Origin of the sequence: Devosia enhydra (assembly GCF_900119845.1) — a bacterium.
Lineage (GTDB): Bacteria > Pseudomonadota > Alphaproteobacteria > Rhizobiales > Devosiaceae > FPKU01.
Genome location: NZ_FPKU01000001.1, coordinates 405,528 through 460,605 on the forward strand (window position 1 = coordinate 405,528; position 55,078 = coordinate 460,605).

Consider the following 55,078-nt stretch of genomic DNA (forward strand, 5'->3'; position numbering starts at 1 on the left):
CCTTGCCCCAGGCTCTGCGCCCACCGCCCTCGTGCTTCGAGACGCCCCTTCGGGGCTCCTCAGCATGAGGTCGGTTATGTCTAAAGTCCCGGAGAACCTCATGCTGAGCAGCGGCAAACGCCGCGTCCTAAAGCACGAGGTTCAGGCCTCTCTTCACCTCTCCCTTCGGGGGAGAGGTCGGCGCGCGAGCGCCGGGTGAGGGTGCCTCGCCGCTTGCGCTGCGCCCACCGCCCCCTACCGCTTCTTCTCCGCCGCGATCGAGCGCTTGAGCGCATCCATGATCGAGATCACATTGCCGGCAGGCGCCTCATCGGCCACCTCGGCCTTCTTGCGCGCAGGCTTCTTGCCCTTTTTCTTCATTTCGATGATCTCGACCAGCCGGTCCTGCACCGGGTCATCGACCATCTTTTCGTCCCAGTCCTTGGTCCGCTCGTCGATCAGCGTCGTCACGAGCTTGAGGAGTTTGGCGTCTGGCCTGGCCTTGCCCAGCCCGCCGAAATAGTCCTTCTCGGCCCGCACCTCCTCGCCCCCGCGCAGCGTCCACACCACGATGCCCTTGCCGCGCGGCTCGAGCATCACGGCATGTTCGCGCCGATAGAGCACGAGCCGCGCGATCCCCACCGTGCCGGTCGCCGCCATCGCCTCGCGGATCACGCCAAACGCCTCCTCGCCGATCTTGTCGTCGGGGGCGAGATAATGCGGCTTGTCGTACCAGAGCCAGCCGATCTCGGCGCGTGGCACGAAGGTTTCGATATCGATGGTGCGGGTGCTTTCGAGCGCCAGGGCGTCGAGCTCCTCATCCTCGAGGATGACGAAATCGTCCTCCCCGCGCGGATAGCCCTTCACCTCGTCCTCTTCCTTCACGGCCTTGCCGGAGACCGCGTCGACATACTGGCTCATCACCCGGTTGCCGGTCTGGCGGTTGAGCGTGTGGAAGCGCACGCGCTCGCTTTCGGTGGTGGCCGGCGTCATCGTCACCGGACAGGTGACGAGCGAGAGCTTGAGATATCCCTTCCAGAAGGTGCGGCGCGGCATCGGTCATCCCCCGGTTGCGGGGAGAGAAACGATGCCGTCGCCCGCCCGGTTCCGATCAGCCGCCATTGGCGGGCGCGGCGGGGGCATTGGCCGGAGCGGCCGGCAGGGCGTTGGCCGGGGCCGGCTGGTCGGGCGCCACCCTCATGGCATCGGGATTGGTGCCGACGCCGGGGCGGTCGGGATAGTTGTCATTCCCGGCCCGCATCGAGAGCATGAGCCCGATCACGAGGGCGATGACGATGCCCGTGGCAAGGGCGATGACGAGCGAGCGGTTCATATCGGGCCTCCAGTGCTTTGCTTCCCAACGCAGCGCGGCCCGCTTGGCTCCCGTTTCCGCCTACGGCATCAGCACGGCGCGTATCGCGAGCCCCACCACCGTCACGCAGGCCACCCCGCCCAGCCAAAGCGCGATGAACCACATCACCTGCTGCACGGGCTTCGGGGCTGCCATCAGTGATAGCCCTCTTCGGGGTCGATCTTGCCGCGGAACACCCAATAGGCATAGCCGGTGTAGGCCAGGATCATCGGCACCAGCACCACCGCGCCCACGAGCAGGAACATCAGCGAGCTTTCGGGCGCCGCCGCCTCCGCGATCGTCAGCGCCCCCGGCACGATATAGGGATAAAAACTGATCCCGATGCCGATGAAACTGAGGACGAAGAGTCCCAGCGCCGCCAGAAACGGCTGGAGATGCTTATCCGTCGTCAGCCCGTGCCACAGCGCAAAGGCGCAGCCGGCGAGCAACGTCGGCACGAAGGCCGAGAAAAACGCCGTCGGCCAGCCGAACCAGCGTCCGAAATAATTGTCGTTGAGGAACGGGCTCCAGAGGCTCACCACCCCGATCAGCCCAAGCGTCGCTGCGCCGGTGACCATGGCGAGCCTGCGGGCGCGCGCCTGTAAGTCCCCGCTGGTCTTGAGGTTGAGCCAGGTGGCACCCAGAAGTGCGTAGCCGATGGTCACCGCCACCCCGGTCACGAGGGTGAAGGGGGTCAGCCAGTCCCACCACCCGCCCGCATAGGCCCGGTCGGTGATCTCGATGCCCTGCACCAGGGCCCCGAGCGCAATGCCCTGCATGAAGCCGGCGATGGTCGAGCCCAGCCAGAACCCCACATCCCAGTAGATCGAGCCGCGCGCCGTGCGCCAGCGGAACTCGAAGGCCACCCCGCGGAACACCAGCCCCAAGAGCATCAGGATAATCGGCATGTAAAGCGCCGGCAGCACGGTGGCATAGACCACCGGAAACACCGCCAGCAGCCCGCCGCCGCCCAGCACCAGCCAGGTTTCGTTGCCGTCCCACACCGGCGCTATGGAATTGGTCATCACGTCGCGGTCGTGCCGCTTGGGAAAGAGCGGGAACAGGATGCCCACGCCCAGGTCGAACCCGTCGAGCACCACATAGGCGAGCACCGCAAAGGCGATGATCGCGGCCCAGATCGTCGGCAGGTCAATTGGCACCGGCACCTCCCGCGCGGATCGGTTCCTCCTGCGCCGGGCCCGGCGCAATGCCGGCGGCCCGGTGCGGCCCCTTGTCGAGTTCGTGGTCCTCATCGAGGATCGGCGGCCGGCGGAAGAGCCGGAAGAGGTAGAAGACGCCCGCCCCGAAGACGAGGAAATAGACCACCACGAACGCCACGAGCGATGCGCCCACAGCCGGCGCCGCCACCGGCGACAGGCTTTCCGAGGTCCGCATCAGCCCATAAACCGTGAAGGGCTGCCGGCCGACCTCGGTGGTGAACCAGCCGGCCAGCACCGCCACGAAGCCCGATGGCCCCATGGCGATCGCCGCCCGATGCAGCCAGGGGTTGGTGAAAAGCGTCTTGCGCCACCGCGCCCACAGCGACCACAGCCCCACGCCCAGCATCAGGAAGCCGATGCCCACCATGATGCGGAAGGCAAAGAACGGGATCATCACCGGCGGCCGCTCGTCGGCGGGGAAGGCGTCTAGCCCCTGGAGCGGCGCGTTAAGATCGTGCTTCAAAATCAGCGAGGAGAGCTTGGGGATCTCGATGGCAAGATCCACCCGCTGCTCGGCCTCGTTGGGAATGCCGAAGAGAATCAGCGGCGCGCCATCGGGGTGGCTTTCGAAATGCCCTTCCATCGCCGCGATCTTGGCCGGCTGGTGCTCGAGCGTGTTGAGCCCGTGCATGTCGCCGGCCACGATCTGCAGCGGCGTCACGATGGCAGCCATCCACATCGCCATCGAGAACATGATGCGCGCCTGCCGGTTCTCCCGATCCTTGAGCAAGTGCCACGCACCCACCGCGCCCACCACGAAGGCCGTGGTGAGGAAGGCGGCGAGCACCGTGTGGGTCAGCCGGTAGGGGAAGGAGGGGTTGAAGACGATCGCCCACCAGTCCTCGGGGATGAACACGCCATTGGCATCGATGCTGAACCCCTGCGGGGTGTGCATCCAGCTGTTGACCGAGAGGATCCAGGTCGCCGAAATCAGCGTGCCGATGGCCACCACCACCACCGCCACCATGTGCAGTGCATCGCCGACGCGCCTGCGCCCGAAGAGCGCGATGCCGAGGAAGCCGGCTTCGAGGAAGAAGGCCGTCAGCACCTCATAGCCCATCAGCGGCCCGATCACCGGGCCGGCGCGCTCGGAAAACACCGACCAGTTGGTGCCGAACTGGTAGCTCATGACGATGCCCGAGACGACACCCATGCCGAACGTCACGGCAAAGATCGTCTTCCAGTATTCGAAGAGCTTGAGATAGGCGGGGTCGCGCTTCCACAGCCACAGCCCGTTCAGCACGGCGAGGTAGCTGGCCGTGCCGATCGAAAAGGCGGGGAAGATGAAGTGGAACGAGACGGTAAAGGCAAACTGGATGCGTGCCAGCATTTCAGCCGTCATGCCGAAATCCATGGTCACCTCCGATGTTTGTGCGCCGCGGAAGGCCCAACGTCTTCCGCTCGACTGAGCGCAACCTAGGCGCAATCTTGCCCACAAGCCAGACCGCCAAGCGCCGCAGGTGACGCTTTGCCTCAGCCCGAAGCCAGTGTGGGCCGTCGCGCCACGAGGTCGATCAGCGCCGAACGCCCGGCATGGCCGCTGCCCTCGAAGATCTCGCTGTCATGGGCCGAAAGCGCGAGGATCTCGAAATCCCCGAACGCCGCCATCAGCAGTTCGCGCGTATAAAGATGCTCGATCTGCGGCGGCCCACCGGTGCGATACGCGAGCTGCTCGGGCCGATAGCCCTCGATCAGCACGAGCCCGCCCGGCTTCACTGTGCGCTTGATGCCGGCAAAGATCGCGCCGCGCAGGGCAGGGGGCGCGAACTGGAAGAAAATGCCCGCCACGACATCGAACCGCTCGGGCGGCCAGCCGTAATCGGCGATATCGGTGAGCTCCGTCGTGATGCTCACCCCGCGGCGGCGCGCCAGGTCCTCGGCCTTGCCCAGCCCGATGCTCGAGGAATCGATCGCCGTCACCGCAAGGCCCTGTTCGGCCAGCCACACCCCGTTGCGGCCTTCGCCATCGGCGATCGCCAGAGCCGTTCCCGAGGCGGGCAGCCTGTGTTTCTGGCTCGCCAGAAACGCATTGGGCGCCTCGCCGAAATAATAACCGCCCCGGCTGAACTTTTCGTCCCAGAACGCCGTCATGCCGCATCCTTGCTGCAATAGATGCCATAGAGCGTTTCGAGCACTCGGCGCACCGCGTCCGACGCTACGCTGTAATAGACCTGCTGCCCATCCCGCCGCGTCTTGACGAACTTCCAGGCCCGGAGCTTGGAGAGGTGCTGCGACAGCGGCGACTGCCCCAGCCCCACCCGCTCCCCCAGCTCAGTAACATTCATTTCGCGCTCGATGAGATTGCACAGGATCAGCAGCCGCTTGGGATTGGCCATGGCCGTCAGCAGCCGCGACGCCTCCTCGGCATTGCCTTCCATCTCGGCGACATCCATATGCATCATATTCGCGCATTCTCATATACGACATATGACCCAGATCTAGACCCTCGCCCGCCGCGCCGCAAGGCCACTTGCATGCAGCGCACGAAAAAGGGCCCACCGAAGCGGGCCCTTTCTACCAGCGACGAACTGGTTCGTGAAACCGGCTACTGCGTCCGCGACGTGGCGGTGCCATTGGGCGAGGCGGTGCTGCCGCCGAGGCCCGCCGCAACGCCGCCAGAGGCGACATAGGAGCCGGTGGTGCTGTTGGAGCGTTCGCCGGCCGCAGCCACGCTCTCGCCGGGCCGGGTCGGCTGGGCGACGCGCAGATTGTTCTGCACGTGCTTCACCCCCGAAATGCCCTCGGCGATATCCTCGGCATGGCGCTTGTCGGCGCGATCGCCAATGGTGCCCGAAAGGGTCACCTCGCCATCCTTCACCTCCACCGAGATGTTGGAGGCATCGATGTGCCGGTCATAGGTCAGCCGGTCGTTGATATCCTCGCGGATGCGGTCATCCGACCGGGCATAGCCCTTGGGGCCCTTGCCCGAATGACCCTTGTCCATCTCGCGACGGCGCGCCGCGTCGTCATCGCCGAACCACGAGGCAACCTCGTCGCCGGCCTTGTCGAGCCAGTTGCGGTCGTCGTCGCCATAGCCGCGATAGTCACGATTGCCATTGGACGCGCCATACCCGCCCGACTGGTAGCGATAGCCTTCGCCCGAGCGCGACGGCATCGAGCCCTGGAACGAGCGGCCCTGCCGCTGATTGCCGGCAAAGCTCGATCCATATTGCGAGCCGCCCTGGCCATAGCCACGCTGGTCGCGATCATAACCGCCCTGGCTCTGGCGCGAACCATCGCTGCGCCAGCCCGAATCGCCACGATAATCGGCATCGCCATAGGCGTCCCGATTGTCCCCGCCGCGCCAGTCGCGATTGGCGGAATAGCCGTCCTGCGATGCGGCGAACCGTCCGCCGCCCTGTCCGTAATCCTCGTCGAAGCGGCCCCGGCTGCTCATGCCGCGATCATTATGCGCGCCGCGGCCCTGGTCGCGGCCGATGCCGCCCTGCTCTCCGCGCCAGCTGTCGCTGCGGCCTGCCTGCCGATTGCGATCCCAGTAGCGGCGCTCGTCATCCGTCCAGCGGTCCTCACCCATCATGCATCTCCTTTTGATCAGGATTGTCATCTTCGGCCCGGGCCTTGCGCTCGGGCTTCGGGGTGGAAACGTCAGGGGGAGTCACCTGTTCCGCATCAAATCTGTCGCCTCGTGATCAACTTTTGGCGTTCCGCCGCACTCTCGTTGCATTGCCACGACGCGGACCCGAAGAAACGCAAACGCCGCCGGATGTGCCGGCGGCGCCAAAACGGGCGAAACCCCGTCAAATCTTTATGGCCGCAACCCGGCCGGCGCGGTGGCAAGCGTTAGGCGGTCCAGCCGCCATCGATCACATGCACCTGTCCGGTGGTATAGGTCGCTCCGGCCAGATAGAGCGCCAGTTCGGCCACCTCTTCGGGCGAACCGATGCGCCCGATCGGCTGGCGCGCGATGAACGCCTTGCGCGCCGCGTCATAGTCTCCGGTCGCCTTCAGCCGCTCCTGCAGCGAGGGCGAATCCACAGTACCCGGCGCGATGGCATTGCAGCGGATGCCGCGCGCCACGAAGTCCGCCGCCACCGATTTCGTCAGCCCGATCACCGCCGCCTTGGACGCCGAGTAGACGAAGCGGTTGGGCACGCCCTTCACGCTCGAGGCCACCGTCGACATGTTGATGATGGCGCCGTCGCCGCGCTCCAGCATGCCGGGCAGCACGGCCTTGATGGTGCGCACCTGCGCCTTGAGGTTGAGGTCGAGCGCGAATTCGAGCTCATCGTCGGTGCTTTCGAGGATCGTGCCGTTATGCACCACGCCCGCGCAGTTGAAGAGCACGTCGATCCGCCCGATCTCGGCCACCGCCGCGTTCACCGCGTTGGTATCGAGCACGTTCAGCACCCGCGTCGTCACCCCGTCCATGCCCTCGAGCTCGGCGAGCTTTTCGGCATTGATGTCGGTCGCGATCACCCGCGCTCCGGCGCGCGCGAAGGCCTCCACCGATGCCCGACCGATGCCTTGTGCCGCTGCGGTGATGAGGGCCACCTTGCCCGAGAGACTGCCCATTTCGGCTCCGCTCTATTAGGGTTGTGCCAGAACGCGTATTCGGCCGTTTCCTACACAGAAGCGCCGCGGCTCGGCAAGTATCAACTCATATGCTAGTATACGACTAAAGAGGGGAAGCCATCTTGCGCATCGTCGATACCCATCTGCACCTCGTCTATCCCGACCGCTTCTCCTACCCCTGGATGCGCGGCGTACCCGAAATCGACAAGCCCTGGTCGGTCGAAGCCTATTGGGCCGAGGCGAGGGGGCTCGGCATCGTTTCGGCGCTCCATATGGAAGTCGATGTCGCGCCCGACGAGATGGAAGCCGAGACCGCCTTCGTCCTCGGCCTTCCCGGCATTGCCGGTGCCATCGCCAGCGCCCGCCCCGAATCGCCCGATTTCCCGCTAATGCTCGAGCGCTACGCGGCCCTGGGCGGGGTGAGGGGCATTCGCCGGCTGTTGCAGGGCGAGCCCGACGATCTCTCCCGCTCTCCGCTCTTTCGCGAAAATCTCGCGCGCCTGCCCGGTCACGGCATGAGCTTCGATATCTGCGTCAAGGGCCACCAGCTGCCCGTGGCGCGCGATCTCGTCCGCGCCCTGCCGCAGGTCAGCTTCATCCTCGATCATTGCGGCAATCCGCGCGTGGGGGAGGGGGAGATCGAACCCTGGCGCTCGGCCATCGCCGAAATCGCGCGCGAGCCCAACCTCACCTGCAAGATCTCGGGCATTCTCGCCAACACCCATGAGCGCTGGACCGTCGCCGACCTGCGCCCCTATGTCGAACACTGCATCGAGAGTTTCGGCTGGAATCGCGTCGTCTGGGGCTCCGACCACCCCGTCGTCTGCCTCTCCGCCAACCTCACCCGCTGGGTCCAAGCCTGCCTCGAGATCACCGCGGGCGAAAGCGACGCCAACCGCGAGGCCCTCTTCTCCCGCAACGCCACCCGCTTTTATAACCTCGCGCCCACTGGCTGAAACCGGCGCCGGCTTCCCCCTCCCTTAACCTCTCCCCCCAAGGGAGAGGTGGTGAAAAAACCTCTGAAACGGCGCCAGATCGACGCCCGGACCCTTAACCTCTCCCTTTGGGGGCTTCGAGGCGACGGCGCAGCCGGACAATCCGTCCAGTGGACGGATTGAAGCCGAGAAGGCCATGAGAGCTGCGCTCGAATGGCGTGAGGTCGGCCGAAGGCCGGGTGAGGGGGCCTTGCCGCTCGCGCGATCTCAAGCCTTTCACGCCTTTCCCCACCCAAGGCGTCATTCCCGTGACCCCCCCCGGCGTCATTCCCGCATTCACCCCCAACGTCATTGCGGCGAAAGCCAGAATCCAGTTTTCAGACACACGACCCGCAGAATGAGCGCCCTACAAACGGGAATCCTCCAGTCGCCGGACTGACACCGGCACAATGACCGGGCCAACCCACCACCCCCTCGATTCCCCCCTCCCACCCCCATGCTCATCGTAACCATCCCTCGACGCGCCAAGGCGCCATCGCGCCCAAATCATGGCGACATCGCGGAAAATCCCAGCGGGGCCGGGTGTTAACGGCTGCTTAACCCCCCTTAACAGCCGGTTTCAGGCTGTGTGCTGAATCTGCAACAACCATGTCGGAACCAAGACGCCGGCGCCTGCAAACCCGCTTTGCCCGGTTGCGAAGGGCGCTGGGGTGCGTATGGTTGGTCTTGCGAATCCATGCATGGGATCGTTTGTCGGTCGCGACGCGACGACAACACATACCGGTTAAAAGGTATGGTCGCGTTACGGCAAACCGCCGGCCCAGCCGGCACAGAGAATGACTGACTTTGGAGGTCAATTATGAAGATTCGGAGCCTTCTTCTGGGTTCTGTGGCTGCCGCGGGTCTCTCGACCGGCGCCTTCGCAGCTGATCTGGGCGTTCTCACCTCGCTCGACGTCTGCGATGCCCTCGGCATCTCCGGCCTGACCCTCTCGTCCGACAGCAACTGCCTGTCGATCACCGGCGGCGTCTCCTACGAATTCACCTGGGGCGACTACGGCGGGGATACCACCGTTTATTTCGGCAATATCGGCCGCGGCAACACCAACGTCATCACCGGTGGCTCGCGCTATCTTGGCGATGATGGCCCGGACTTCGACGAGGATGCTGACCTCGGTCTCGATTGGGACAACCGCGTCGAAGCTTGGCTGAAGCTGACCGCTGCTGCCGCTTCGGATTTCGGCACTGCCAAGGCCATCATCGGCTTCCGTCAGTACCAGCACACCCGTGTTCGTAACGAAGTCACCGTTTTCGATCCCAACGATTCCTATGAAGGCTGGCGCGCTGGCCCCCAGGATTTTGAGGGTTCGCTCGGCTGGGGCGACAACCTCCCGCTCGAGCTGGACGAGGCTTATGTCTCGATCGGTGACTCGACCGTCATCATGGCCGGTCTTCGTCGTCACGGCATCAACGGCTCGATCGCCAATGTTGATGACGATGCGGCGTTCACCCTCGTGCAGCCTTTCCACTCCTCGACCGTCACCGGTTCGGGCGTGTTGATCGAAGGCGGCAAGGATGACCTCCGCTTCGGTGGCGCTGCCATCCAGGTCGTGTCCGATCTCGGCAATGGCTTCTCGGTCGGTGCTGCTCTCGAAAACATCGACAACAGCCAGTACGCAGTCGCGCCCTCGATGACCGCTTCGAACAACGCTGCCAATGCTGGCACGCTGCTCGGCGTGATCAACTACAAGGGTGACGGCGTGACCGCTCACGTCACCGGCGGTGCCTTCGGCGTCCTCGATGCCGACGTGAACAACTACTTCGTCCATGCCGGCGCGACTGGCACGTTCGACAACTTCCGCGTTCGTGGCGCCTTCGGCTACGAGAGCGACCTTGCTTCCACTGGCGCAGACGACGCTGTCTGGAACGCCCTCGTGTCCGCCGAAGCTACCTTCGACATCTTCAAGCTCGCTGCCGCGTTTGATTATGCCGATGGCGATGCCGTCGATGAGCAGTATGGCGTTGCCCTGTCGGCGGCCTTCACGGTCACGGATACCGTCGGTATCAACCTGCTTGGCCGTTGGGCTCATAACGAGAACGTCGTTGCCGCCGAGGCTGACACGTACCACGTTGCTGCCCAGCTCGTCGCCTCGGTCACCGAGTCGATCAAGCTGACCGGTGAAGTCGGTGGCTACTTCAACGATGGCGGCTTCGCCGTCACCGGCCAGGCCGACACCGACTCGATCTACTACGGCTCGCTCGAAGCCGCTTGGGCTCCGGGTGGTGGTTACACCGCCTCGATCAAGGGCGAAGTCAACTCGGTCGAAGCCTACCGTGCGACCTTCAAGGCTGCCAAGTCCTTCCAGTAAGGTTCGGCATCCGGCAGGCTTGCCTGCCAGGGTTTGGGAAGGGGTCCGGCTCGCGCCGGGCCCTTTTCTTTTGACATCTAGCGAATCACGTTTCGCCACCACATGAACGCATCGAAATTCACGCGTGTGGCACGTGAACTGTGCCGATTTTGCCAGAATTTGGCGTGAAGACATGTGCCTTCTGGCCCTTGGCGGCGCGAGTTGCTATGGCTGGCCGGACCTGCACGAAACGGAAAATTTTATGAATCGCGCGCTGCTTGGCCTTGTTCTCCCCGGTCTCCTGGTCGTTTCGGGCGGCACCGCGCTGGCCATCACCTCAACCGGCGCCGACATCGCCTCCGGCATCGCTGCAAGCGCCGCCGATCTCGTTGAAAAGCCTGAGTTTTCATGGGCCCGCATTGATGCCGACCTGCGCGATGTCGTCGTCACCGGCACCGCAACCGACAAGGCCGCCATAGACGCCCTCGTCGCCCAGGTTTCCGGGCTTCCCGGCGTCCGGACCGTCGAAAACGCGACGGTTCTCGCTGAATTTGCAAGCCCTTTTCCCTTTTCTGCCCGCCGCGACGGCGATGCTGTAACATTGGAGGGCGGCATTCCCGATGAAGCGGTTCGCGCGCTCATCGCCGAACGTCTCCCCGACGCTGACGATCAGCTGGAACTTCTCTCCGGCGCGCCGGACCGCACGAGCTTCCTCTCGCTCGTCGACTACACCATCACCATCCTCTCCCATCTCGACAGGGGCGTGGTGAACGCCGAAGATCTCTCCCTGGAGATCGAGGGTCGCGCAGCCTCGCAGGAGGATTTTGCCGCGCTTGCCGAGTTGCGCCGTCAGGGGCCGCCCGACGGTCTCACCATCCTGCGCGCCAATATCGAGCCGCCACTCGCCGATCCCTTTGAAATCATTGCGAAAAAAGACGGAACGACAATCGCCGTCACAGGCGTCGCGCCCGACAATCGCGCCATCGCCAGCATTGCTGCCGTTGAAGGCGTCACGGTCGGCCCGGCGCTCCAACTCGCGTCTGGAGCCCCTGAGGGCTTCATGCCCAAGGCGTTGGTGGCGCTCGAAAATCTCGCCATGCTCGAATATGGCGAGGCCCGCATTTCCGGCGCTCTCGTCTCCCTGCGCGGCGCGCCGCCCGATCCCGGCATCGCCGCTCTCGTCACCGAGGCCATGGCCACGATCGATGCCGACCTCACCCTCGAGCCTCCCCGCGTCGCCGATTATCGCCTCACCGCCACCAAGGACTTGGCCGGGCTGAGCTTTATCGGTTCTGTCCCCGATGAGGCGACCCGCTCAAGGCTGGCGCAGACCGATGCGGCCGATGTCGCCTCCGTCAGTCTCGCCCGCGGCGCGCCCACGAGCTTCGCCGCGTCGCTCGACTTCGCCCTTGCCGTCCTCTCGCGGCTGTCGGAGGGAGAAGTTACTGTTGATAGCCAAGGGCTTACCGTCTTCGGCCGCGCTTCGGGCCCGGCTGACTACGATGCGCTCCAAGCCATGCTTGGCGGCAGCACCCAGTCTGTCACCATGGTTTCCGCCGACATAAAGCCCGCAATCGTCGCCCCCTACACCTGGTCGGTCGACAAGACCGCCGATGGCACCGTAACGCTCAGTGGCTACACCGCGTCACCGTCCGAGCGCGCCGCGATTGCCTCGCAATTTCAAGGCGTTGACAGCGACACGAGCCGCATCGCCGATGGTGCTCCCGCTCAGTTCGCCGCCTCTGTCGCCCATGCCGCCGAGATGCTGCCCAACCTCGCCAGCGGCCGGATTGCCTTTGATGGCACCCGCTGGCAGGTCAGCGGCACGGTCGCCAACCCCACCGCCGAGGTCACGCTCCGTCGCTACCTCGCCGTCAATGATCTCATCGCCCAAGGCTGGCAGTACAACGCAGCGCTGACCGCCGCCGAGCCCACCGCCGCGCCGTCCTCGACCGAGCCATTCCGGTGGCAGGCCGAAAAAGAAGCGAGCGGGGCCCTCAGGTTGGATGGTTTTTCCCCCAGCACCTCGTTCCAGTCGCTCGTCGCGTTGCGAGCCGACGGCGCGAGCGATGAGACCGTGATCCATCCGGGCGCGCCCACCGGCTTTGCCGCCGATGCCTTGGCCGGGCTCGACGCGCTGGCCGACATCTCCGAGGGTGTGTTGCGCTTTGAGAATGGCGTCTGGTCCCTCACCGGTGTAGCCGCCACAAGCGCTGCCCGAGATGCCGCGCGTGAGACCCTGTCGGCGCGCTTGAGCGACACCAGCTGGCAATTTTCCGTGGAGGCTCAGGATCTTCCACCGGTTGCCAACCCCTACACCTTCCTGGCTGTCCGTGCCGCCGACGGCATCACGACCCTGTCCGGCCACCTCCTTAGCGACGATCTGCGCCGCATGGTCATGATCAAGGCCGGCGAAGCGGCCGTCGATCGAACGGTTATCGCCACCGGCGAACCATCAGGCTTCGTGGCCGACGTGCTCGCTGGGCTCGACGCGCTCGCAGCGCTCGAAACCGGCACGCTGAGCTTTGATGGCACCCGTTGGTCACTTTCGGGCAATGCTGCGGCCCAAACCGATACAGCGCGGATTGAGGCGGCTTTGTCCCGCAGTGCCCAGGGCGCCGCCGGCTGGACGCAGGCGATCACCATACCGGAGGCGCCGCAAGCCTCTGTTCCTGAAAGCCAAATTGCCGTTCCCGAAGCGGCCTCGCCGCCTGAGCCCGCTGCCACAGAAGCGGAGGCTGCCGCTACCGATCCGGTCGATCCACCCGAGGCTGAGACCGTCGCAGCCGAGGATCGCGCCGAGCCCGAGGCTCCCGTCACCACCGCTCCGGTCGAGGCACCCAGCCCGCAGCTTGCTTTGGCGCCCACCACCGGCGTCGACGCGCAGGAGACGCCCTCGGTCGATGGCGCGGCGCTGCTGGCCCAGTGCCAGGCCGAGGTCGATGCTCTGGCGTCGCGCAACGCCATCCTCTTCCGCTCAGGCTCGGATGCGCTGACCGACGAATCGCTTCCCGTCATCGACGAGCTTGCCGGCTATATCGCCCATTGTCCGGGCGCCATCGTCCATGTCGAAGGCCATACTGATGCCGACGGCGCCGACGATCTCAATCTGGCTCTGTCGGTCGCGCGGGCCGAAGCGGTTGTCTTCGCGCTGATGGATCGCGGCGTCGCGCTCGATCGTCTCTACGCTCTGGGTTATGGCGAGAGCTTGCCCATTGCCGACAACGACACGGCTGCCGGCAAGCAGCGCAATCGACGCATTGAATTCAAGATTCTTGAGGACAACCGCTAGCATGGTCCCGTCGCTGCAATCGCTGGCCTATCTTGCCGGGGTGTATTGGCCTTACCTCGCAGGCGCAGCCGCCATCGGTGTTCTGGCCGGCTGGTGGGCGGGTGCTCCAAGCGGCCGGCGCGGGTGAAGGCCAGTGGGCCAGCATAGGCAGTGATGTCCAACCTTGCTCACATTGTTGAAACGGCGGCTCTGCTCGCCCTGGCCTATGGGGTGGGTGCCGTGGTCGGACTGCTGATGCGCCGGCTTTTCGCATGGGCCGCGATGCCCCAGTCCAATGCGGCCCCCGCCGCCGAGGCAGAGCGGCCGGACGAAGGGCAGGGGCATTCGTCGGCGCCTCAAGCCGCAGACCCTACCGCGACGCTGGCCGCGCCCGCTGAAATTGGCGCTGATGAGGCATCGAGTCGGCCATCCGAACTGCCCGGTTCCGCCGTGCCGCGACTGCCCGCGCGCAGCGTCGGCTCGCTGTTCGGAAGCATCGAGGCCGATCTTGCCAGCGAGCGGATCATCGCAGATGACGACGCCCGGTTGGACGTGGTGAAAGCGCCCGGCGAGGGCGCAGTGGATCCCGCCAAGCCCTCCCCGGTCGATCAGCTTCTGGCCGAACTGGGCCGCGAGGGGCAGATTGCGCCGGCATTTCAGGCGCTTGAGCCTGAGCTCGATGCTGTTCTGGAAAGTGCGGCAGTCGAAGCCCGTCCTGTTCTGGCGGCTCATTCCGACGATGCCGGCTCTCTGGAGCAAGAGCCGGTCCAAGACGGCACAGTTGACCCGACTGTTCGGTCTGAAACCGCGTCCGAGCATGAGGACGCCGAACTTGCAGCCATGCTGGCCGTCGAGGGTGCGGCCCCGCGGCGCCGGCGGCAGGGCTGATCCGCGTCAGGCCGTCGCTATCCGGGAATAGAACTCAAGGATGTTGGCAACGTCTGGCGCGTGCGACAGCAGGGCCGGCGTCGCTTGCTGCTCGACGACGAAACCCTCGGCATCGGGACGCCGCCGCAGCATTTCGTCGAACACATCACGATGCAGAAGATCCGTCAGCTGGGTCCGCATCAGCATCAGCGGGGCGTGGTCGAGGCCATGGAACAGCGGCCATTGCGCTTCAAAGACGTCGTCGAACTCGAATTGATCGAGGAATTTCAACAGGGCCGGGTCAAACAGGGCCCGGACCTTCCTGCGCTTGTCCAGATAATGGGTGCGCCCGGCCAGCCTGTCCAGAACCGGGTCCGGTTGGCCCGGATAGTCGGCGCCGAGCATGCGGCGGAACATCGAGCGAAGGCCGGCTTCGCTCCGCAGCCCTTCGAGATCGCGCAGGTTGCTGCGCAGGCGCACAAGCCCGCGCGGGGCTGCGACAGGGCCTGCATCGATCAGGATCGCACCGGCGACCAGGGTTGGGCGCGCTCCGGCCAGTGCCATGACCACCTGGCCACCATGTCCCTGGCCCAGAAATAGGGCGCGTTCTATCGCCAGTGCCGTCAGCGCCGTCGCAAGGTCGCGCGCATCGGCCGGCGAAGTATACTCGCTGAAATGTCGGCGGTCGCTCGATCGCCCGCGCCCCGGCAGGTCGATGAGGATTATCGGCGATGACGGTCCGGCACTCCGCCGAAAAATGCCGAGAAACTCGGTGAAGTCCGACATATTCCGGTGAAAGCCCGAGATGCAGACAAGGGGTATCTGACCCCCGTCGAGCCTGCCGGAGACGTGCACAGACATCGTCTGGCGTGGGTCGAGCATCGCAATGCGTTGCACCGGCAAGGGCGCGAATGCAGGCAGGTCAGGAGGAACCGCGCGGGCTTTGAGCATGGCCAGAGCCATAGCAGACCCTGCGCGTCTGGCAATCGGGCTCTCAGCCCGGCAGGCGTCGCAGGGCAGCGGTAAGCGGGGGAACTTCGTCGCCTAACCTCGCGCGATAGACGAGATAATTGCCCAGAACCCGCTGCACATAGCGCCGGGTTTCAAGGAAGGGGATCAGCTCGATCCACACGACGGGATCGACATTATCCTTTCGCGGGTCGCCATAAGCGGCGATCCACTTGTTCACGTTGCCGGCCCCGGCATTGTAGGCAGCGGCGGCCAGAAGCAGCGAGCCATCGAAACGGCGCAACTGATCGGCAAGGTAAGTGGAGCCCAACAGCGCGTTATAGGCGCCATCCGACGTCAGTCGCTGAGCGGAATAGCTCTCGCCCACCTTCTTGGCCGTCTCGCGCGCCGTGCCGGGCATGAGCTGCATCAGCCCCCGGGCGCCGGCGACCGAAATGGCGTCGAGCTGGAAGCGGCTTTCCTGCCGCGTCACGGCATAGACGGCGGCGTGATCGATCTCGGCGAGGCGGGCAGTGGGCAGGCCATCTCGCGGGAAGCTGAAGAGATCGAGCGGCATGCCGCGGCCTTCGGCGGTCTCGGCGATCTGGATCGCAAGATTATGAGCGCCGAGCGACTGCGCCATGCGCGCTGCGGCGGCCAGTTGCCCCGCATCCTCGAGGGACATGGCAATGCCGCGCAGCAGGATCGTGGCCGCCGATATCTGGCCGGCGCCGGCAAGTAGGCGCACGGCACGCGCACGGTCCGTCGCTTCGAAAAATGCGCTGGCACTGGCGACATCGGGCATCGGCCGCAGCTCGACGGGTCGCTTGCCCAACTCGTCGCGGGCCAATTGTCCATAAAAGACAGTGGTATAGCCGGCAGCTTTATCGAGTGCCGCAGTGGCGGCGTCATTGTTGCCGGCCGCCTTTTCGGCCCGCGCAAGCCAGTAATGCGACTGCGTCACCGTGTCGGGCAGGGTGGCGTGCCGCGCCATCTCGGCGAAGTGCCGGGCGGCGCGGGGGGCATCCTTGAGGAAGCTCAGGGCGATCCAGCCGGCGTGGAACTGGGCATCCACGAGCCGCCCATCGGGACCCTCGGTATAGCCGGCGGCGGCCTTATAGGCGCGCTCCGGATCTCCGAGGGCAAGGAGCTGGCGGGTCAGAAGCCGCCGCTCATACCACCATTCGGCCGACTCCGGGACCTCGGCTCCGGCGCGATCGAGAAAGGCGATGGCATCGTCCCAGAGCTCGAACTGGCGCGCTCGCTGGGCGCGGGAGAAGAGGAAGACGGGATGTTTGGTGAGGGATGGATCGACCGAATCGAGCAGCTTCTTGGCATCCTTGCCATTGCGCGAGACGGCGTTACGGGCAGTCGCGAGTGTCCGCTGGGCGGGGGAGAGCTCGCTCATGATGCGTTCGACGGCGCTCGCCCGGTCATGCATCATCAGATAGACGGCGCGGTCCCAGTGCATCTCCGCAGTCAGCAGCGAGCCCAGGCGCGCGCGCACGAGTTTTTCCTCGTCGGCATCGAGGAAGTTGCCGGTCCAGATCGTGCGGGCGATGCGGCCGGCGCGGTCTTTCTGGCCATCGGCGATATAGGCTTCGGCAAGGGCAATCTGGGCTGCCAGCGTGGTCGGCATGGCGCCGCCCAGTACCGTGATTACGGTTTTTGTGTCTGGTTTTTCGCGCAGCAGCGCCTGCTCAAGCCGTGTCTGAAACACCGTTGCGACGGGGAAGCCGTCAGGATCGGCAAGGAAGCCCGAGACCGCCGAGCGGCCAAAATCGGCGCCGCCATAATAGATCGCGGCCCACTGGATCGCGAGGCGTTCCGCCTTGGATGGGAGACCAGAGGCGAGACGGTAGGCTGCGGCATAGTCCTTGGCTGCAAGCGCATCGGCGGCACGGGCAAAGCCTGTGGAAGTCGGCCGCTCGCCGTCGGCGCCGGGCATGAGAGCTACCGAGCCGGTGATCATCGCGTCGATGGTCGCAAAACCACTCCCAGCCGCGCCCGAAGCGCTGATGGCTTCGGCCTGCAGGAGAGCCGCGTTGACACTATCTCCGCTCGGCAGATGCGGCCAGGCAGCCATAGCCCCGCCAACGACGGCGATGCCGGCGAGAGCCAGCACGACAGGCTTGCTGCGGACGGAGCGGCTCGTGGGCGGTGCCAGGGTCAGGATCCTCCGATGCCTTCATGGCCGATAGGCTCAGCGATGGCAGAACAGGGTGAACAAACGGTTTCCGGCCGCCCGGGTTGCCATGAGCTTGAAGCGGCTCATGTTGAAAACTATGGTTCCGATTTGTGGCCCGACGATGATAGGGATAGGGCCACAGTTTGACCAACCCGATGCGGCAGAGGGCCGCCGGGCGAAAAGGGATGCAGTCGGAAATGCTGAGAGGATCGATAACGGCGCTCATCACCCCATTTGCGAACGGGGCAGTGGATGAGAAAGCCTTCTCGGCATTTGTCGACTGGCAGATCCGCGAAGGGTCGCACGGTCTCGTGCCCGTGGGCACCACAGGCGAAAGCCCGACCGTGACCCATGACGAGCATCGCCGGCTGATCGAGATCTGCGTGGAGGTCACCGCAAGGCGCGTTCCGGTGGTCGCGGGCGCCGGCTCGAATTCTACGCAGGAGGCCGTCGAACTGGCGCGCTTTGCCGAGCGCGTCGGGGCCGATGCGGTGCTGTCGGTCGTGCCCTATTACAACAAGCCCAACCAGGAGGGCCTGTTTCAGCACTTTGCCGCCGTTGCGCGCGCCACGGCGCTGCCCATCGTGCTCTACAGCGTTCCGGGCCGCACTGTCGTCGACCTGTCGATCGATACGATCGCCCGACTGCGCGATGCGTTCCCCAATGTCATCGCCGTCAAGGATGCCACGGCGAGCATGGAGCGGGCGTCGCTGCAGCGTCAGCGGCTGGGCGATGACTTCATCATGCTCTCTGGCGAAGACATGACCGCGCTCGGCTTCAACGCCCATGGCGGCAAGGGCTGCATCTCGGTCACGTCCAACATCGCGCCAGCGCTCTGCGCGCAGTTCCAGAATGCCTGCCAGCAGGGCAATTATATCGCCGCGCTCGAACTGCAGGATCGCCTGACGCCCTTGCACAAGACGCTGTTTCTCGAGCCCAATCCGCAGGGCGTGAAGTATGCCGCCTCGCGTCTGGGGCTTTGCGCGAACGAATTCCGGCTGCCACTGGTGCCGGCGAGCAAGGAAACGGAAGCCGCGATCGACCGTGCACTTGCGCATGCCGGTTTGCTCCCCAACTAAGAGCCATGGCCCAGAAGAGCAACAAGCCCGATCTCGTAACCACCGGCATAGTCGCGGAAAATCGGCGTGCGCGGTTCGACTACGAAATCATCGATACCCTCGAAGCCGGCATCATGCTGACCGGCACCGAGGTCAAGTCGCTGCGCAGCGGCAGGGCGCAGATCGCCGAATCCTACGCCTCTCCCGAACGCGGGGAGTTGTGGCTGATCAACGCGCATATTCCTGAATATCTGCAGGCCAACCGCTTCAACCATGAAGAGCGCCGGCCGCGCAAACTGCTGGTCTCGCGCAAGCAGCTGGCCAAGCTCGACCAGGAAGTCTCGCGTGCCGGCAACACCATCGTGCCGCTCAAGCTCTATTTCAATGATCGTGGCATCGCCAAGCTGCTGATCGGCCTGGGCAAGGGCAAGAAAAGCTTCGACAAGCGCGAGACCGAGAAGGCGCGGGACTGGAACCGCGAGAAGGCCCGGCTCCTCAAGCACGGCTGAGCCTCAGCGCACCGCCGCAAGGGCCCGGCCGACTACATCCTCGAACATCTCGGTGGTCAGAACCCCGGTATTGGTGTTGTAGCGCGAGCAGTGATAGCTGGCGTGAAAGCTCGCGCCGTCCGACAGAGCATAGCTGGCCCCATGCTTGAACGGAAAGGCGCTCCGCTTCTCGCCGAGCGTGGCAAGAAGGGACTCGTGGGCGATGCGGCCCAGAACGAGATAGCCTCTGGGCTGTACGGCCTCTATGGCCGCGCCCAGATAGCGCCGGCAGGTCTTGATCTCCTCGCCGGTCGGCTTGTTCTGCGGGGGGACGCAGCGGACCGCGTTGACGATGGCGACGCCGTTGAGCGTCATGCCGTCATCGGGATCGGCGCGATAGGTGCCTGTCGCGGCCCCGAATTTCAGCAGCGTGGCATAGAGCAGGTCCCCGGCATAGTCGCCGGTGAAAGGCCGGCCCGTGCGGTTGGCGCCCTTGAGCCCCGGTGCCAGCCCCACGATCAGCAGCCGCGCCGCCGAATCGCCCCAGACCGGTACGGGTGCGTTGAAAAACTCGGGGTAGGTGCGGCGGTTGTCGTGGCGAAAGTCCACGAGGCGCGGGCAGAGGGGGCAGTCCAGCGGGGGATCGATCACGGAATGAATGACGTTGTCATGAAATCAGTTGGTCTCGGTCGACGCGGCTGGGGCGTACCGGTCGGGTGAGGGCGTCCGCCCCACGGTCTTGGCCAGTTCTGCCACGTCGAGGAAGAAGTCCGCCTGGCGGCGCAGTTCGTCGGAGATCATCGGGGTAGGGGTTGAAAGCGTCGAAACCACGGTGACGCGCTTCCCGCGACGCTGCAGTGCAGCAACGAGCGCGGTGAAGTCTCCGTCGCCCGAGAAGAGAACCATGTGGTCGTAGTGAGCGCTCATCTCGAGGGCATCGACGCACAGTTCGATGTCCATATTGCCCTTGATCTTGCGGCGACCAGAGGCGTCAGTGAATTCCTTGGCGGGCTTTGTCCTCACCGTATAGCCATTATAGTCGAGCCAGTCGATGAGCGGCCGGATCGACGAATATTCCTGATCTTCCAGAAGTGCCGTGTAGTAATGCGCACGTAGCACATAGGACTTGCTCTGGAATTCAGCCAGAAGCCGCCGATAGTCGATGTCAATGCCGATCGCCTTGGAGGTGGCATAGAGATTGGCGCCATCGATGAAGAGGACGACTTTTTCCCGGGGATCGATCGACATGGCTCTACTCCTTGCCGGTCAGCCGGCGTGACGCTTGATACCTACCTGCCTGGCGCAACTGTCGCTGCACCAGCGTGTGCAGCATCCGCCGACGCTGGGGATGATGTCGATTAGCATGGGCAGTGCCGGGCTCAAAGTCCAACGACGGAATGGAATGCCTTGGTCTTCTGGCTGTCGCCTGCCGCGCATTGCCGACGGCATGCAGGAGCCGCAGCGCTTGCAACGGCTGGGTTGCTCGTGTATGAGCGCGGTCTTGACCCCCAATAACGCCGGAGACGTCCGTGGCCCGCGTCACAGTCGAAGACTGCATTGAGAAGATCGACAACCGGTTCGAACTCGTCCTGATGGCGGCTCATCGTGCCCGTATGATTTCGGCCGGCTCTTCGATCACCGTCTCGCGCGACAATGACAAGAACCCCGTCGTGGCCCTGCGCGAGATCGGCGATGGCGCCATTTCGCCCGAGGATCTGCGCGAGGACCTGATCCACTCGCTGCAGAAATATGTCGAGGTGGACGAGCCCGAGCAGCATGCGGCTCCGCTTCTCGATACCGGCAATGGCGACGAAGGCGATACCTTCGACACCATGAGCGAGGACGAACTGCTGCGCGGCATCGAAAGCCTCGCACCGCCGGAGCGTCGCGACGATTGATCCTTGGGCCGATTGGCCTATATCATCAGGCGTCGGGCATTCGCCCGGCGCCTTTTTTAATTGGTGCGACAGCATCTTTTTCACGCGCACCGGAAGGTCCCCAGCAGGCTTGTCGGAGCAGCGCGAGCAGATCGTGCGGCAAATGCCATGATGCGGCAGTATGAGCTTGTTGAGCGGGTTCTGGCCTATAATCCCAACGCGGATGAGGCGCTGCTGAACCGCGCCTATGTCTATGCGATGCAAAAGCATGGCAGCCAGAAGCGCGCCTCGGGCGATCCCTATTTCGCCCACCCGCTCGAAGTTGCCGCCATCCTCACCGGTCTCAAGCTCGACGATGCCACGATCGCAGTCGGGCTCCTGCACGACACCATCGAGGATACCGACGCCACACGGGCCGAGATCGACCAGTTGTTCGGCCCGGAGATCGGCGCGATCGTCGATGGCCTGACCAAAATCGATCGGCTCAACCTGATGAGCCGCGAGGAAGCGCAGGCCGAAAACCTGCGCAAGCTGTTGCTCGCGATCTCCGCCGATGTCCGCGTTCTGCTCGTCAAGCTGGCGGATCGGCTGCACAACATGCGCACGCTCGATTTCATGCCGGCCGACAAGCGCAAGCGCATCGCCAACGAGACGATGGAGATCTACGCGCCGCTCGCCGGTCGCATGGGCATGCAGGATATGCGCTCCGAGCTCGAAGATCTGTCCTTCCGCGTGCTGCAGCCCGAGCACTATCGCGCCATCACCGACAGGCTCGCGACGATGCGCGAGGAGTTCTCCGAAACCATCGACACCATCAGCCGCGAGCTGCGCGAAAAACTCGCATCGCAGGGGATCGAGGCGGCGGTGAGCGCGCGGGTCAAGTCGCCATGGTCGATCTTTGCCAAGATCGAGCGCAAGGCGATAGCGCTGGAGCAGCTTTCGGACATGATCGGCTTTCGGGTGATCGTGAAGACCATAGGCCAGTGCTATGGCGCGCTCGGCGTTGTCCACACCAATTGGAAGGTCGTGCCGGGCCGGTTCAAGGACTACATCTCGGTTCCCAAGCACAATGACTATCGCTCGCTGCACACCACCATCGTGGGGGTCGGTCGACAGCGGGCCGAATTGCAGATCCGCACCGAGGAGATGCATCGGATCGCCGAATATGGCATCGCCGCGCATGCCCTCTACAAGGAAGGCGCGACGCGCGACCTGCACCGGCTCGAGAGCGAGAGTCGCGCCTTTGTCTGGCTGCGCAACACCATCGAGCAGCTGACCACCGGGTCGACGTCGGAAGACTTCCTCGAAAACACCAAGCTCGAGCTCTTCCAGGATCAGGTCTTCTGCTTTTCGCCGCGCGGGCGGCTGATCGCGCTGCCGCGTGGGGCTACGCCAATCGATTTCGCCTATGCGCTTCATACCGATATCGGCGATACCTGCGTCGGCGCAAAGATCAACGGCGCCGCCATGCCGCTCGTGACGCAATTGCGCTCAGGCGACGAGGTCGAGATCATCCGCGACCATAATCACCGGCCACCGTCGAACTGGGAAAACATCGCAGCGACCGGCAAAGCCAAGGCCGCCATACGGCGGGCGGTGCGGCAGGCGGCGCAGCAACGCGCTGCTGCGCTTGGCGAGCACGTCCTGTCCGCAGTTCTCGAACGGGATGGGGTTTCGATCGACGAGGGTGAGGCCAAGCTACTGGCCGAGCGGCTGGGCCTTCCAAGCCGCCGCGACCTGATGATCGCGGTGGGCGAGGGGCGCATCGCCTCAGAGGCGGTTGCCGACGAACTGGCCCAGATCAAGGGCATCAGGAAGCGCAAGCACAAGAAGCTCGACCTGCCGGCCCCCGACAAGTCGGAAGGCTGGTTCGCGCTGCGTGCGGTCGACCTCTTCCGCTTCCGGGTGCCAGGCGGGCAGAGCGCCGGTCCGCGCGCGCGCGAGGCGCTGGGCCGGCTCGATTTCAGCCTGCCCGTGTCGATCTCCCCGGAGGGCGTCGTGCCGGGGGATCGGCTCGTGGGCATCCTGACACCGGAGGGGCCGCTGACGATCTATCCCATCCATTCGGATGCCCTGGTGGAACTCCACGATTCCGATGTCGCCTGGCTCGATGTGCGCTGGGATCTCGGGGATCGCGAAGATCGCGACCACAAGGCCATCATCTCGATGCTCGCGGTCAACCGGCCGGGGTCCCTGGCGCAGATTTCGGGAGCTATCGCGACCTGCGACGCCAACATCCACAACATGGTGATGCGGATGGCGTCGCCCGATTTCCACAAATTCGTGTTCGAGATCGAAGTGCGCGACTTGGCCCAGCTCAACGACGTGCTAGCAAACCTCAAATTGACCCAGGGGCTGTCGAGCGTCCAGCGTGGCACCGTGCCGGAGGCGCGGCTGCTGGCCAAGATCGACTGGACCCAACCGAGCAGGGAGTTCGAAACGACATGACGCGCGACGAGGTACTGGATGTCTTCCGGCAGTGCGGTGCGCTCCTCGAGGGGCATTTCATCCTCTCGTCCGGGTTGAGGTCGCCGGTCTTCCTGCAGAAGGCCAAGGTGTTCATGCATCCGCCCTTGGCGGAAACGCTCTGCCGCGCCCTCGCGGACAAGATCCGGCAGTCGGGCTATGCGAATGTCTCCAAGGTCGTCTCGCCCGCCGTGGGCGGGATCATCCCCGGCTACGAGACGGCGCGGCATCTGGGGCTGCCGGCCATCTACACCGAGAGGGTGGATGGCACGTTCCAGGTCCGCCGCGGCTTCGAGCTGTCGCCGGGCGAGAAGGTGATCGTCGTCGAGGACATTGTTTCGACAGGCCTTTCGATCCGCGAATGCATCGAATGCATCCGCCGAACGGGTGCCGAGGTGGTGGCTGCAGCGTGCCTCGTCGATCGCTCGGACGGCGAAGCGGAAATCGGTGTGCCGCTCGTTGCGCTCACGGGTTTCAAGGTGCCGGCCTATCCGGCAGATGCCCTGCCGCCGGAACTTGCAGCACTGCCGGCGGTCAAGCCGGGCAGCCGGGGGCTCGCGTGATCGTCGGGCTGGGTAATGATCTGTGCGAGATCGTGCGCGTGGAACGCACGCTCGAGCGCTATGGGGAGCGCTTCACGCAGCGCTGCTTTACCGAGACAGAGCGCCGCAAATCCGATGGCCGCAAGCAGAGGGCGGCCTCCTACGCCAAGCGTTTCGCGGCCAAGGAAGCCTGCGCCAAGGCGCTGGGCACGGGCATGAGCCGCGGCGTGTTCTGGCGCGATCTCGGGGTGGTCAACCTGCCCTCGGGCAAACCCACGATGAAGCTGACAAATGGCGCGGCGCGGGCGCTTGCGGCTCTTGTGCCCCAGGGGCATGAGGCGCATATCCATCTCACCATCACCGACGATGCCGGCATGGCGCAGGCTTTCGTCATCATCGAAGCGCTTCCGGTTGACCGGCCGGCGTCGCTCCCTTAACCACAGCGGCGCAGCCCGCATATGCGCGCAACCCAGGCACAGGAATGAACGAGCCCATGTCGAAAGCCGACAAGAAGGCCGACAAGAACGAGTTGCGCGACACCATCGTGGTGATTATCGAGGCGCTGCTGATCGCGCTGGTCTTCCGCACGTTCCTCTATCAGCCATTCTCCATCCCGACCGCCTCGATGCAGCAGACGCTGATGATCGGGGATTATTTCGTGGCCTCGAAATTCACCTGGGGTTACGGCAAATACGCTTTCCCCATCCCGCTGCCGTTCAATGGCCGCATCATGGCCAACGACCCCAATCGCGGCGACGTTGCGGTATTCCGCAACGAAATCAGCAATGAGGACTACATCAAGCGTGTCGTCGGCCTGCCGGGCGATCGCATCCAGGTGCGGGGCGGCATCCTGCATATCAACGGCATGCCGGTGGAACGTGAGCAGGTCGGGACCGCGCAGGACACCGACAGCTTCAGCCAGACCATTCCGGTCACCGTCTATCGCGAAACACTGCCCAATGGCGTGAGCTACCTTATCCAGGAAATTTCCGACAATGGGCCGCTGGACAACACGGCTGAATATCTCGTTCCGGCCGGCCACTTCTTCATGATGGGCGACAATCGCGACCGCTCGCAGGATAGCCGCGTGCTCTCGGCGGTGGGTTACGTCTCGGGCGACAATCTCATCGGCAAGGCCGAAGCGCGCTTCTTCTCGATCCAGGACAACATCGCGCCCTGGAAGATCTGGGAGTGGCCCGCCAATGTCCGCTGGGACCGCATGTTCCGGTCGGTTTATCAATGAGCCGAAAGGGCGGCGCACGGAACGATATCGAAGCTCGCATCGGCTACAAATTCGCTGATCGCGAGCTTCTCGAACGTGCGCTGACCCATTCGAGCGCCATCTCTCCATCCAAGCGGGTGCAACGCTCCTACCAGCGGCTCGAATTCCTGGGCGACCGGGTTCTGGGGCTCGTGGTGGCCGAGATGCTCTACCGCCGCTTTCCCAAGGCCAATGAGGGCGAACTCAGCCGCTCGCTCAACGCCCTGGTGCGCAAGGAGACCTGCGCCGCGATCGCCCGCGAGGTCGATCTGGGTTCGGCCATCATCATGGGCGAAGCCGAGGCGCGCACGGGGGGAGCCGAAAAGGACGCCATTCTGGGCGATGTGGCGGAGGCCGTCATCGGAGCCATCTATTGCGATGGCGGGCTGGGCCAGGCCTTCGATCTCATAGAGCGGCTGTTTGGTCCCCATATCGAACTGGCGGGAACCGACCGCGCCGACGCCAAGACTACGTTGCAGGAATGGGCGCAGGCACGAGGCCTCGAACCGCCGGTCTATTCCGAAGTCGACCGGACCGGGCCCGACCACGCCCCCGAATTCACGATTGCCGTTTCGGTTGGCACCTTTGCGCCGATGAGCGCCATCGGCGCCTCCAAGAAACTGGCCGAGCACAAGGCTGCCGAACGCTTTCTCATCCGCGAGAAGGTCTGGCAGGGATCGCTATGACGGAAACGCCTGAAACCATCACCTCCGACCAGCCGATGCGCTGCGGCTTCATCGCGCTCGTCGGTGCGCCCAATGCCGGCAAGTCGACGCTGCTCAATTCGCTGGTCGGCACCAAGGTCTCGATCGTCACCCACAAGGCGCAGACGACGCGCGCGCAGATCCGCGGCGTCGTGACGACCAGCGCGGCGCAGATGGTGTTCATCGATACGCCGGGCATCTTCGCGCCCAAGCGACGGCTCGACCGCGCCATGGTGGATGCCGCCTGGACCGGGGCAGGGGATGCGGACCTCGTCGCGCTCATCGTCGATGCCGAACGCGGGGTGACCGAGGAAATCGAGGCGCTGCTCGAGGGGCTCGAGGCCATCCGGCAGCCGCGCATCCTCGTTCTCAACAAGATCGACCTGGTCAAGGCGGAGTCGCTTCTGAAGCTCTCCGAGACGATCAACAGCAAGCTGCGCTTCGAACGCACCTTCATGATTTCCGCGGCGCGCGGGCATGGGGTGCAGGATTTCCTCGACTGGGCCGCCGGCGCCATACCGCCCGGACCGTGGCACTTTCCTGAAGATCAGCTGACGGACCTGACACTGGCGCTGACGGCGGCCGAGGTGACGCGCGAAAAGCTGTTCCTGCGCGTGCATGACGAGATTCCCTACAATGTCACGGTCGAAACCGAGCGCTTCACCGTGCAGAAGGATGGCTCCTACCGCATAGACCAGGTGATCTATGTGACCCGCGATGGCCACAAGAAGATCGTGCTGGGTGCGGGCGGGCAGACGGTGAAGGCCATAGGGGCCGAATCCCGGCGCGAGCTGATGGAGATCTTCGAAACGCCCGTTCACCTCTTCATTTTCGTGAAGGTGCGTGAAAAATGGGGCGACGATCCCGAGCGGTATCGGGAGATGGGCCTGGAATTTCCCCATGGCAAGAAGTGAGCGGCTGGCTCTGCTGAGCCCTGCGGATCGGCGTGATGGAATGGACTGCTGACGGCCTGATCATCGGCGTGCGCCGCCATGGCGAGAGCAGCGTCATTCTCGAGGCCATGGTCGCCGGTCGTGGCCGGCATCTGGGCCTGGTGCGCGGCGGCCGCTCGCGCAAGCTCGCGGCAGCGCTCCAGCCGGGCAATACGGTGCAACTCGTCTGGCGCGCGCGCATCGAGGATCATCTGGGCACCTACAGCGTCGAACTGCTCGATGCCCGTGCCGCGACCCTCATCGTCGATCGCCTGCGGCTCTACACCGCGCAACTGCTCTGCGAACACCTGCGGCTTCTGCCCGAGCGTGATCCGCATGATCGCCTGCTGGCCCGATCGGTCGATATTCTCGAGGACGAGCGCAGCGCGGCAACCCTCGGGCCGGCACTGGCTCGCTATGAGCTGAACCTGCTCGACGAACTCGGCTTCGGGCTCGATCTCGAAACCTGCGCAGCGACCGGCACGACCAACGATCTGACCCATGTTTCGCCGCGCAGTGGCCGGGCCGTCTGCCGAGAGGCGGCCGCGCCTTATCTCGACAGGCTCTTCCCGCTGCCGCCATTCCTTGTTTCGGACGCAAAAGTCGAGCCGGGCGATATAGCGGCGGCCTTCGCGCTGACCGGCTATTTCCTTGATCGGCATGTGTGGAGCGCCCGTCCGGTTGATCCGCCCCCGACGCGCGACCTGCTCATCGGCATGTTATGCGCCGATGCCGCGCCTCCCGGCCTGCCGTCACCCGCTATAGTGCCGCAATGATTCGCAAGACCGCCCCAGTTCCCGGTGCCGCCCATGTCTGACGCCGATACCAAGCCGCCCGAAGGCGATGACACCCGGATCGTCGACCTCAAGCAGGCGCTCGAGGAGCGGTATCTCTCCTACGCGCTCTCGACCATCACGCAGCGCGCGCTGCCCGATGCGCGCGACGGGCTCAAGCCCGTGCACCGCCGTATCCTGCACGCCATGCGGCTTTTGCGGCTCGATCCCGACCAGGGCTACAAGAAGTCCGCTCGCATCGTCGGCGACGTTATCGGCAAGTTCCATCCCCATGGTGACCAGTCGATCTATGACGCGCTCGTGCGCCTCGCTCAGGATTTCGCGCTGCGCTATCCGCTCGTCGACGGGCAGGGCAATTTCGGCAACATCGACGGCGATTCGCCTGCCGCAATGCGCTACACCGAAAGCCGGATGACCGATGTCGCCGTGCGTCTCATGGAGGGCATGGCCGAGAACGCCATCGATTTCAAGGAAACCTATGACGGGGAAGACGAGGAGCCGGTGGTGCTCCCCGCCAATTTCCCCAATCTGCTGGCCAACGGGTCAACCGGCATCGCCGTGGGCATGGCCACCTCGATCCCGCCACATAACGTGGCCGAACTCTGCGACGCGGCCCTGCACATCATCAAGGTCGACCCGGCTGCGACCTCGCGCGATCTGGTACAGTTCGTGAAGGGCCCCGATTTTCCGACCGGTGGCGTCCTGGTGGATGACCCTGCCACCATAGCCAATGCCTATGAGACGGGCCGCGGCTCGTTCCGCCTGCGGGCGGTCTGGGAGCGCGAGGAGAAGGGCAGGGGCGTCTATCAGATCGTCGTGACGCAGATGCCCTATGGCGTGCAGAAAAGCCGGCTGGTCGAGAAAATCGCTGAGTTGCTGCTCGCCAAGAAGCTGCCGCTGCTCAAGGACGTGCGCGACGAAAGCGCCGACGATGTGCGCCTCGTGCTCGAGCCGCGGGCCGGCACGGTCGATGCGGTGATCCTGATGGAGCAGCTGTTCCGCCTCACCGATCTCGAAATCCGCTTCCCCCTCAACATGAACGTGCTCGATCGCGGCATGGTGCCCCGCGTCATGGGGTTGGCGGATGTGCTGCGCGCCTGGCTCGCGCATCGCAAGGAGGTGCTGCTGCGGCGCACCCAGCACCGGCTCGACCAGATCGCCCGGCGGCTCGAGGTGCTCGAAGGTTACATCGTCGCCTATCTCAACCTCGACGAGGTGATCCGCATCATCCGCGAGGAGGATGAGCCCAAGGCCGAGCTGATGCGCACCTTCTCGCTCACCGATGCCCAGGCCGAGGCGATCCTCAACATGCGGCTGCGATCGCTGCGCAAGCTCGAGGAGATGGAGCTTCGCCAGGAGCACAAGCAGCTTTCGGAGGAAAAGACGCATCTCGAGGGGCTGCTGGCATCCGACAAGCGGCAGTGGGGCGAGATCGCGCGCCAGGTCACGGCCCTTCGCGAAGCCTATCCCGAGACCGACAAGTCAGGCGCTCCGCATCCCATCGGAGCACGGCGCACCGCCTTCGCCAACGCGCCCGAAGCCACTCACGCGGAGGTCACGACCGCTCTCATCGAGCGCGAGCCCATCACCGTCGTCCTCTCCGAAAAGGGCTGGATCCGTGCGGTGAAGGGGCATGTGGCCGAAGTCGACGACAAGAGCTTCAAGGCTGGCGACCGCCTCAAGCTGATGGTCAAGGCCGAGACGACCGACAAGCTTCTCGTGCTGTCGACGGGTGGCAAGGTCTTCACGCTCTCGGGCGATCGCCTGCCAGGAGGGCGGAGCCAGGGCGAACCGCTGCGTCTCATGGTCGACATGGAGGAGGGGCAGGACGTCGTCAGCCTCTTCGCGTTCCGGCCGGGCCAGAAGCGCATCATCGTCTCGAGCGGTGGAAATGGCTTCGTCGTCGCTGATGAGGACCTTGTCGCCAATACCCGCAAGGGCAAGCAGGTGCTCAACGTCGCCGCGCCCGACGAGGCCAAGCTGATCGTGCCTGTGGAGGGCGACATGGTTGCCGCCATCGGGCAGAACCGCAAGATGGTGGTGTTTCCGCTCCATCAAGTGCCCGCCATGACACGCGGCAAGGGCGTGCGCCTGCAGCGCTATAAGGATGGCGGCATTTCCGACCTCAAGACGTTCTCCTCGGAGGCCGGTCTCACTTGGTCCGACAGCTCTGGCCGCAGCTTCACCCGCCCACTGGCTGAGCTCGCCGAGTGGCAGGGCGACCGCGCCCAGGCCGGACGGCAGCCGCCCAGCGGCTTCCCCCGCTCCAACCGCTTCAGCGGTTAAAGTGTTTCCAGGCGAAGTGGATACCGGTTCGCCTTACGGAAACGCGGCAAAGCTCTAAGATTGCGGGAGAGAAAAATCGATGATCACGGGCAGGTGGTCGCTGCCCGTTCGGGCCCCCGCGCGCACGGCATGCACCCGGATGGTGCCACGCGTCATCGCGTGATCGAGCGGCAGGATGGGCACTAGCGGCCGCCAATCGCCCAGATAATACCACACCATCGGGAAGGTCACGAGGTTGCGGGTGTGCCGGGTCAGCCCTGCTTCGGCTTCAAAGCCGCGGAGCGTGTAGGACCAGGGGGTCGAGTTGAAATCGCCCACGAGGATCAGCGGCTCCTCGATAGCGGCGATGGCTTCGCTAAGCTCGCGTAACTCGCTGCGCTGCCGCTCGATGGGGACCGGCCAATCGAGATGGGTCGTGACTACGGCAAAGCGCTGCCCGTCCTCGAGGGTGAAGTCGGCGATGATATTCGCCGTGCGCTGCGTGCCATAGGCATCTTCGGGGCAGGCGCCGGCGCTCATGCTCTCGGTGAAGGGGAAGCGCGAATAGAGCCCGATATTGGCCCGCTTGCCGCCCTTGCAGCGGGCATAATAGGGGTAGCGGCCCGAGATCAGCGGGTGGAGTTCGCTGGCCTGTCCGCCAAAATATTCCTGCAGGGCAATGATGTCGGGGTTTTCCGCGGCAATGACGCTTGTCACGAGCTCCATGTCGTAGTTGAGGCCGAAGAGGTTATGGGTCATGAGCCGCACGACGCGACGGCCGTGATCGGGCAGCGCGTCTTTCGGGGCAAGCCCGCTGATCATCTCCGGCAGGACCACCAGCGATGACGCGACAAAACCGACGGTGCCGCAGGTAATGGCGATGCGGCGCCACAACGTGCGCGGCAGCAGCAGGATCGCGATGGCCGTCGTGACGATGGCGCCGCCGAACAGCAGCAGTTGCAGGTGGTTGAGAAGGTCAAGGACGGGACTGGCAAAGCCGAGCAAGGCCAGCAAGGCGAGACCGGCGATCGCAATGGCGCCAAGGCCTACGGCGAGGGAGAGCAGGCGGCGGATCATGAGGAGGCCCTTGGGCGCTGGCGGTCAGTCGAAGCGGCGCCAGCCAAGAGGTCCTCTCTGGATTTCCAGCGGGCGATAGAGGCCCTTGTAAGCCATTTTCGGCGAATCTTTGACCCAGTAGCCGAGATAGACATAGCTCAGCCCTGCCATCCGCACCTGGTTGATATGGTCGAGTATGAGGAGGTTGCCCAACCCCCTCTGCGCCAGGGTGGTGTCGTAGAAGCTGTAGACCATCGACAGGCCGTCAGGCATCACATCGGTGAGCGCAACGGCGACCAGCGGCGAGCCCGGTTCGCTGGTGAGACGATACTGAACCACCACCGTCTGCACGGGGGTGTCCTCGATCATGTATTCGTAGTCCACGAAAGACATCTGCGTCATGCCACCGCCGGCATGGCGCTGGGCGAGGTAGCGCTTGAAGAGCGCATATTGCTCAGGGGTGGCGCGCGGCTGGCAGACTTCCACCGAAATGTCCGCATTGCGCTTGAGCACCCGCCGGAACCGCGGCGACAGCGCAAATTCTCCTGCAACGATCCGCACCGACTGGCAGGCCGTGCAGCCGTCGCAGGCCGGCCTGTAGATCAGGTTCTGGCTGCGCCGAAAGCCATTGTCGGAGAGGAGGTGGTGCAGCGATGTCGCGCGCTTGCCCGTCAGATGGGTAAAGAGCTTTCGCTCCTGCCGATCCGGCAGATAGGGGCAGGGCATGGCAGCGGTCAGGAACAGCTGCGTGCTTTCCGGCGTATGGTCCGTCATCGGTGACCCAGTGACATCGATGGAGCCAGACTAGCTGGCCCCATCGCCAAGGGCAACCTGTGCCCGTTTACCCCGACGGTCACGTCTTGGCGTCCTGGCCTCATGCGCTGGCGCGCAGGCTGCCCCAATGCCGCTCCATCGGCGAGCGCCGCACCATGAGGGTCCCTGCAATCAGATCGTGCACCATCTGCTGACGCGGGGTGAACAGCGCGAATACGAGCGACAGCGGCCAGCTGATCCACACCGTGATCCAGAAGAGCAGCGGGTGGATGAGGATGCGCCAACCATCGAGCGGCGCGCCGCGTGTCGGGGTCAGGATGATGTCCATCGCCTGCATGCCGGGCGTCGCACGACGGTGAGACCCGAGCGTCGCCGCGTAATAGCCCAGCACCGCGATCGGCGCGACGATCGGGATGGCGACCCAACCCAGTCCCAGCGTCAGGAAGCCGGCAATCAGCCCGACAAAGGCGATGATGATGGCGATCAGCAGTAGGAACACGAAATCAATGACATAGGCCACCATCCGCCGCTGCAATACGCCATCGAAGAGTTCAGGGGCGGTCGAAGGGTCGGGCAGGTTTTGGCTCATCGAAGTCCTTTCCAATGCGATGCCCTTAAGATCGTGACCCTTGCCCATCCCCGCAAGATGTAAGCGCAAAATTGCCGCTAACCCTGGGCTTCAGCCATTGAGCTTGCGCGCAGCCTCGAGCGCGAAATAACTCAAGATGCCGCGGGCCCCGGCACGGCGGAAGGCGTAGAGGCTTTCCATCATTGCAGCCTCGCGATCGATGACCCCGCTGTTTCCAGCAGCCGTGATCATCGCGTACTCGCCCGACACCTGATAGGCGAAGACCGGCACCGAAAAGCCATCGGCCACGCGGCGGATGATATCGAGATAGGGCATGCCGGGCTTGACCATGACCATGTCGGCGCCCTCGGCGATGTCCTGCTCCACCTCGCGCAGGGCTTCTTCGGTATTGGCATAATCCATCTGATAGGTGCGCTTGTCGCCCTTGAGACGCCCGCCCGAGCCTACCGCTTCGCGGAAAGGCCCGTAAAATGCCGATGCGTATTTGGCAGCATAGGCCATCACCATGGTCTGCTCGAGCCCCTCCGAATCAAGCGCGCGACGGATGGCACCGATGCGTCCGTCCATCATGTCGGAGGGCGCGACGATATCGCAGCCGGCCTTTGCCTGAACGAGTGCCTGGCCAACCAGCACCTCGACCGTCTCGTCATTGAGGATGATCTCACCCTCCATGACGCCGTCATGTCCGTGGCTGGTATAGGGGTCGAGCGCGACATCGGCGATGAGGCCGATCTCGGGCACGGCCGATTTGATCTCCGAGAGGGCGCGGCAGACCAGATTGTCGGGATTGAGCGCTTCTTCGCCGCCCTCGCTGCGCCGGGAGGGGTCGGTATAGGGAAATAGCGCAAGGGCCGGAATGCCCTCGGCGGCTGCGGCCTTTGCCGCCTCGACAGCCATGTCGATGGTCAGCCGGTCGACGCCCGGCATGGAGGCCACAGGCTGGCGGGTCGCCGTGCCGTCGATCACGAAGAGGGGCCAGATCAGATTGGCCGGCGTGAGCGTCGTCTCCCGCACCATGGCTCGGCTCCAGCCGAACTGGCGCGTGCGCCGCAGCCGGTGTCCGCCGAGAAAATCCAAATCGTGCCGCACCCAGGCCATACCGTCTCTCCACCGCATGCTTGCTGGAGTGCCTTCTATCAGCCGCACCCGCAGCGGCAAAGCCGGGCGCTTGTCGCAGGCCATGGGAGCGGCTAGACCAGCCGGCAGCAACCCGGAGCCAGGGCGGAAATGGACTTCAAGAGCGAAATGACCGGCCATTACATCCGCGTCGTGGCGCTGATCGCCCTGATGCTGGGATTGGCCGATGCCTGGAGGCTTCTAGGCGTGGCCTCGGGTGACCAAAGCCCGCTGACCCTGCTGGGGCCGACCGGGTTCACCTATCTCGCGATCTTCTGCGTCGCTCGGCTCTTTTCCGCCGTGGGATTGTGGATCAAAGCCAGTTGGGGCGCCGTGCTGCTGGTCGGCTCCACGGGGCTTGAACTGGGCCTTTATCTGGCTGGCAGTCGCGACGTGCAGATGTCGGCAATCGGCTTCGCCGTGCGGGTCATCCTCTTGGTCTCGATCCTCGTCATCGTGCTCCTGACCTTCAAGCTTGGGCGCGACCGCAACCAGGACTGAGGTGGCCCGGGGGCCGGAATGGTTAGAAAAGTCCTGCTCGCGCTAACCAATCATAAAGCCAATTTCCCGAACTTTTTCAGTAAGATCGTCTTAAGTGTGCGGCTTAAGGCGATCTTATGCCGACGCTTGTAGTTTGGCCCCATGAGACGCGAGACAATCGCGCTGACGACCACAACAGCGAGGCTACCCATGGCAATCAAGTCCAACGCCGCCGAGGTCATCAACCCGGCTCTCGAAGGCAGCGAGGCGCAGAGCCTCAAGCCGCTCTATCTCGAAGCCGTCAGCCGCGTCGAGCGCCTGCACCGCCGCCTGCTCGACCTGATCAAGGACGAGTTCGACCGCATGGGTTGGGACGACATCAACCCCGTGCAGGCGCTGCTGATGTTCAACATCGGCGATGCCGAGATGACCGCCGGCGAACTGCGCTCGCGCGGCTATTACCTCGGCTCGAACGTCTCGTATAATCTCAAGAAGCTGGTCGAGACCGGCTATATCTTCCAGGAACGCTCGCGCACCGATCGTCGGTCGGTCCGCATCCGGCTGACCCCGAAGGGCGAGGAAGTCGCCGAGGTCATCGACGAACTCTATGAGCGCCACCTCAAGTCGATCGAAAAGGTCGGCGGCCTCAATTCCGAAGCCTTTGACGGGCTCAACAAGGCGCTGGGCCGGCTCGAGCGCTTCTGGGTCGATCAAATTTTGTATAAGCTGTAAGGGCTTAGCTGCGGGCAACCCGGGGCTTTTCGTCTGCCGTATCGCCTCGCTGGGCAAACGGAGGCACCCGGTTTCGTCCCGTGGCGGGCACATTGCGGGACAGTTGCGGGCGCTTCGGCGCCCTTTCGTTTTGGACCTCGTAGTTTGAAAACCAGCCGGACGATTTCGCATCACCGCTGTATAAAGGGCTCTGAGCTTAGGAGCCCTCCATGGCAGACAGACGGAAAACCCTCTTTCAAAGAATTTCGGACTGGTACGAAGGGAAGATGATTCCGCACGACAACCTACCGGCTTCAGAAGTTTTCTTTTTTGGTTGGTATTACGAGAGACATTGGACCGCGAATGTGGCCCGAGTGCTGTTCACCTTCTACCTCGCGCACTGGCAATGGCTCATCGGAACGATTATCGGGGTTGCAGGCCTGTGGGTCGCGATACTGGCCCTTAGATGAAAACCAGCAACGCAGCCATAGGGGTCACCCACCCCCACCTTGCCGATTTCGGTAAGTTTCTGGACGAAATTAATGCAGAGTCGCCACGAGGTGCAGCTCTGGTGGCTGGCGCCATGCTCGATAGCCTCATGCACAAGATTGTGTCCGCCTATTTGATTGAAGGCGAAGCCACAGAGAAGCTCCTGACGGGATTTAACGCACCATTGGCCACTTCTGACGCCCGTGCAGCCATAGCGCAGACTATGGGCCTCATAAGCGATAAGGAATGGAAGGAGGCGCGCCGCATCGCAAAGGTGCGAAACATCTTTGCGCACGGCGTCCATGTGACTTTTACCGACCAGAAGGTGTCCGACCTCTGTCGGCAATTGGGAATGCAAGCCAAGCCAAACGGCAACATGGAATGGTCGGCCCGCGCCGCCTTCACCAGCGCTGCGATGGCTCTCATTCTCAACCTGAACAATCGACCGGCTTATGTCGCAAAGCGCCGGGCGTCCTACGGTGAATGGCCCTTGTGAGCGAGGGCGGATTACGCCGCTCTGATAACCATGCCCGGGTGTCTCCGATAGCGCAGGAGGCGGTTGAGGAGGTTGCGGCTGCAACGGGGCAGACATGGAGATTCGAGTGGATTTGAATCAGTTCGAGAGCAAGCTAGCTGCGGTCATCGGGCGCCCGTCCAATTTGCGACCTTTTGTCTGTGAGGGGTCGCCGCTGGACTGTGACGTGTTCATCGTGGGGTATAACCCGGCGACGGATGTTCCGGGCGATTGGTGGCGATTCTGGAGGCAGGGCTACGGATTTCAAGAAGCGGTATGGCGCCCTGAGTACTTGGCCAGCCGGGAAGACGGTGAAGCGAGCCGGACCAGGAGGAAGGCTGAAAAAATTGCCTCTGCCTTTCCCTCCAGTAGGTTTTTGATCTGCAACATCGACTCACGGCCTTCTAAACGGCAAGCGGACATGCCGAAGCCGGTGACAAGGCCTTTCGATACTTTCCTGCCGTTGTGCCGACCAAAGGTGATTTTGGCACACGGCAATGAGGCTAGGGAGCATCTCGCGAACCATCCGGCGGTTGTAGGATGCCGACACCTGTCGCGGATTCCAAACGCTGACTTTGACGCCGTATTGTCATCGCTCAAGCAGCGTCTGGGGTAGGGCCGGGCCACGCGCTGACCTCGCTGCGCGTCAACCTGTTGCGCCCCTGCAACATCGGGAAGATGAATGCCGGCCCCTGCGCCGGCATTTTCTTATTTGTGCCGCAAACGCGGCCTTTGGCTGGATGTGTCCTTGTCCAAGGACGCTCCTGGGCCATCAAAGCTGCTTGACCGCGATTGCGGCCGCAAATGCTCAGGTGTTAGGGCAAGGGCGAGGTTCAATGCCGGGCCGGACTGCGTGCGGCTCTGTGGTCAGCGGAATTGGTGGGCTCATGTCGATGAATAGACGCTCGGTTCTCGGTTCGATTGCCGCGCTCGGAGCCGCGGCGGCTCTTCCATCGGCTGCGCGCGCGCAGGAAGCGACGTCCATCTGGGAAGAGCTGACCCGCAATCGCGTCATGCGCAGCGTCGACCGCGGCCAGAACACCGCGACCGCCCTCACGGCCATCGAGACCATTGAGCCCATCCTCTCCTTTGATACGGCCTACAACATCCAGCTGGCGGTTCGCCAGTATGAGGCCATCGTCGCCGGTGGCGGCTGGGGCGGGCCAAGTCGCGAGACGTTCGGGCTGATCCTCGGCAACCGCAAAAGGGCGGTGGGCCCTCTCAAGCAGCAATTGGTGGCCATGGGCGATATGCCGCCTGCGCGCCGCGTGAACGACACCTTCGATGAGGAAACCGATGTCGGCCTGCGTCGTTTCCAGGCCCGTCATGGCCTGACCGTAACCGGCCAAGTCGATGAGCCCACGCTCTATGCCCTCAACGTGCCGGCCGACATGCGCCTGAGCCAGCTGCGGCTCAACGCAATGCGGGTCGAGACGCTGGCCAGCTCGCTGTCGGAGCGCTATGCGCTCGTGAATATCCCGGCCGCCACCATCGAGGCGGTCGAGGGCGGGCAGGTGGCCCAGCGCCATACCGCCGTAGTGGGCCGCATCGATCGGCAGACGCCCATCCTCAATTCACGGATCCACCAGATCAATTTCAACCCCTACTGGCATGTGCCCAAGAGCATCATCCAGAAGGACCTGATCAAGTACATGAATGAGGATCCGCTCTATCTCACCAAGTTCCGCATCCGCATCTATGATGGCAAGGGCAACGAGCTGCAGCCCACCGACATCGACTGGTCGACCAATGAGGCGGTGAACTACATGTTCCGCCAGGAGCCGGGCGCGGAGAACTCGATGGGGCATGTGAAGATCAACTTCCATAACCCGCACGCCGTCTATCTTCATGATACGCCGACTAAATCGCTCTTTGGCGAGAATGCCCGCTTCCACTCCTCGGGCTGCGTGCGCGTCGACGATGTCGCCAAGTTCGTCGCCTGGATCCTTCGCGAAAATGGCGGATGGGATCAGGAGGTTGTCGATGCGATGTTCGCGACCAACGAGCGTCTTGATGTCAATGTCGGAAAGCCCGTGCCTATTCACACCACCTACATCACCGCCTGGGCCAACCGGCAGGGCACCGTGAGCTTCCGCGACGACGTCTACCAGTTTGACGCGGCGGGCAAGATCACCTTCGAGACGTGATGGCCATGACCGGCGCGTCCGACGGGCCGGGCAAGATCTATTTTGAAATGAGGCCGATGGGTGCCCAGCTGCGCGTGGTCGCGATCGACGCAGCCACGGGCATAGAGGTTGTCGTGATTGCACCGATCGGGGCGGCCCGATCGCACATCGAGGCCGTCGCCACGGCCAAGCTCAGAAAAAGGCTTGCCGAGGCCGCCAGCGAGGGCGTTGCTCCCAGACTGTTCTGAACTGCGGCAAGACGCCGGGCCGAAATGGTCCAATCCTGGCTTGGAATCGTCTTTTAACGCATGCTACACGCGGGCGTCCGCCGACCTGTCCATCGCCCAGCACGGGGACTTCAATGAACGCGCCAATGACCACGCCGCTTTTCCCGCAGTTCTTCTCCGCCAGCCTGGCCGAGACCGATCCCGAGATCGCCGATGCGATCGGCAAGGAACTCGGCCGGCAGCAGCACGAGATCGAGCTCATCGCTTCCGAGAATATCGTCTCGCGCGCCGTTCTAGAGGCGCAGGGCTCGGTGCTCACCAACAAATATGCCGAGGGCTATCCGGGTAAGCGCTATTATGGCGGCTGCCAGTTCGTCGACATCGCCGAAACGCTGGCGATCGAGCGCGCCAAGCAGCTGTTTGGCTGCGGCTTTGCCAACGTGCAGCCCAACTCGGGCAGCCAGATGAACCAGGCGGTGTTCCTTGCCCTGCTCGAGCCGGGCGACACCTTCATGGGTCTCGATCTCAATTCCGGTGGGCACCTGACCCACGGCTCGCCCGTCAACATGAGCGGCAAGTGGTTCAACGTCGTCTCCTATGGCGTGCGGCGCGAGGATCACCTGCTCGACATGGACGATGTCGCGGCAAAGGCCCGCCATCACAAGCCCAAGCTCATCGTGGCCGGCGGCACTGCCTATTCGCGCGTCTGGGACTGGGCCCGTTTCCGCGAGATCGCCGATGAAGTGGGCGCCTATCTCATGGTCGACATGGCCCATATCGCCGGGCTCGTCGCGGGCGGGGCGCATCCGTCACCCATACCGCATGCCCATGTCGTGACCACCACGACGCATAAGTCCCTGCGTGGCCCGCGGGGCGGCATGATCCTGACCAACGACGCCGATATCGCCAAGAAGGTGAATTCGGCCGTGTTCCCCGGTCTCCAGGGCGGGCCGCTGATGCACATCATCGCGGCCAAGGCCGTGGCCTTCAAGGAAGCGCTGACGCCCGAATTCTCGGCTTATGCCCATCAGGTCGTTGACAATGCACGCACGCTGGCTGCAACGCTGATCGAGAATGGCCTCGACGTCGTGTCGGGCGGTACAGACAACCACCTGATGCTGGTCGACCTGCGCAAGAAGAATGCCACCGGCAAGCGCGCTGAACAGGCGCTCGGCCGGGCCTATATCACCTGCAACAAGAACGGCATTCCGTTCGATCCCGAAAAGCCCTTCGTCACCTCCGGCGTGCGGCTCGGCACGCCTGCGGGCACGACGCGCGGTTTCGGCACCGCAGAGTACCGGCAGATCGGTGAGCTCATCGTCGAAGTTCTCGACGGCCTGCGTGAAGCCAATTCCGATGACGGCAATGCCGAAGTCGAGGCCGCTGTGCGTGAGAAGGTCAAGGCGCTGACGGACCGGTTCCCGATCTACGCCAGCTAAGGGTTTCGATGCGCTGCCCGTATTGCGGAAACGACGATACGCAGGTCAAGGATAGCCGCCCGACCGAAGATTCGAGCGCGATCCGGCGCCGCCGCATCTGCAATGGATGCGGTGGCCGTTTCACGACCTTCGAGCGGGTGCAGCTGCGCGAACTGATGGTCGTCAAGAAATCGGGCCGCAAGGTGCCGTTCGACCGGGACAAGCTGGCCCGTTCCGTCAGCACCGCCCTGCGCAAGCGGGCCGTCGATCCCGAGAAGGTCGAGCGGATGATTTCCGGCGTGGTCCGCCAGCTCGAAAGCCTGGGCGAACCCGAAGTCACATCCGAACAGATCGGCGCCATCGTCATGGAGGGCCTAAAGAACCTCGACGATGTCGCCTTTGTCCGCTTCGCGTCGGTCTATCGCAATTTCTCGGCGGCCGACGACTTCCGGTCTTTCCTCAGCGAGCTGGGCTCGGACGACGCGCCGGACAAACCGGAGTGACCGCTTCCGTCGATCAGGATTTGCGGTGGCTCGATTCAGCTGTCCGCACGGCAACGCCTTGGCTCGGAACCACGGCTGAGAACCCCACTGTCGGGGCGCTGGTCGTCGACCCCGTCCGCCAGATCCTTCTGGGGCGCGGCGTTACGGCAAGGGGAGGGCGCCCGCACGCCGAGACGCAGGCGCTGGCCCAGGCCGGGGCAGCTGCGGCGGGCGCTACGCTCTATGTCACGCTCGAACCCTGCAACCATTGGGGCCGCACGCCGCCCTGTTCGGATGCGGTCATCCGTGCCGGCATCGCGCGGGTCGTCATCGGGATCACCGATCCCGATCCCCGCACGGCCGGCGCCGGCGTGGCCAAGTTGCGCGCGGCAGGGATTGCGGTCGAAGTCCTCGATCACGGGCCGTCCGCGAGGCTGCATGAGGGCCATGTCAGTCGCAAGCAGCGCCGCAGGCCGTTCGTCACTCTGAAACTCGCCGTTTCCGCCGACGGCATGATCGGCAAGCTCGGGAAGGCCAATCTACCCATCACCGGCTCTTTGGCGCAGCGCTGGACGCATATGCAGCGCGCCCTGTCCGATGGCGTGATGGTGGGTGCGCGCACCGCCCGCATCGACGATCCTCGCCTTTCCGTGCGGCTGCCGGGACTTGAGGGCAGGCGGCCGCTCCGGATCGTGCTCGCAGGGGCTGAGCCACTGCCCGCTGACTTGACTCTGTTTGCCAAGGACAGCGCCCAACCGACTCTGGTCATTGCGCAAAATCCCTCCACCCTCTCCCTGCCGGACCATGTTCAAGTTGCTGCGCTCCCTTCGGTTGGGCACGAGCGCAGCCTCGTCTCCGCGCTGGAGATGCTGTCATCGCGCGGCGTTGCGCGTCTCCTCGTCGAAGGCGGTGCGCGATTGGCGGAGGCGCTGCTGGTCGAGGGCCTTGCGGACCGGATCCATCTGCTTTTTTCGCCTGTGACTGTCGGCGAGGGCGGCGTGGCGGCGCCAGGCGGCTGGGCGCTGGTCGACCGGATTGCCGCAGCCGGCTTCGCGGAGGTTGACCGGCGCGCTCTTGGCGACGATATGTTGCGCACTTTCGAAAAGGGTGCCTGATGTTTACCGGAATCGTGACCGATGTCGGCCGCCTTGTGCGTGCCGATGATAGCAATGCAGGCCGCAGGCTGCGCGTTGCGACGCGCTATGATGTCGAGGCGATCGATCTGGGTGCATCGATCGCGCTTGATGGCATCTGCCTGACGGTGACGGACAAGGGCCAGGGCGACGAGCACTGGTTCGACGTTTTCGCCGCCAAGGAAACGCTTGCCGTAACCGATGTCGGCCGCTGGCAGCCTGGCCGTCGCATCAATCTTGAGCGGGCCCTGCGGGTCGGCGACGAGCTGGGCGGGCACATCGTTTCGGGCCATGTCGATGCCATGGCGACCATTGTCGGCAAGGAGCCGGTCGGCGAGCAGCTGACCCTCACCATCGAGGTGCCGGACGATCTTGCGCCCTTCATCGCGCGCAAGGGCAGCGTCGCACTCAATGGCACCTCGCTCACCGTCAATGCGGTGACGGGCAACCGCTTCACGGTGCACCTCATTCCCTATACCGTAGAGTTGACGGCATGGGGGGAATGCGCCGTGGGGGACAGGATCAATCTCGAGGTGGACCAGATGGCGCGCTACGCCGCCCGGCTCCTCGAAACCACGCGCGCTTCGGCGCAGCAGGAGCATTAAATGGCGTCTCATGGTGGCGCGGGCCAGACGGTTCCGGCGGGATCGGCTGAGGGCCGGCATTTTCTGATTGTCGAGGCGCGCTATTACGAAGCGCTGGCCGATGCGCTGCTCGCTGGGGCCAGGGCTGTGTTTGACGCGGCCGGCGCAAAGGTCACCGTCGTCACGGTGCCGGGCGCGCTCGAGATTCCCGCAGCCATCGCATTGGCCGAAGCGGGGAGCCAGCGGTTCGATGGCTATGTGGCGCTGGGTTGCGTCATCCGGGGCGAGACGACCCATTACGAGATCGTCTCCAACGAGAGCGCCCGCGCGCTGATGGATCTGTCGATCCAGCTTCGCCTCGCGCTCGGCAATGGTATCCTGACGGTCGAGAACGAAGCTCAGGCCTGGGACCGCGCGGCGGTCGACAGACAGGACAAGGGGGGTGGCGCAGCGCGTGCCGCGCTCGTGATGGCAGCGCTCAAATCGCAGATGGAGGCCTGATCGTGCCTGCACCCGTAAAGCCCGGCCCCCGACCCTCCGCCAAGCCCGCCCGCCAGGGCGCCGATGCAGCCGATATCCGGCCAGCCAACCAGCGCGGCGCGGCGCGGCTTGCAGCCGTGCAGGCGCTTTATCAGATGGATGTCGGCCGGCAGACGCTCGAAGACACTCTGGCGCAGTTCAATGCCCACCATCTGGGTCGGGAGATCGAAGGCGAGCAGTACCTGCCCGCCGATGCCGATTTCTTCCGCCAGATCGTCAAGGGCGTGATCAAGAGCCAGCTCGACATCGATCCGTCGATCGACAATGCGCTCGACCGCGGCTGGCCGATGGCGCGGATCGACGCGACGCTGCGCGCCATCCTGCGCGCCGGAACCTTCGAGCTGCTGCGCCGGCGCGATATTCCCTCGGGCGTCGTCATCTCGGAATATGTCGATATCGCCAAGGCCTTCTATGACGATGACGCGCCGGGCATGGTCAATGGCGTGCTCGACGCCATTGCCCGCCAGGCTGCGGCAAGCGCCGACCAGCAAGGCTGAAGCGCAAAAGCAAAAGGCGCGCCCAAAGGGCGCGCCTCACATCGGCCGGCGATGCCTTTTCGATCAGATCGAGGAGAGGATCGATTCGATGAAGCCGCGGTCCTCGCCAAACGATGGCGTACGGCGGGTCTCGATCGTGATCATGCGCCCGTCCTGCAGCCCGTAGACGGCCTTGTCGGAGACGCGCTTGTTCTTGTCGAAATAGACGGCGACCACGGTGCGCTCTCGCACGATGTCGAGGCCGAAGGCCGTGCGATCGACCTTGGTCGAGACATAGTAGTAGGAGGTCTCGTCGCCAAAGCTGTTCTGGGCCTGCGGCGAGCCGAGCACCAGCACCACGGTCTGCTGGCTCTGCCCGGCGCGAACCTGTGCCAGTTGGTCCTGGGTGATCACATAACCCTGGGTGCGGGTTGTTGTCAGGCTCATGCCCGTGCCCATCGAGGAGCAGCCGGCCAGGAGCGCGGCGAGGCCGAGGGCGATCACCGCCTTGGCAGAACGGGTAGAACGGGGCGTCGCGGTCATAAAATTGACTTTCCCTTTGGCTCTCAACTATCACGCACCTCTGAAAGGGCGCTTCGGCCGCTGGCATGTTTAGCTGCCAAAGCCCATTCATGGCAAGCAGCCTCGGACCGTTCCTCAGCGGCCCAACGGCCTGGAGAAATCGCTGTGATCTTCGACTTCATGCGCAAGCGCCGCAATTCCGACGCGGTTTACGCCGTGTACCGAGCCATTGTGGCGCAATCCCGGCGCCCGCAATTCTACGCCGAGTGGGGCGTTCCGGACACGGTGACCGGCCGTTTCGACATGATCAGCCTGCACCTTGCGCTGCTGTTCAAGCGCTGCGCGCGCGAATCCGACGCGAGCCGTGAGTTCAGCCAGGAGGTTTTCGATCTCTTCTTCAAGGATATGGACCGCTCCCTGCGCGAGATGGGTGCGGGCGACCTTGCCGTGCCCAAGAAGGTCAAGACGATGAGCTCGATCTTTTTCGGCCTCGTGGACAAGGTCACGCGGGCCATCGACGCCAATGATGCCGACCAGCTGGCCGAGGTGCTGTCCCGCAACATATTGGGCGGCGAGGGCGCGGCCGGCGCCTTGCCGATGGCCCACTACGTCATCGATCAGCACCGGCGCCTGTCGCAGCAGCCGGTGGAGACGATCCTTTCGGGGCAGATCGACTTCGAGGGAGAGCCCGCATGAGCCCGCCCAGCGATCTGCCGGTGGAAGACCCCGCCATCCTCATCAGCGATGCCTCCCTGCGCATCGATTCGATGCCGCCCGATGGCAGGGCACTCGAACTGTCCGTATCCGCCGATGAGCGGGCGGCGATCGCCGAGAGCCTCTCGATCACCGCTCTCGATGCCCTGGCGGTGACCCTAAAGGCGACGCGCTTTCGCGGCGGTCTGCGAATCACCGGCAAGCTCTTTGCCCGTCTTGAGCAGCCTTGCGTCGTCACTCTCGAGCCGGTGCACCAGACGGTCGAGGAGCCGGTGGATCGGATCTTTCTGCCCGTGCCGCAAAAGCGCCGCGATCCGGAGGCGGAGGTGTTCGTCGATGTCGAGGGCGAAGATGCTCCCGATTATTTCGAGGGTCACGAGGTCGATCTTTCGGCCCTGATCATCGAGACGTTGTCGCTGGGCATCGATCCCTATCCCCGCGCCCAGGGCGCAGATACCGCTGTGGTTCTGCCCAGGACTGACGACGTCGAGACCTCGCCTTTTGCGCGGCTCAAGGCGCTCAAGGATCAGGACAGCTGAAGCGTCCGGCTGGGCGCGGGGCTTGCACGCCCCTGACGAATGGATATCTTCACCCCAAGGCCCTGCGCCGGGCTGCAACTTCGGGCGACTATGGCTGACACCATCCGCATTTCAGTAGACGCCATGGGCGGCGACAATGGCCCGCGCGTCGCAATCCAAGGTGCGCGCCTGGCCTTCAAGGAACGGCGCAATATCAGCTTCATCTTCCACGGGCGCGAGGCCGAACTCCTGCCGCTGCTCGATGAATGCCCAGAGCTGAAGCCCGTCTCGACCGTCCGGCACTGCGATCTCGTCATCGCCATGGACGAAAAACCCTCGGTGGCGCTGCGCAAGGGCCGCGGCAATTCCTCGATGTGGAACGCGCTGCAATCGGTGAAGGACGGAGAGGCCGATGTCGCCGTCTCAGGCGGCAATACCGGCGCACTCATGGCGATGGCGACGTTCTGCCTGAGGCCCATGGAAGGCATTTCCCGCCCCGCGATCGCGGCCATCTGGCCGACCTTGCGCAGCGACATCATCGTGCTCGATGTGGGCGCCACCGTGGGCGGCGATGCGCGCCAGCTCGTCGACTTCTCGATCCTCGGCGCCGCGCTGGCCAATGCGCTGTTTGACCAGGAGAGCCCCACGGTGGGCCTGCTCAATGTCGGCACCGAAGAGGTCAAGGGGCTCGACCAGGTCAAGGAAGCGGGCCGGCTTCTGACCGCAAGCAGCGGCGCCGGCTTCACCTATCGCGGCTTCGTTGAAGGGGACGATATCGGCAAGGGCACGGTGGATGTCGTGGTCACTGAGGGCTTTACCGGCAATATCGCGCTCAAGACGGCCGAGGGCACGGCGCGGCAGGTAGGCACCTATGTGCGCTCCGCCCTGCGGGCCAACCTGCTGTCGCGCATCGGCGCGTTGCTCGCCAGCCAGGCCATGGCCGCGCTCAAGCGCAAGCTCGATCCGCGCTCGGTCAATGGCGGGGTCTTTCTGGGGCTCAATGGCATCGTGATAAAAAGCCATGGCGGCACGGACGAGATCGGTTACAAGAGCGCGCTCGGGCTGGCCTATGAAATGGCGCGCAGCCGGCTGATCGACAAGATCGGTGATCGCGTGCGGCGGTTTCCTCCCCTGCCTGCGACCGAAAACAAGAATTCCGAGGCGGAAGGAAGTCGCGCGTGAGCCAGCCCCGTTCGATCATCCGCGGCGTCGGGGGCTATCTGCCGTCGCGCATTCTCACCAATGACGAACTGGCAAAGACCGTCGATACCTCCGACGAGTGGATCCAGCAGCGCGTTGGCATCAAGCAGCGCCATATCGCGGCAGAGGGTGAATTCACCTCAGACCTCGCGGTCAACGCCGCGCGCCGGGCGCTCGATGCCGCGGGGCTGACCCCCGCCGATATCGATCTGATCGTCGTCGGTACCACTACGCCCGATCTGACCTTTCCGGCGACGGCCACGCTGGTCCAGGCCAAGCTGGGCATGCATCACGGCATGGCCTTCGACATCCAGGCCGTCTGCTCGGGTTTCGTCTTTGCAACCGTCACGGCCGACAGCTATCTCAAGAACGGCATGGCCAGGCGCGCGCTCGTCATCGGCGCCGAGACCAATTCCCGTCTGCTCGACTGGACCGATCGCAGCACCTGCGTGCTCTTCGGGGACGGCGCCGGGGCGATGATCCTCGAACTGTCAACCGATGGCGAGCGCGGTATCCTCGCCTCCAGCCTGCGTTCTGACGGGCATTTCTGGGACAAGCTGCATACCGATGGCGGGCCGTCCAGCACGCAGTCCGTGGGCCATCTGCGCATGGAGGGCCGTGAGGTTTTCCGCCATGCGGTCGGCAAGATCACCGACGTGGTCGAAAGCGTCTTTGCCGCGACCGGCACGACGGTGGACGATCTCGACTGGTTCGTGCCGCACCAGGCCAATCGCCGCATCATCGAGGGCGCCGGCCAGAAGCTCGGCATCCCGCCCGAAAAGGTCATCATCACGGTGGACCGGCATGCCAACACTTCTGCGGCGTCGGTGCCGCTCGCGCTCAACGAGGCTGTCGGCGACGGCCGGATCAAGCCGGGTGACCTCGTGATGATCGAAGCGATGGGCGGCGGTTTCACCTGGGGTGCGTCTCTGATCCGCTGGTAACGCGCCGCGGTTGCCAGAACCCTGCGTCAGCGCTAATCTCATCGTCCCCGCAGAGACTTGCGCGCGGACTTGGGGGATAGACGGGGGCGTTCGGAAATTACCCGGCTCAGGGAGACGAGGGGTGCCAATGACACGCAAGACGGTCACCAGGGCAGATCTGGCGGAAGTGGTCTACGAGACTGTCGGGCTCTCCCGCACGGAATCGGCTGAACTGGTCGAGCGTGTGCTCGATCTGGTGGCCGAAGCGCTTGTGCGGGGCGAAAACGTCAAGCTCTCGTCGTTCGGTTCCTTCCAGGTCCGGTCCAAGAACGAACGCATAGGGCGCAACCCCAAGACGGGTGAGGAAGTACCGATCCTGCCGCGCCAGGTTCTGGTGTTCAAACCCAGCAACGTGTTGAAATCCAAGATCAACAAATCTATGGTCGGCACTGGCAAATAAGGGTTTCTGTCAAGGAGACGCCGCGTGGAAAAATCCCCGGACGCCTTCCGGACAATCTCAGAGGCGGCCGAAGAACTCGATCTCCCCCAGCATGTGCTGCGCTTCTGGGAGACGCGCTTCACCACGATCAAGCCCCTCAAGCGGGGCGGCGGCCGTCGCTATTACCGTCCCGAAGATGTGCTGCTGCTCAAGGGCATCCGGCACCTGCTCTATGACCAGGGCTTTACCATCAAGGGCGTGCAGCGCATCCTCAAGGAGCAGGGGCCGCGGCATGTCATGTCGATCGGCGATGGTCGCCCGTTCGAGCCGGCTTCGCTGTCCGCTCTTCCCTCACCAGACGACCTTTCCGAGGATGATCGCGAGCCCGCCGCTCTCGACGATGGCGAAAGCTATGACGAGGTCAGCTTCGACAGCGGCGATGGGGCCTCGGAGCCCCACGTGCCGAATTCGGCCGCCCAAGCGCCCGACATCATCGTCGGGGCGCCGGTTCCGCGCAGCAGCGGCAATCCGGTGGGGCTTTCCGACGATGATCGCCAGCGGCTCGAGCGGGTCCTCAAGGAGCTTCTTGACTGCAAGCGCCTGCTCGATCGTGTCCGCGAACACTGAGAGCAGGCAACTTTCTGTCGACTAGGCCGCGCGTTTGGGAATGACGATGTTTGGCATGAACATCGCGACGATGGCTCCCGCCGCATAGATCACCGTCACGAAGATGAACATCACGTCGAAGGCGGCGCTGTAATGCCCCAGCACATCCGCAGCGAGGCCGGCAGGCAGTTCAGCGACGCCATGAGGTGACAGGCCTGAGAGCCCGTCGCCAAGCGCGGCGCTGGCCTCGGGCGTCAGCTGGCGCGTCTGGATAGCGAGTGCCATCGCGACAACCGCACCATTGATCGCGAGCCCCAGGCTCGAGCCGATGGTTCGCGACTGCGTCATGAGACCGGTGGCCGCTCCGATATCCTGGCGCGGCGCGGCGTGCTGCACCGCCACGAGCAGCACCTGCATCGAGAGCCCCAGGCTGATGCCGAAGAAGGCCATCAGCAAGGCCGTGAACCAGAGCGGCGTCGAGGCGTCGATCAGGGTGAAGGTCAGCGTCGCCACGGCGCCCAGCGCATTGCCGGCGATGGGCAGAAACTTGTAGCGACCGGTGCGGGAAATGAGGTGGCCCGCCATCATCGAGGTCAGCATCGCGCCGATCGAGGAGGGCATGAAGAGCATGCCGACGATCGTGGGGCTGAGCCCCGTCACGGTCTGGATGTAGAGCGCGAGATAAAAGAACATGCCCAGCGTCGTCATGCCCGCAACGACCTGCAGGATCAGCGCCAGATTGATGGTGCGATTCCCGAACAGGTGCAGCGGCACGATCGGCTCCTGCGCCCGCTTTTCGATGGCGATGAAAGCGGCAATGCCAAGCGCGCCGATTATGGGCAGCACATAGGTCAGGAGATCCGGGCCCTCGGGGCTGAAGACGTGGTCGCACCAATAGACGATGGCGGTGGTCGTTGCGGCGAGAACCACGCCCCCCAGCCAGTCGATCTTGCGGCGGGCGCCGGCGGGGCGCGACTTCATGGCGGTGACGATGACGGCAAGCACCGCGATGCCTATAGGGATGTTGACCAGAAAGACCCAGCGCCAGCCCAGGCTTTCTGTGATCGTGCCGCCCACGACGGGGCCGAGAACCGATGACAGGGCAAAAACCGCAGAGGAATAGCCTTGATACTTGGCCCGCAGGCGCGGCTCGAACAGCTCGCCGATGACCGCGAAGGCCGTAACCATCAGCCCGCCTCCGCCAAGGCCCTGCAGAACCCGGGCCGCGATCAGGCTTTCCATCGACCAGGCCAGACCGCAGGTGAGCGAGCCGACCAGAAAAAGCGCGATGGAGACGATCAGCACCATCTTGCGGCCGAACATGTCGCCCAGCTTGCCATAGATCGGTGCCACGGCCGCAGTGGACAGCATGTAGGCTGCGCCCACCCAGCCAAAGAGATGGAGATTGCCCAGCTCACCGGCGATGGTTGGCAGCGCCGTCACCACGATCTGCATGTCCAGAGTGGCAAGAAACATCGCCACCAGCACGCTGCCATAGACTGTCAGGGCTGCTGCATTGGGACGTTCGCTAGAGGGAAGTGCCGCTGCGGCAGTGGCAGACATGGACTGAACCCTTGTTGGACGCCCGGTTCTGGCTCCGCGCAGATTATATGTCAATCTCACATATATGCGATCAGCACATAATTGCGCGCGGCATGGATCGCTGCTACGACGCGGCCATGTGCACAGATCTCCATCTCGATCCCGAACTGATCCGAATTGCCGAAGCCACCGGCATGTCCCACGAGGGCGCCGAAGCGGTCGCGGCGATCGACGAGGTGATGATCCGCATCCGCCGCGCCCTGATGCGCCGGGATCTCGGCCGACAGATCCTGAGCCGGCTCGATTCAGGACTGGAACTCATCCATCTCGATGCGCTCTGGGCGGTCGATTCGGATGCGCCCGATGCAGGTGAGATGACGGTGGGGCAGGTTGCCGCGCGCCTCGAGATCGATCCCTCCCGCGCCAGCCGCATCGTCGCGGAACTCGTGGACAAGGGCTATCTCGTGCGCGTCGCGTCCCAGGCCGATGCTCGCCGGATCTGCCTTGGATTGACCCTCTTGGGTCAGAACCTTCTGAACGACGTCAAGGCCATGAAATGGGGCGCCTTCAGCAGGGCGCTTGCCTCCTGGCCGGAAGATGAGATCGTGCTCTTCGCCCGCCTGCTCGATCGCTTCAGCACCTGGACAACCGACGCCTTCGCGGACACGGCCGAGGCACCCCTGGATGAGGCGAAAGCGTCCTGACGCGCGCTTGCCCGGTCCGGCACGCAGGTGCTGAGGGGACCACACGAGAGTGCATCTTTCGCGCAATGCAAAGGGGCTCCCGGATGGTCCGGAAGCCCTTGCAGATGAGGTTGGCGCGCCTCAGAAGTGGAAGTTGGCGCCCACTTTGATCGTCGAAAAGTTCGACGAAACGCCATAGCCATAGTCCTCGAAATCGGTGAACCCGAAATCGTGGTAGAGATACTCGGCCTTCAGGGAGACGTTCTCGGTGACCATGGCTTCCACGCCGGCACCGGCAACCCAGCCCGTCAGGATTTCCGAATCATAGTCGAAGATCGAGGCGCCGGCGAAGGCAACGCCCGCCGTGCCGTAAACGAGGAACATGCCGGCATCGAAGCCCGCACGGCCACGGATAGTGCCGACCCAGTCGATGCCATCGCCGACTTCGAAGTCGCCATCGTCTTCCTGCACCTGCAGATTGGTCCAAGCGATATCGCCCTCGACGCCCAGCACGACGCCGCCGAGGTTGACGTTGTAACCGGCCTGCACGCCGGCCAGCCAGCCATCGATATCGTCTTCGTAGGGCGGGGTATCGTCATCGGCGATGCCGCCGAAGCCGTATCCGAGATTGGCGCCGATATAAGCACCGCTCCAGCTTTCGGCCGGCGACGCCGGAACGAACGGCTGGGCCGGGACGTAGAGATCAGCCGCCGAAGCAGACATCACCATTGCCGCCGAAGCGACGATGGTCGCCAGCGGAAGATTAACGAATCGCATTCTCAAGTCTCCAGATTATGGATGCCCGCGAAAGGGCATGCGGGTCGGAGAGCGGCAATTGCATGGGACAGAGGCCGGGCGTTTAAGGTTCGGTGTGCCAAATTCGTCACCACGTCGCTGGCGCGAGCTACTGCTGCTGGTCAGTGGCACTCAGGGGAAATAGGAGGGATCGTCAGCGTTACGCTCTGTGCCGGTTACCTGCTTATCGCGTCATGCCCCAAAATTGCCTCTTGCATCAAAAGGCAAGCCTCTGTAGGGGTTCCGGCCAGTCGGGGTGTAGCGCAGCCTGGTAGCGCATTTGTCTGGGGGACAAAGGGTCGTCGGTTCAAATCCGGCCACTCCGACCATCTTCTCCCAATCGTCCGTGTACGAACCGTGTCGTATCTGTCAGACGGCGGCCAATGTCGCCGCTAGCGCAAGTGCGGCAGGCAGCGCCTGTACATAGAGGATACGGATGCTCGATGTTGCGGCGCCGAATATGCCAGCGACGATGACGCAGCCCAAAAAGAACAACTTGAAGGCGAGGCCTGCCTCGGCCTGAAGCACGCCGACCAGCAAGCCGGCGGCGAGAAAGCCGTTATAGAGCCCCTGATTGGCGGCCAGCACTTTGGTGGCCCGCGCAAATTCCGGCGTGAGGCCGAAGGCCTTTCGGCCCTGCGGCTTGTCCCACAGCAGCATTTCGAGAATGACGATCCACACATGGATCGCGATCACGACGACGATCAGCGCGTTCGCAATCACCTCAGCCCCCGTTTTCCGGCACTCTGTCACGAGGCGATGAGGACGGCAATGTGCGACGGGAGCCGACAGTGCCGGCTCCCGTCAGTCTAGATGGGTTCGAACTTGGCTCGTCGCATCACTGCTCCGACGACAGCCTCAGAATGCTCGAGGGACCGGAACGAGCCTCCGTCACGACATAGACTGCGCCATCTGGCCCGGCCTTGACGTCGCGCACGCGCGCGCCGACGTCCACGCGCTCTTCGAAAGCGACCTGATCGCCGTCCATGTGCAGAACGACGATGCCCTCGGTAATGAGGCCGCCGACGATGAAAGCGCCCTGCCACGGGGCGATTTCGTCGCTGTCATAATAGGCCATGCCCGAAGGCGCGATCACCGGGTCCCAATAATAGACCGGCTGGGCCGTCTCGGCATCCTGGGTGATGCCGTCGCCCACGGGCGCGCCGTTGTATTCGATGCCATAGGTGACCTCAGGCCAGCCATAATTGACACCGGCCTCCGGCTTGTTGAGTTCATCGCCACCGCGCGGACCGTGTTCCACGGTCCAGAGGCGCCCTTCACCATCCAGCGCTGCGGACTGCATGTTGCGATGCCCGAGGCTCCAGATTTCGGGCAGCGCTCCATCCGTGCCGACGAACGGGTTGTCTTCGACCGGCTCGCCGTCCTGCGTGATGCGGAAAACCTTGCCGAGCCCGCTTCCGAGGTCCTGTGCCTGCACGCGCGGTTCCACATCGGAGCGCTCGCCGACGGTAACGTAAAGGTGGCCCTCGGGGCTGAAGACGAGACGCGAGCCGAAATGCTTGTCACCGTCATAGGTCGGCATCTGCTGGAAGATCACGCTGACGTCTTCGAGCGCGCCGCCGCCGGCGTCATCGGTAACGAGCCTGGCTTTCGCGACAGACGTGCCGTTGCCGCCCTCGCGAGGCTCCGAGAAGGAAAAGAAGATCGTGTTGGAGGTTTCGAAGTCGGGCGCCAGCGCCACGTCGAGCAATCCGCCCTGACCGCGCGCATCGACCTCAGGCACGCCGGTGATTTCCGGGCCGGCTTCGCCCTCGGGCGTAATGATATGCATCGCGCCGGGCTTGGTCGTGACGAGCATGCTGCCATTGGGCAGGAATTCGAGCGCCCAGAGATGGGGCAGTTGATCGGCGATCGTCTCAATCGCGATCTGCGGCGTCTCGGCGGGCAGCGGGGCCCGCGTCTGGCCGGCAAAGGCAGGTTCCTGGGCAGGTGCGTTGGGGGCGCCTTGTTCGGCCGTCTGGGCCTGGGCGAGGGCAGGGGCCGCAAATGCGGTCAAAAGGGTGGTGGCGAGCAGGGCTTGGCGCAGCATCATCGGCGATCTCCGTCGGTGGTTGCAGTTCGGGCGCGCTGGAAATGCGTTGCGCGCTCTGCGGAGATAAGCCTTCGCGGTTGGATGGGTTGCCGCTGGACGGGTCAACTTAACTCACTGCCGCGTGAGGCGCCGTGAGGCTAGGGAACCGATCGCATGTTAAGAACCTGCGGAAGGCGCGTCATGGTTAACCGCCTATTAACGCTCATGGCTTGATCATCCACAGAAGAAAGCCTGCTTCGCCGTGTTCATCTCGGGCAGTCGTTGTAGGGTCGCTGCGGAGGAGACGATTCGTCGGTGCCGTTGGTGGCGACAGTTTCCCTGAAGTATTGCGTCGGCCGCCTGCCCCTTGCAGGCAGATCTTGACCATCTGGAACTTGACTAATGTCCCTTCTCGAATTCGAGCCCGATCGCCTGGTTCATCCCGTCGACATTATCGAGCATATCGCGGCGATAAACGACTGGTCGTTCGAACGTCAGGACGATGACGAGATCTCGATTTCAGTGCGCGGCGGGTGGAGTGACTACCACGTTTCGTTCAACTGGATGGAGGGGCTTGAGTCGCTTCACATTGCGTCTGCCTTCGATCTCAGGGTCCCCGAGCCGCGCCGGGCCGAGGTGAAGCTGTTGATCTCGATGATCAACGAGCAGATGTGGATCGGGCATTTCGACATGTGGGCCAACGAGGGGGTGGTGTTGTTCCGCAATTCGCACCTGCTCACCGGCGGCGCCGATGTCAGCCCGCAGCAATGTGAAGCCCTGCTGCGGTCGGCGACGGACGCGTGCGATCAATATTACCAGGCCTTTCAGTTCGTCGTGTGGGCCGGCCGCTCCGCCAGCGAGGCCTTGAGCCAGGTGCTGTTCGAAACCGTGGGCGAGGCATGACACTTTCTGAAATCGGACCTGTCGTGCTTGTCGGTGCCGGCAAGATGGGGCTGGCCATGGCTCGGGGCTGGCTCTCCGGCGGGCTGCCGGCCAGCCAGCTTGTTCTGGTCGATCCGCAGCCGGCTGAAGTAACCCGGCAGTTCGCCGAAGAATTTGGCGTGCGCCTGCTGCCAAGCGCCATCGGCGTCCTGACCCATGTGCTGGTGCTGGCGGTCAAGCCGCAGGTCATGCATGCCGTGCTGTCGGAAATCGCGCCGGTCGTGGGCCGGCACACGCTCGTTCTGTCTGTCGCTGCGGGCATTTCGCTGGCCACCCTTTCGAGTGGCCTCGGCGTCGATCGTATCGTGCGCACGATGCCGAATACGCCTGCCCAGATCGGCAAGGGCATCACCGGTGCGGTCGGCCTCGATATTTCCGATGAGGACCGGTTGCTCGTCGATAGCCTGCTGAAGTCGACCGGCCAGATCGTCTGGTTTTCCGACGAAAAGGCCCTCGATGCAGTGACGGCCGTCTCTGGCTCCGGTCCGGCCTATGTCTTCCATCTGGTCGAGGCCCTTGCCGCCGCCGGCGAGCAGGAGGGGCTCGAGGCCGAAGAGGCCCTGCGGCTGGCCCGGCAGACCATCATCGGCGCTGCCGCGCTGCTCGAAGCGCAGCCCGACCAGAGCGCCGGTGCCCTGCGCGAAGCCGTCACGTCGCCGAAGGGGACGACCGCCGCGGCGCTTGCCGTGCTGATGGCCCCGGACGGGCTTCCGGCGCTCATGGCGCGCGCCGTCCATGCGGCCCGCGTGCGCAGCCAGGAACTGGGCAGGAGCTGAGCGGTGGCCGAGACGATCAGCTATGCCGATTTCGAACGCGTCGATATCCGCATCGGCACGGTGATGGAGGCGCGGCCGTTTCCCGAGGCCCGCAAGCCCGCGATCATCCTGATCATCGATTTCGGCCCCGAGATCGGGCTCAAGAAATCGTCGGCCCAGATCACCGTGCATTATGCACCCGAGCAGCTCGTGGGACGGCAGGTGATGGCGGTGGTCAATTTTCCGCCGCGCCAGATTGGTCCGCTGCGCTCCGAGGTGCTGACGCTCGGCTTCGAAGACGAAGCCGGAGCCATCGTGCTGGCCAATGTCGACACGCCCGTGCCCAACGGCAAGAAGCTGCTCTGATCAAGGGCGCTGTTATTTCAGCGCGTCGGTCAGCCTCAGCCGATCGAGCAATGGCCTGTCGCCGCTTTCGACCATGCCCACGAAGAATTTGAGCACGGTGCTGCGCGTCTCGGCCGGCAGCTCGGCCAGCGCTGCATCGATCCGGCTCTTCTGCGTGCCTGAGAGAACTTCGAAAAAGTCCTGCCCCTTGGCGGTCGCATAGAGCAGCCGCTGCCGGCGATCGGTTTCTCCGGTGCGCTGCTCGATATAGCCGTTGTCGATCAGCTGCCGGAGGACGCGGGCGAGGCTCTGCTTAGTGAT

60 protein-coding genes and 1 tRNA gene (1 of these 61 running past the window's edge) are annotated in these 55,078 nt (G+C 64.1%); 39 read left to right on the forward strand and 22 right to left on the reverse strand.

Annotated elements, in window-relative coordinates; translation table 11 throughout:
• Positions 1-234: 234 nt before the first annotated feature.
• The 8 genes from ku to BT183_RS02045 all read right to left on the reverse strand — a co-directional run bounded on the left by ku (position 235) and on the right by BT183_RS02045 (position 7,083).
• Positions 235-1,035, reverse strand: coding sequence for a non-homologous end joining protein Ku (gene ku / locus BT183_RS02010; RefSeq protein ID WP_072338737.1), 801 nt, complete (start codon positions 1,033-1,035; stop codon positions 235-237).
• Positions 1,036-1,090: 55 nt separating this feature from the next.
• On the reverse strand, positions 1,091-1,312 hold the full coding sequence (locus BT183_RS20640; RefSeq protein WP_072338738.1) for a hypothetical protein: 222 nt from the start codon (positions 1,310-1,312) through the stop codon (positions 1,091-1,093).
• Between the two features lie 173 nt (positions 1,313-1,485).
• The gene (cydB, locus tag BT183_RS02020) at positions 1,486-2,490 is read right to left on the reverse strand and encodes a cytochrome d ubiquinol oxidase subunit II (protein ID WP_072341367.1); all 1,005 of its coding nucleotides are present in this window, start codon (positions 2,488-2,490) and stop codon (positions 1,486-1,488) included.
• Positions 2,480-3,904: a cytochrome ubiquinol oxidase subunit I gene (locus BT183_RS02025; protein WP_084603190.1), complete on the reverse strand. Its 1,425-nt coding sequence runs from the start codon at positions 3,902-3,904 to the stop codon at positions 2,480-2,482. Before BT183_RS02025 ends, cydB begins: the two co-directional genes overlap by 11 nt.
• A 119-nt stretch (positions 3,905-4,023) precedes the next feature.
• Positions 4,024-4,641: an SAM-dependent methyltransferase gene (locus BT183_RS02030; protein ID WP_072338740.1), complete on the reverse strand. Its 618-nt coding sequence runs from the start codon at positions 4,639-4,641 to the stop codon at positions 4,024-4,026.
• Complete coding sequence (locus BT183_RS02035; protein ID WP_072338741.1) at positions 4,638-4,952, reverse strand: ArsR/SmtB family transcription factor; 315 nt, start codon at positions 4,950-4,952, stop codon at positions 4,638-4,640. Before BT183_RS02035 ends, BT183_RS02030 begins: the two co-directional genes overlap by 4 nt.
• Positions 4,953-5,095: 143 nt before the next feature.
• Complete coding sequence (locus BT183_RS20975) at positions 5,096-6,085, reverse strand: BON domain-containing protein (protein WP_244545235.1); 990 nt, start codon at positions 6,083-6,085, stop codon at positions 5,096-5,098.
• Positions 6,086-6,351: 266 nt separating this feature from the next.
• Positions 6,352-7,083 (reverse strand): SDR family oxidoreductase, encoded by a 732-nt coding sequence (locus tag BT183_RS02045; RefSeq protein ID WP_072338743.1) that lies wholly within the window; start codon positions 7,081-7,083, stop codon positions 6,352-6,354.
• Positions 7,084-7,205: 122 nt separating this feature from the next.
• Between BT183_RS02045 and BT183_RS02050 the strand changes: the two genes are divergently transcribed.
• The 4 genes from BT183_RS02050 to BT183_RS02065 all read left to right on the forward strand — a co-directional run bounded on the left by BT183_RS02050 (position 7,206) and on the right by BT183_RS02065 (position 14,524).
• Positions 7,206-8,039 carry an amidohydrolase family protein gene (locus BT183_RS02050; protein WP_072338744.1) on the forward strand — a complete coding sequence of 278 codons (834 nt, stop codon included), beginning with the start codon at positions 7,206-7,208 and terminating at the stop codon, positions 8,037-8,039.
• 838 nt (positions 8,040-8,877) lie between these two features.
• On the forward strand, positions 8,878-10,386 hold the full coding sequence (locus BT183_RS02055; protein WP_143145617.1) for a hypothetical protein: 1,509 nt from the start codon (positions 8,878-8,880) through the stop codon (positions 10,384-10,386).
• A 241-nt stretch (positions 10,387-10,627) separates the two neighbouring features.
• A complete protein-coding gene (locus BT183_RS02060; protein WP_177282354.1) occupies positions 10,628-13,657 on the forward strand; it encodes an OmpA family protein in 3,030 nt (1,009 codons plus the stop codon).
• 153 nt (positions 13,658-13,810) lie between these two features.
• On the forward strand, positions 13,811-14,524 hold the full coding sequence (locus BT183_RS02065) for a hypothetical protein (protein ID WP_072338747.1): 714 nt from the start codon (positions 13,811-13,813) through the stop codon (positions 14,522-14,524).
• Between the two features lie 6 nt (positions 14,525-14,530).
• Here BT183_RS02065 and BT183_RS02070 read toward each other — a convergent pair whose 3' ends face one another.
• Both BT183_RS02070 and BT183_RS02075 read right to left on the reverse strand, forming a co-directional pair.
• Positions 14,531-15,466, reverse strand: coding sequence for an alpha/beta fold hydrolase (locus BT183_RS02070; protein WP_072338748.1), 936 nt, complete (start codon positions 15,464-15,466; stop codon positions 14,531-14,533).
• Between the two features lie 31 nt (positions 15,467-15,497).
• A complete protein-coding gene (locus BT183_RS02075; RefSeq protein ID WP_143145618.1) occupies positions 15,498-17,576 on the reverse strand; it encodes a lytic transglycosylase domain-containing protein in 2,079 nt (692 codons plus the stop codon).
• Positions 17,577-17,836: 260 nt separating this feature from the next.
• Here BT183_RS02075 and dapA point away from each other — a divergent pair, with 260 nt between their 5' ends.
• Both dapA and smpB read left to right on the forward strand, forming a co-directional pair.
• A complete protein-coding gene (dapA, locus tag BT183_RS02080) occupies positions 17,837-18,718 on the forward strand; it encodes a 4-hydroxy-tetrahydrodipicolinate synthase (RefSeq protein ID WP_072341370.1) in 882 nt (293 codons plus the stop codon).
• A 5-nt stretch (positions 18,719-18,723) separates the two neighbouring features.
• Positions 18,724-19,206: an SsrA-binding protein SmpB gene (smpB, locus tag BT183_RS02085; protein WP_072338750.1), complete on the forward strand. Its 483-nt coding sequence runs from the start codon at positions 18,724-18,726 to the stop codon at positions 19,204-19,206.
• A gap of 3 nt (positions 19,207-19,209) precedes the next feature.
• Here the strand turns inward: smpB and BT183_RS02090 are convergent, their stop codons facing one another.
• Positions 19,210-19,845 carry a uracil-DNA glycosylase gene (locus tag BT183_RS02090; protein ID WP_072338751.1) on the reverse strand — a complete coding sequence of 212 codons (636 nt, stop codon included), beginning with the start codon at positions 19,843-19,845 and terminating at the stop codon, positions 19,210-19,212.
• Positions 19,846-19,860: 15 nt separating this feature from the next.
• Positions 19,861-20,433: a LabA-like NYN domain-containing protein gene (locus BT183_RS02095; RefSeq protein WP_072338752.1), complete on the reverse strand. Its 573-nt coding sequence runs from the start codon at positions 20,431-20,433 to the stop codon at positions 19,861-19,863.
• 281 nt (positions 20,434-20,714) lie between these two features.
• Between BT183_RS02095 and rpoZ the strand changes: the two genes are divergently transcribed.
• The 9 genes from rpoZ to parC all read left to right on the forward strand — a co-directional run bounded on the left by rpoZ (position 20,715) and on the right by parC (position 30,047).
• A complete protein-coding gene (rpoZ, locus tag BT183_RS02100; RefSeq protein WP_072338753.1) occupies positions 20,715-21,083 on the forward strand; it encodes a DNA-directed RNA polymerase subunit omega in 369 nt (122 codons plus the stop codon).
• 147 nt (positions 21,084-21,230) lie between these two features.
• Positions 21,231-23,510, forward strand: a complete 2,280-nt coding sequence (locus BT183_RS02105) for a RelA/SpoT family protein (RefSeq protein WP_072338754.1) — start codon at positions 21,231-21,233, stop codon at positions 23,508-23,510.
• Entirely contained in the window at positions 23,507-24,091 is a 585-nt protein-coding gene (pyrE, locus tag BT183_RS02110; RefSeq protein WP_072338755.1) for an orotate phosphoribosyltransferase, read from the forward strand. Before BT183_RS02105 ends, pyrE begins: the two co-directional genes overlap by 4 nt.
• Positions 24,088-24,507 carry a holo-ACP synthase gene (acpS, locus tag BT183_RS02115; RefSeq protein WP_072338756.1) on the forward strand — a complete coding sequence of 140 codons (420 nt, stop codon included), beginning with the start codon at positions 24,088-24,090 and terminating at the stop codon, positions 24,505-24,507. Before pyrE ends, acpS begins: the two co-directional genes overlap by 4 nt.
• Before the next feature lie 56 nt (positions 24,508-24,563).
• Positions 24,564-25,313 (forward strand): signal peptidase I, encoded by a 750-nt coding sequence (lepB, locus tag BT183_RS02120; RefSeq protein WP_072341373.1) that lies wholly within the window; start codon positions 24,564-24,566, stop codon positions 25,311-25,313.
• Positions 25,310-26,017: a ribonuclease III gene (gene rnc / locus BT183_RS02125; RefSeq protein ID WP_072338757.1), complete on the forward strand. Its 708-nt coding sequence runs from the start codon at positions 25,310-25,312 to the stop codon at positions 26,015-26,017. The genes lepB and rnc overlap by 4 nt, the downstream gene beginning before the upstream one ends.
• The gene (gene era / locus BT183_RS02130; protein WP_072338758.1) at positions 26,014-26,949 is read left to right on the forward strand and encodes a GTPase Era; all 936 of its coding nucleotides are present in this window, start codon (positions 26,014-26,016) and stop codon (positions 26,947-26,949) included. Before rnc ends, era begins: the two co-directional genes overlap by 4 nt.
• 35 nt (positions 26,950-26,984) lie before the next feature.
• Positions 26,985-27,743, forward strand: coding sequence for a DNA repair protein RecO (gene recO, locus BT183_RS02135; RefSeq protein WP_072338759.1), 759 nt, complete (start codon positions 26,985-26,987; stop codon positions 27,741-27,743).
• Between the two features lie 33 nt (positions 27,744-27,776).
• The gene (parC, locus tag BT183_RS02140) at positions 27,777-30,047 is read left to right on the forward strand and encodes a DNA topoisomerase IV subunit A (protein WP_072338760.1); all 2,271 of its coding nucleotides are present in this window, start codon (positions 27,777-27,779) and stop codon (positions 30,045-30,047) included.
• 54 nt (positions 30,048-30,101) lie between these two features.
• Here parC and BT183_RS02145 read toward each other — a convergent pair whose 3' ends face one another.
• The 4 genes from BT183_RS02145 to hemB all read right to left on the reverse strand — a co-directional run bounded on the left by BT183_RS02145 (position 30,102) and on the right by hemB (position 33,543).
• Positions 30,102-31,103 carry an endonuclease/exonuclease/phosphatase family protein gene (locus BT183_RS02145; RefSeq protein WP_072338761.1) on the reverse strand — a complete coding sequence of 334 codons (1,002 nt, stop codon included), beginning with the start codon at positions 31,101-31,103 and terminating at the stop codon, positions 30,102-30,104.
• 24 nt (positions 31,104-31,127) lie between these two features.
• Positions 31,128-31,856, reverse strand: coding sequence for an arginyltransferase (locus tag BT183_RS02150; RefSeq protein ID WP_072338762.1), 729 nt, complete (start codon positions 31,854-31,856; stop codon positions 31,128-31,130).
• 100 nt (positions 31,857-31,956) lie between these two features.
• A complete protein-coding gene (locus tag BT183_RS02155; protein ID WP_072338763.1) occupies positions 31,957-32,445 on the reverse strand; it encodes an RDD family protein in 489 nt (162 codons plus the stop codon).
• A gap of 90 nt (positions 32,446-32,535) precedes the next feature.
• A complete protein-coding gene (hemB, locus tag BT183_RS02160; RefSeq protein WP_084603192.1) occupies positions 32,536-33,543 on the reverse strand; it encodes a porphobilinogen synthase in 1,008 nt (335 codons plus the stop codon).
• 129 nt (positions 33,544-33,672) lie between these two features.
• Here hemB and BT183_RS02165 point away from each other — a divergent pair, with 129 nt between their 5' ends.
• From BT183_RS02165 to nusB, 13 genes are all read left to right on the forward strand, one after another.
• Positions 33,673-34,062 carry a DUF6163 family protein gene (locus BT183_RS02165; protein WP_072338764.1) on the forward strand — a complete coding sequence of 130 codons (390 nt, stop codon included), beginning with the start codon at positions 33,673-33,675 and terminating at the stop codon, positions 34,060-34,062.
• Between the two features lie 189 nt (positions 34,063-34,251).
• Positions 34,252-34,773 carry a transcriptional regulator LdtR gene (gene ldtR / locus BT183_RS02170; RefSeq protein ID WP_072338765.1) on the forward strand — a complete coding sequence of 174 codons (522 nt, stop codon included), beginning with the start codon at positions 34,252-34,254 and terminating at the stop codon, positions 34,771-34,773.
• 209 nt (positions 34,774-34,982) lie between these two features.
• Positions 34,983-35,222, forward strand: a complete 240-nt coding sequence (locus tag BT183_RS02175; RefSeq protein WP_072338766.1) for a hypothetical protein — start codon at positions 34,983-34,985, stop codon at positions 35,220-35,222.
• Positions 35,219-35,737, forward strand: coding sequence for a hypothetical protein (locus tag BT183_RS02180; RefSeq protein ID WP_072338767.1), 519 nt, complete (start codon positions 35,219-35,221; stop codon positions 35,735-35,737). Before BT183_RS02175 ends, BT183_RS02180 begins: the two co-directional genes overlap by 4 nt.
• Positions 35,738-35,843: 106 nt before the next feature.
• Positions 35,844-36,371: a hypothetical protein gene (locus BT183_RS20390; RefSeq protein WP_143145620.1), complete on the forward strand. Its 528-nt coding sequence runs from the start codon at positions 35,844-35,846 to the stop codon at positions 36,369-36,371.
• Between the two features lie 271 nt (positions 36,372-36,642).
• The gene (locus tag BT183_RS02185) at positions 36,643-37,902 is read left to right on the forward strand and encodes a L,D-transpeptidase family protein (protein ID WP_072338768.1); all 1,260 of its coding nucleotides are present in this window, start codon (positions 36,643-36,645) and stop codon (positions 37,900-37,902) included.
• Positions 37,902-38,129 carry a DUF6898 family protein gene (locus BT183_RS02190; RefSeq protein WP_210185433.1) on the forward strand — a complete coding sequence of 76 codons (228 nt, stop codon included), beginning with the start codon at positions 37,902-37,904 and terminating at the stop codon, positions 38,127-38,129. Before BT183_RS02185 ends, BT183_RS02190 begins: the two co-directional genes overlap by 1 nt.
• A gap of 125 nt (positions 38,130-38,254) precedes the next feature.
• On the forward strand, positions 38,255-39,547 hold the full coding sequence (gene glyA / locus BT183_RS02195; protein WP_072338769.1) for a serine hydroxymethyltransferase: 1,293 nt from the start codon (positions 38,255-38,257) through the stop codon (positions 39,545-39,547).
• Between the two features lie 8 nt (positions 39,548-39,555).
• Positions 39,556-40,029 carry a transcriptional regulator NrdR gene (gene nrdR / locus BT183_RS02200; RefSeq protein ID WP_072338770.1) on the forward strand — a complete coding sequence of 158 codons (474 nt, stop codon included), beginning with the start codon at positions 39,556-39,558 and terminating at the stop codon, positions 40,027-40,029.
• A complete protein-coding gene (gene ribD / locus BT183_RS02205; RefSeq protein ID WP_072338771.1) occupies positions 40,026-41,123 on the forward strand; it encodes a bifunctional diaminohydroxyphosphoribosylaminopyrimidine deaminase/5-amino-6-(5-phosphoribosylamino)uracil reductase RibD in 1,098 nt (365 codons plus the stop codon). The genes nrdR and ribD overlap by 4 nt, the downstream gene beginning before the upstream one ends.
• Entirely contained in the window at positions 41,123-41,746 is a 624-nt protein-coding gene (locus BT183_RS02210; protein WP_072338772.1) for a riboflavin synthase, read from the forward strand. Before ribD ends, BT183_RS02210 begins: the two co-directional genes overlap by 1 nt.
• A complete protein-coding gene (locus BT183_RS02215; protein WP_072338773.1) occupies positions 41,747-42,226 on the forward strand; it encodes a 6,7-dimethyl-8-ribityllumazine synthase in 480 nt (159 codons plus the stop codon).
• A gap of 2 nt (positions 42,227-42,228) precedes the next feature.
• Positions 42,229-42,762: a transcription antitermination factor NusB gene (gene nusB, locus BT183_RS02220; RefSeq protein WP_072338774.1), complete on the forward strand. Its 534-nt coding sequence runs from the start codon at positions 42,229-42,231 to the stop codon at positions 42,760-42,762.
• Positions 42,763-42,825: 63 nt separating this feature from the next.
• Here the strand turns inward: nusB and BT183_RS02225 are convergent, their stop codons facing one another.
• Positions 42,826-43,284 carry an outer membrane protein assembly factor BamE gene (locus tag BT183_RS02225; RefSeq protein WP_072338775.1) on the reverse strand — a complete coding sequence of 153 codons (459 nt, stop codon included), beginning with the start codon at positions 43,282-43,284 and terminating at the stop codon, positions 42,826-42,828.
• Between the two features lie 144 nt (positions 43,285-43,428).
• Between BT183_RS02225 and BT183_RS02230 the strand changes: the two genes are divergently transcribed.
• The 6 genes from BT183_RS02230 (at position 43,429) to BT183_RS02255 (ending at position 47,684) form a co-directional block, all read left to right on the forward strand.
• The gene (locus tag BT183_RS02230) at positions 43,429-43,959 is read left to right on the forward strand and encodes a ubiquinol-cytochrome C chaperone family protein (protein ID WP_084603194.1); all 531 of its coding nucleotides are present in this window, start codon (positions 43,429-43,431) and stop codon (positions 43,957-43,959) included.
• The gene (locus tag BT183_RS02235) at positions 43,956-44,516 is read left to right on the forward strand and encodes a YceD family protein (protein WP_084603195.1); all 561 of its coding nucleotides are present in this window, start codon (positions 43,956-43,958) and stop codon (positions 44,514-44,516) included. Before BT183_RS02230 ends, BT183_RS02235 begins: the two co-directional genes overlap by 4 nt.
• A gap of 90 nt (positions 44,517-44,606) precedes the next feature.
• A complete protein-coding gene (plsX, locus tag BT183_RS02240) occupies positions 44,607-45,677 on the forward strand; it encodes a phosphate acyltransferase PlsX (protein ID WP_072338776.1) in 1,071 nt (356 codons plus the stop codon).
• Complete coding sequence (locus BT183_RS02245; RefSeq protein WP_072338777.1) at positions 45,674-46,639, forward strand: beta-ketoacyl-ACP synthase III; 966 nt, start codon at positions 45,674-45,676, stop codon at positions 46,637-46,639. The genes plsX and BT183_RS02245 overlap by 4 nt, the downstream gene beginning before the upstream one ends.
• A gap of 127 nt (positions 46,640-46,766) precedes the next feature.
• Positions 46,767-47,078 carry an integration host factor subunit alpha gene (locus BT183_RS02250; protein ID WP_072338778.1) on the forward strand — a complete coding sequence of 104 codons (312 nt, stop codon included), beginning with the start codon at positions 46,767-46,769 and terminating at the stop codon, positions 47,076-47,078.
• Positions 47,079-47,102: 24 nt separating this feature from the next.
• A complete protein-coding gene (locus BT183_RS02255) occupies positions 47,103-47,684 on the forward strand; it encodes a MerR family transcriptional regulator (RefSeq protein WP_072338779.1) in 582 nt (193 codons plus the stop codon).
• A 21-nt stretch (positions 47,685-47,705) separates the two neighbouring features.
• On the opposite strand, the gene BT183_RS02260 is transcribed toward BT183_RS02255, so the two are convergent.
• Positions 47,706-49,226, reverse strand: a complete 1,521-nt coding sequence (locus BT183_RS02260; protein WP_072338780.1) for an MDR family MFS transporter — start codon at positions 49,224-49,226, stop codon at positions 47,706-47,708.
• Positions 49,227-49,240: 14 nt separating this feature from the next.
• On the opposite strand from BT183_RS02260, the gene BT183_RS02265 reads away from it, so the two are divergent.
• Positions 49,241-49,909: a MarR family winged helix-turn-helix transcriptional regulator gene (locus BT183_RS02265; protein WP_244545236.1), complete on the forward strand. Its 669-nt coding sequence runs from the start codon at positions 49,241-49,243 to the stop codon at positions 49,907-49,909.
• A gap of 120 nt (positions 49,910-50,029) precedes the next feature.
• On the opposite strand, the gene BT183_RS02270 is transcribed toward BT183_RS02265, so the two are convergent.
• Positions 50,030-50,665 carry an outer membrane protein gene (locus BT183_RS02270; RefSeq protein ID WP_072338781.1) on the reverse strand — a complete coding sequence of 212 codons (636 nt, stop codon included), beginning with the start codon at positions 50,663-50,665 and terminating at the stop codon, positions 50,030-50,032.
• A gap of 270 nt (positions 50,666-50,935) precedes the next feature.
• Here BT183_RS02270 and BT183_RS02275 point away from each other — a divergent pair.
• Positions 50,936-51,012: transfer RNA gene (locus tag BT183_RS02275), tRNA-Pro, on the forward strand.
• A 40-nt stretch (positions 51,013-51,052) separates the two neighbouring features.
• Here the strand turns inward: BT183_RS02275 and BT183_RS02280 are convergent.
• Both BT183_RS02280 and BT183_RS02285 read right to left on the reverse strand, forming a co-directional pair.
• Positions 51,053-51,406: a DUF1304 domain-containing protein gene (locus BT183_RS02280; RefSeq protein WP_177282356.1), complete on the reverse strand. Its 354-nt coding sequence runs from the start codon at positions 51,404-51,406 to the stop codon at positions 51,053-51,055.
• Positions 51,407-51,521: 115 nt separating this feature from the next.
• Positions 51,522-52,736 carry a PQQ-dependent sugar dehydrogenase gene (locus BT183_RS02285; RefSeq protein ID WP_072338782.1) on the reverse strand — a complete coding sequence of 405 codons (1,215 nt, stop codon included), beginning with the start codon at positions 52,734-52,736 and terminating at the stop codon, positions 51,522-51,524.
• A 381-nt stretch (positions 52,737-53,117) separates the two neighbouring features.
• Here BT183_RS02285 and BT183_RS02290 point away from each other — a divergent pair, with 381 nt between their 5' ends.
• From BT183_RS02290 to BT183_RS02300, 3 genes are read left to right on the forward strand one after another with little or no spacing between them, the layout of a single operon-like run.
• On the forward strand, positions 53,118-53,618 hold the full coding sequence (locus tag BT183_RS02290) for a type III secretion system chaperone family protein (RefSeq protein WP_072338783.1): 501 nt from the start codon (positions 53,118-53,120) through the stop codon (positions 53,616-53,618).
• Positions 53,615-54,433, forward strand: a complete 819-nt coding sequence (proC, locus tag BT183_RS02295; RefSeq protein ID WP_072338784.1) for a pyrroline-5-carboxylate reductase — start codon at positions 53,615-53,617, stop codon at positions 54,431-54,433. Before BT183_RS02290 ends, proC begins: the two co-directional genes overlap by 4 nt.
• A gap of 3 nt (positions 54,434-54,436) precedes the next feature.
• Positions 54,437-54,778, forward strand: a complete 342-nt coding sequence (locus BT183_RS02300; RefSeq protein ID WP_072338785.1) for a tRNA-binding protein — start codon at positions 54,437-54,439, stop codon at positions 54,776-54,778.
• 12 nt (positions 54,779-54,790) lie between these two features.
• Here BT183_RS02300 and BT183_RS02305 read toward each other — a convergent pair whose 3' ends face one another.
• Positions 54,791-55,078 carry the 3' portion of a MarR family winged helix-turn-helix transcriptional regulator gene (locus tag BT183_RS02305; RefSeq protein WP_072341393.1) on the reverse strand. Its footprint extends 153 nt past the window's final position, so only the last 288 of its 441 coding nucleotides appear in the window; its start codon lies beyond the right edge, outside the window; its stop codon occupies positions 54,791-54,793.

Bases quoted from the DNA above. Each gene is read 5' to 3' on its own strand.
- ku (WP_072338737.1), bottom strand. From the start codon at position 1,035: ATGCCGCGCCGCACCTTCTGGAAGGGATATCTCAAGCTCTCGCTCGTC.
- BT183_RS20640 (WP_072338738.1), bottom strand. From the start codon at position 1,312: ATGAACCGCTCGCTCGTCATCGCCCTTGCCACGGGCATCGTCATCGCC.
- BT183_RS02025 (WP_084603190.1), bottom strand. From the start codon at position 3,904: ATGGATTTCGGCATGACGGCTGAAATGCTGGCACGCATCCAGTTTGCC.
- BT183_RS02030 (WP_072338740.1), bottom strand. From the start codon at position 4,641: ATGACGGCGTTCTGGGACGAAAAGTTCAGCCGGGGCGGTTATTATTTC.
- BT183_RS02035 (WP_072338741.1), bottom strand. From the start codon at position 4,952: ATGATGCATATGGATGTCGCCGAGATGGAAGGCAATGCCGAGGAGGCG.
- BT183_RS20975 (WP_244545235.1), bottom strand. From the start codon at position 6,085: ATGGGTGAGGACCGCTGGACGGATGACGAGCGCCGCTACTGGGATCGC.
- BT183_RS02045 (WP_072338743.1), bottom strand. From the start codon at position 7,083: ATGGGCAGTCTCTCGGGCAAGGTGGCCCTCATCACCGCAGCGGCACAA.
- BT183_RS02055 (WP_143145617.1), top strand. From the start codon at position 8,878: ATGAAGATTCGGAGCCTTCTTCTGGGTTCTGTGGCTGCCGCGGGTCTC.
- BT183_RS02060 (WP_177282354.1), top strand. From the start codon at position 10,628: ATGAATCGCGCGCTGCTTGGCCTTGTTCTCCCCGGTCTCCTGGTCGTT.
- BT183_RS02065 (WP_072338747.1), top strand. From the start codon at position 13,811: ATGTCCAACCTTGCTCACATTGTTGAAACGGCGGCTCTGCTCGCCCTG.
- BT183_RS02070 (WP_072338748.1), bottom strand. From the start codon at position 15,466: ATGGCTCTGGCCATGCTCAAAGCCCGCGCGGTTCCTCCTGACCTGCCT.
- dapA (WP_072341370.1), top strand. From the start codon at position 17,837: ATGCTGAGAGGATCGATAACGGCGCTCATCACCCCATTTGCGAACGGG.
- smpB (WP_072338750.1), top strand. From the start codon at position 18,724: ATGGCCCAGAAGAGCAACAAGCCCGATCTCGTAACCACCGGCATAGTC.
- BT183_RS02095 (WP_072338752.1), bottom strand. From the start codon at position 20,433: ATGTCGATCGATCCCCGGGAAAAAGTCGTCCTCTTCATCGATGGCGCC.
- BT183_RS02105 (WP_072338754.1), top strand. From the start codon at position 21,231: ATGATGCGGCAGTATGAGCTTGTTGAGCGGGTTCTGGCCTATAATCCC.
- pyrE (WP_072338755.1), top strand. From the start codon at position 23,507: ATGACGCGCGACGAGGTACTGGATGTCTTCCGGCAGTGCGGTGCGCTC.
- lepB (WP_072341373.1), top strand. From the start codon at position 24,564: ATGTCGAAAGCCGACAAGAAGGCCGACAAGAACGAGTTGCGCGACACC.
- rnc (WP_072338757.1), top strand. From the start codon at position 25,310: ATGAGCCGAAAGGGCGGCGCACGGAACGATATCGAAGCTCGCATCGGC.
- era (WP_072338758.1), top strand. From the start codon at position 26,014: ATGACGGAAACGCCTGAAACCATCACCTCCGACCAGCCGATGCGCTGC.
- recO (WP_072338759.1), top strand. From the start codon at position 26,985: ATGGAATGGACTGCTGACGGCCTGATCATCGGCGTGCGCCGCCATGGC.
- parC (WP_072338760.1), top strand. From the start codon at position 27,777: ATGTCTGACGCCGATACCAAGCCGCCCGAAGGCGATGACACCCGGATC.
- BT183_RS02145 (WP_072338761.1), bottom strand. From the start codon at position 31,103: ATGATCCGCCGCCTGCTCTCCCTCGCCGTAGGCCTTGGCGCCATTGCG.
- BT183_RS02150 (WP_072338762.1), bottom strand. From the start codon at position 31,856: ATGACGGACCATACGCCGGAAAGCACGCAGCTGTTCCTGACCGCTGCC.
- BT183_RS02155 (WP_072338763.1), bottom strand. From the start codon at position 32,445: ATGAGCCAAAACCTGCCCGACCCTTCGACCGCCCCTGAACTCTTCGAT.
- hemB (WP_084603192.1), bottom strand. From the start codon at position 33,543: ATGGCCTGGGTGCGGCACGATTTGGATTTTCTCGGCGGACACCGGCTG.
- BT183_RS02165 (WP_072338764.1), top strand. From the start codon at position 33,673: ATGGACTTCAAGAGCGAAATGACCGGCCATTACATCCGCGTCGTGGCG.
- ldtR (WP_072338765.1), top strand. From the start codon at position 34,252: ATGGCAATCAAGTCCAACGCCGCCGAGGTCATCAACCCGGCTCTCGAA.
- BT183_RS02175 (WP_072338766.1), top strand. From the start codon at position 34,983: ATGGCAGACAGACGGAAAACCCTCTTTCAAAGAATTTCGGACTGGTAC.
- BT183_RS02180 (WP_072338767.1), top strand. From the start codon at position 35,219: ATGAAAACCAGCAACGCAGCCATAGGGGTCACCCACCCCCACCTTGCC.
- BT183_RS02185 (WP_072338768.1), top strand. From the start codon at position 36,643: ATGTCGATGAATAGACGCTCGGTTCTCGGTTCGATTGCCGCGCTCGGA.
- BT183_RS02190 (WP_210185433.1), top strand. From the start codon at position 37,902: ATGGCCATGACCGGCGCGTCCGACGGGCCGGGCAAGATCTATTTTGAA.
- glyA (WP_072338769.1), top strand. From the start codon at position 38,255: ATGACCACGCCGCTTTTCCCGCAGTTCTTCTCCGCCAGCCTGGCCGAG.
- nrdR (WP_072338770.1), top strand. From the start codon at position 39,556: ATGCGCTGCCCGTATTGCGGAAACGACGATACGCAGGTCAAGGATAGC.
- BT183_RS02210 (WP_072338772.1), top strand. From the start codon at position 41,123: ATGTTTACCGGAATCGTGACCGATGTCGGCCGCCTTGTGCGTGCCGAT.
- BT183_RS02215 (WP_072338773.1), top strand. From the start codon at position 41,747: ATGGCGTCTCATGGTGGCGCGGGCCAGACGGTTCCGGCGGGATCGGCT.
- BT183_RS02225 (WP_072338775.1), bottom strand. From the start codon at position 43,284: ATGACCGCGACGCCCCGTTCTACCCGTTCTGCCAAGGCGGTGATCGCC.
- BT183_RS02235 (WP_084603195.1), top strand. From the start codon at position 43,956: ATGAGCCCGCCCAGCGATCTGCCGGTGGAAGACCCCGCCATCCTCATC.
- plsX (WP_072338776.1), top strand. From the start codon at position 44,607: ATGGCTGACACCATCCGCATTTCAGTAGACGCCATGGGCGGCGACAAT.
- BT183_RS02250 (WP_072338778.1), top strand. From the start codon at position 46,767: ATGACACGCAAGACGGTCACCAGGGCAGATCTGGCGGAAGTGGTCTAC.
- BT183_RS02260 (WP_072338780.1), bottom strand. From the start codon at position 49,226: ATGTCTGCCACTGCCGCAGCGGCACTTCCCTCTAGCGAACGTCCCAAT.
- BT183_RS02270 (WP_072338781.1), bottom strand. From the start codon at position 50,665: ATGCGATTCGTTAATCTTCCGCTGGCGACCATCGTCGCTTCGGCGGCA.
- BT183_RS02285 (WP_072338782.1), bottom strand. From the start codon at position 52,736: ATGATGCTGCGCCAAGCCCTGCTCGCCACCACCCTTTTGACCGCATTT.
- BT183_RS02290 (WP_072338783.1), top strand. From the start codon at position 53,118: ATGTCCCTTCTCGAATTCGAGCCCGATCGCCTGGTTCATCCCGTCGAC.
- proC (WP_072338784.1), top strand. From the start codon at position 53,615: ATGACACTTTCTGAAATCGGACCTGTCGTGCTTGTCGGTGCCGGCAAG.